This is a genomic window from Amycolatopsis sp. MtRt-6, assembly GCF_017308975.1.
Taxonomy (GTDB): Bacteria; Actinomycetota; Actinomycetes; order Mycobacteriales; family Pseudonocardiaceae; genus Amycolatopsis.
The window spans coordinates 181,322-237,925 of the sequence record NZ_JADWPD010000004.1; the positions used below are offsets into that span (position 1 = coordinate 181,322).

Genomic DNA, 56,604 nt, shown 5'->3' on the forward strand with positions numbered 1-56,604 from the left:
CGCCTACGTCTACACCGGCTCCGACGGCCGGGTCGCGCCCGACTGCGAGGGCTCGACGCTGACCTGCTCGACCGGGGGCACCGGCAACCCGAAGACGTGCGCGCAGGCCGTGGCCTACGCCAAGACCCGCGTCCACACCACCAACATCGACTCCTACAACGGCTGGTGCGACCGGATCAACGCCCAGAACTACGGCTGGTCCGCCTCCGGCTCGGAGACGGCCTACATCCACTGGACCCAGATCCCGGCCTCGTTCAAGCACCCGGGCGACTACCAGGTCCCGGCCGGTGGGCTCGCCTACTTCAAGAGCAGCGGCGCCGGCCACACGATGATCTCGATCGGCGACGGCAAGTTCCTGTCGAACGACATCAACGGTCCGGGCACCTACACCGAGACCACGATCGCGCAGATCAAGAGCAAGTGGGGCCAGACCTACGTCGGCTGGGCGCAGCCGTGGTTCAAGATCAACCACTGACCCGCTGAACGCGCACAGGCCCCTGTCCACCTCCCCCGGACAGGGGCCTGTCTCATGCCTCCATGACCTGGTGCGCCGGGTCCGCGAGGTAGGCGAGGAGGTTCGCGGGCCGGTACGGCGGCCGCATGTGCTCGTGGCGGTACAGCGTGCAGGAGCCCGCGAACTCCGTGGCCGGGTCCACCCGGCCGATCGCGCGGTCGGCCGAGCCGAAGATCCGGTAGAACGCCTTGAGCGAGTTGTGCAGCACGCCGAGCTCGTCGCGGTCGGCCAAGGTCGCGAAGGCGTCCGGGGCGAAGGCGAGGCCGCACTTCTCCGCGCGCTCGGTCATCCACCGCAGCGCGAGATCCGACAGGGCGGGCTGCTGGTAGCCACCGCCGACGTCGGAATGGGCGCCGGCGAACCAGACCTGTTCGCGCACCTGGCCCTCGGCCGCCGCCGACGGCTCCCAGACCGCGGGGGCGAACGACTTCCGGTGCTCGTCCACCGCCAGCGCCTGGAAGGCGGCCTGCACGATCGAGGTCAGCTTCATGTCGTGGAACTGCCAGCGCTTGTTCAGCAGGTGGATCAGCCGGCCGCCGCTGAGCGGGATGCCCAGCGCGCCGACGGTGTCCCAGACGCCGACGAACCGGATGGGCGTCCGGTCCTCGCGGGCGTACTTCGCGCGGAACGCCCGGGCCCGCGCGCTGTCCGGCCCGGAGGTGGCCCGGTCCCGGGCGCGGTAGATCCCGTAGGCCTCGTCGAGCCGCCCGGCCTCGCCCGGCAGCAGGACGCCGCAGTTGCGGATGAAGCCCACGGTGCTGCGCGCGGTGTAGGCACCGCGGCTGAAACCGAAGAAGAACAGCTCGTCGCCGGGTTCGTAGTTCTCGACGACGAACCGGTAGGCGTCCTTCACGTTGGCCGAGAGCCCCACGCCGAAGGCACCGCCGATGAGGCGGTCCCACAGCTTCCCGGTGCCGACGCCTTCCCGGTAGTACACGCGCTGCTCGACCCCGTCCGGATCGACGGGCGCCACGGCTCGCTGAAGCCGGCCCACGTTCGTCGGCGCCGGCTGGCGGAGGGTGTTCCACGTGCCGTCGCAGCAGATCACCAGACGTTTGGTCATGCTTCCTCCCCGGTCCGGATGCCCGTGAGTCGCATTTGTCCAGTGCCGCGTTACGGGCGGTCGCCGTCAGAGCGGGTGGGTCTCGAGGTAGGTCGCCCAGACCTTCTTGGGCACGCACATCCGCCACGCCTCGACGACCAGCTCCCGCATCTCGGCGGCGTCGATCGCGGCGAGGCGGCAGCGCACCCACCGGAAGCGCAGGTCCGACGGCTCGGGGAGCAGGAACTTGGCGGGTTCCGCCGCGATCAGCGCGTCCCGCTGCTCGCGGGGAAAGGCGAAGCCCATCAGGGTTTCGTCCGCGGACAGCGCCACGAACACGATCTGTCCCACCCGGAACTTGATCCGGTCGCGCACCACCGCCTCGGCGGCCCGCGGGAGGGTGGCCGCGAACGCGCGGACGTCGGCACCGGTGACCATGCCGGCCATTCTCGCGCGGAACCGGCGGCGCACCATCCCCGGGTGCGCCGCCGAGTCCCGGGTCACGCCCGGCAGGTCCGCCCGCGGTTCACGCAGTTCACCAGGCCGTTCATGATCCGCTGCGACATCACGTTGGCGAAGTCGTCGTGGTCGGACAGCGGGTTGTGGTTCTCCTGCGGGAAGGCGTCCACTTTGTACTGCCGCTTGAGCTGGATGTCCCGCGGGATGTCGTAGGTCAGCGAGATCTGCAGCTGCGGCACCGCCTTGAACCCGTTGCCGCACCGGCCGAACCGGTCCGGGTACACGATGTGCGTGCGGTGGTTGGCGCTGTCGGTGTTCTTGCCGTCCCAGCAGCTCGGGAACGTGTGGACGCGCTTGACCTTGCTGCCTTCGGGGCAGATCGGGTACTTGTCGGTGATGCGGTTCTCGAACCCGGTGCACGTCCAGCTCGCCTTGGCGTTGGCGGGCCCGTTGGTCGAGACCTTCGCGTCGCCGTAGAGCACGCGCAGGAAGCGGGGCATGGCCACGACCTTCCCGACCGGGCTGCCGCGGAAGGTGATCTGCACCCGCTGCGGTCGCTGGATCTCGCCGTCGTTGCCGGGCAGCTCGTTGTTCTCGTCCTGCCCGGGCAGCGCGCCACCGACCGTGGTGCTCGGCGGCGGGGTGGGCGTCCCGGTGTCCTTGCCCGGCTTGGTCGCGCACGGCGCGAGCCCGCCGAGGTCGCGCGGCTTCGGCGCGAACCGGCCGATCGCGATGGCGATCCGGTCGATGATGGCGGTGCGCCGGTCCTTGAGCGGGTTCAGGATCGCGTTGCGCACGAAGTCCGGGCCGCCCTGCCCCTGCGTGGCGGCGATGCGCTGGTTGGCCTCGTCGCTCTGGGTGTCGAGCTGGTCCAGGTTGCCGTCCACCTCGGCCATGGCCTGGTCGGGGATGTCCGGCAGCTTGCTGGCGACGTCCGGGCACGAGACCTGGACGGTCTTCGCCTCGCGGTCGGCCTGCGCCCGGTCGCCGTCGGGCTTCTTGGCGGGCTCGTTCTCCTCCTCTTCGCCGGTGTCGATGCGGACCACGGGCCAGAAGTAGGCGGACTTGTCGCCGTTCTTGCAGGTGGTGCCGGCCCGCAGGAGGCTCTTGTTGTTCGAGTCGGCGTTCGTCGACAGGTTGCCGACGTAGTCGTGCAGGTGCTGGGCGCCGTTGCGGACGCCGGGCTGGGCGATGAAGTTGTCCGGGTTGAAGTGCTTGTTCTCGTTGCGGCCGCAGTCGACGGTGAACGTGCCCGTCGCCGCGCCGGTGACCGGACGCGGGTCGAACTGGTTCGGCTTCACCTTCAGGATGTCGACGAAGAAGGCGGGGTTCGCTTCGTCGGCGCTGGCTTCACCGGTGTTGCCGGTGGTCGTCGCGACGACGATGCCGCCGACCGCGATCGCGAGGGCGAGGCCGCCGGTCGCGATCTTCGTCCGGCGGGACAGACGGTGCCGTCCTTGGGTGCGGGACATGGGAAATCCTCCGGGGTGTCGGGCTGGCGGGAACGCGCGACACTGCACGGGAACGAGCCCAGGCTCGTCCCGGACAGGCGGGGTTGGCGTCACGGGTTTCTTCGAATACGTCGGCAGGGCACGATGCCCGGCTGGTCCACTGACCCGACATCAGTGGGTGCGCGCCCACCTGCCCGTGGCCGCGCCGTCAACCGGCTGGTTATCGTTCCGTTATGGAAGCTACACGGTCGCTTGACACCGGGCAAGAAGTTCTTTTCGACTGTTACAACCCGTCAGGCCCGGTTCGTGTTTCCGTAGCAGAAGAACATCCTGACCTGCGGATTTGCCGCCCGCGACAGACTCGCGGAAAAAACTTTGAACCGAAGTGAACCGGCATCCGTATCCCTCGGTGAGGCCGGTTGAATGCCCGCGGCGCGGGTGCTCACCGGGAATTGCCGTGAAATGGGTGAATGGCGCCCTCGGCAACCCATTCAGAAAGCCGGACCGGCCAGTGCCGCGGTGATGAGCGAGATCCCGCCCAGCGGGGCGGGACGAGCCCCGGGACGCCGGTGTCAGACGACCTCGGTTGCCGGCACCCGCGCCCCGGCGGCGAGGCCCGTCGCCCGCCAGGCGTCCCGGGTGACGGCGAGCGGGTCGACGCACCCGGCGATCCCCAGCGGCGCGTCACGGGCGGTGCTGCGCAGGATCGCCTGCTCGATCGTGTCGACGCGCAGGAAGGCGAAACCGGTGCGGCGGGCGAGTTCCGCGGAGATCGTGCTCTTCCCGGTCGCGGGCAGGCCGCCGACGACGACGAGGAACGGGGGCGGCACCGGGTGATCATCGCACGCGTGGTCACCCGTGCCGGGAAGCCGCCTCGTCGTGGGCCAGCAGGCAGCGCCGCAGCGTGGTGAGCGCGCGGTGCTGGGCGACGCGGACCGCGCCGGCGCTGCCGAGACCGACCGCGGCGGCCGTTTCCTCGGCCGTCATGCCGAGGATGATCCGCAGGACCAGGATTTCGCGCTGGCGCGGCGGGAGCGTGTCGAGCAGGCCGGACGACCAGTCGAGCGCCGCGGACCGTTCGACCTCTTCGCCCGTCGGGTCCGCGCCGCCCGCGCGGCCGGTGGGTGGTTCGGCGACCGGGCTGGTGCGGTCGCGCGCCCGGCGCCGGTGGAAGTCGGACACTTTGTGCGCGGCGATGCCGAACACGAACGGCACGAACCCGTCGGGTTCGAGGCGGTAGTCCGGCAGGGCGCGCACGATCGCGAGCAGCACGTCCTGGGCGCAGTCCTCGGCGTCCGACGAGCCGTCCTGCCAGGTGCGCAGCCGGCCCAGGCAGTAGCGGAACACCATCGGCCGCAGCGCGCGCAGCAGCGCGGCCACCGCGGCGCGGTTGCCCTGCACCGCCGACCGGACGAGGGCCGGGTCGAGCGTGGTGGCCGCCCGGGGCGCGGGACCGCCGTCGGGGGAGTGCGGCGGCATCGGCCTCACCCTCTTCCCATGTTTCCCGGCAACGGACCGTCACGACGCTAGGTCACTCCGCGTGGCCGCGACACCGGCCGGGCGACCGTCCCGAACCGGGTCTTCCGGCCCTGGCTCCCAGCGCCCGGATGTGCCTGCGCGCGCCGGCGCGGGCGGCCGGGCCGAACGGCCCTATCGGGGGACCGGGCGCACCGATCACGCTGGTGGCCGGGGAAATCACAGGAGAAACACAGGGACGCGATGGTGGACGACGTGGGCTACGGGCTGTTGCTCGACCGGCAGCAGTGCCTCGCCTTGCTCCGGACGGCGAGCCTCGGACGGGTGATCTTCACCCACCGGGCCATGCCGGCGGTGCGTCCGGTGCGCTTCACGGTCGTCGACGACGCCGTGGTCTTCGCCGTTCCGCCCGGCAGTCCGCTGTACGCGGGCGCGCGCGACGCGGTCGTCGCGTTCGAAGCCGACGAATTCGCCGCCGACACCGGTGCCGGCTGGTACGTCAGCCTGCTGGGCCGCGCCACCGAGTCCGCGGCCGTCGACCTCGGCCTGCCCGCCTGCCCGTGCCCGGCGCCCGCTCCGGCCACCCAGCGGTACCTGCGCGTCCCGGCCGAGACGATCAGCGGCCACCGCATCGCCTGTCACGCGGAGTGATCTCGCGCTCGCCGTAACGACGGGGCGCCCCGCATCGACCCACCGGATGGACGAACCGGATTGGGCCGACACGGGCAGTGGCCTGTGGCACCCTTGACGGCCCGGGGCAGGCCCGGGGAACCAGCGGAGCCAGCGGGGTCGACGGGAAGTGGCGGACGAAATCAGCATGCCGGCGATCCTCGCGGCGGTGGGTGGCATCGCCCGCGAGCTGGAGCTGCCTGCCCTGCTGGACCGCGCGGTGACGGCGACGTGCGAGCTGCTCGGCGCCCGGCGCGGCCGGCTGGCACTGGCCGAAGGCGGAACCGCCGAGTATGGCGGCGGCGCGCTGGGTCCCGGCACTGTCGAGCTGCCGGTCCGCGCCGGGCCGGAGACGTTCGGGACCCTGTCCGTCGAACCCGGCGACGGCGGGGAGTTCGGCCGACGCGAACGCGAGGTGCTCGGCGCACTCGCCGCGGCCACCGGGATGGCCGTCGAGAAAGCCCTGCTCGTCGACCAGATGCGGCGGCGCGAACGCTGGCTCGAGGCGTCCTACGACGTCACCCGCGCCCTGCTCGCGGCCCAGGACCTGCGGGCCACGCTGCGGCTGGTCGCCGAACGCGCCCGCGTCGTCGCCGGCGGGACGGCCGGCGCGATCGCCCGGCCCGACGGCCCCGGCCGGCTCGTCTTCGACGTCGTCGAGCCGCCGGGCGAGGACGCCGACCGCCTCACCGGCCTGACCGTGCCGACCGAAGGCACCGCCACCGGGATGGCGTTCACGACCCGGCGCCCGGTCGTGGTCCGCGACTACGGCGAGCGCGTGCAGGAACAGCAGCGCGACCACGATGGGCCGATGCCGGCGATGATCAAGGACCTCGACTCGGCGATCTCGGTGCCGCTGATCGTCGGCGAGGAGACCCTCGGCGTGCTGGTGGTGGCGAAGTTCCGCGACCGCTCGCCGTTCACCGGGTCCGACGTCCAGCTGGCCGAGACGTTCGCCGGGCACGCCGCGCTCGCCGTCGAGTTCTCCCGGGCACAGGAGGCGCGCCAGCAGCTGGCGGTGTTCTCCGACCGCGACCGGATCGCCCGCGACCTGCACGACCTGGTGATCCAGCGGCTGTTCGCGACCGGGCTCGGCCTGGAAGGCGTCAGCAGGCTGATCGCGGACGCGGGCGTCGCCGCGCGCGTGGCCGGGTTCGCCCAGGACCTCGACGGCACGATCCGGGAGATCCGCAACAGCATCTTCTCGCTCCAGGCGCCCGCGCAGGCGCAGGGCAGCCTTCGCGCGGAGCTGCTGCGGGTGGCCGTGGACGCCCGGGACGCGCTCCGCTTCGAGCCGCGCGTCGGCTTCGACGGGCCGCTCGACGCGGCGGTCCCGGACGCGGTCCGCTCCGACCTGATCGCCTCGCTGCGCGAAGCGCTGACGAACGTCGCCCGGCACGCGGGCGCGAAGTCGTCGTCGGTCGAGGTCACGGTGGACCGGCTCGGCCGGCGGCTGACGCTGGTGGTGCGCGACGACGGAAGCGGCCCGCCGGCGGAGGCGGGCCGGATCAGCGGGCTGGCCAACCTCGCGTCGCGGGCGGCCCGGTGGGGCGGCCACTGCGTGCTGGCGGCGGGCGAGGACGGCGGCGCGCGGCTGGAATGGACGGCGGAACTGCCGGCGATGACCGGCGAGCAGGGGAGTGGACGATGACGATCGGCGTGTTCCTGCTGGACGACCACGAGCTGGTCCGGACCGGGCTGAAGACCGTCTTCGAGCCCGAAGCCGACATCGAGGTGGTCGGGGAGGCGGGGACGGCGGCCGAGGCGCTGGTCCGGATCCCGCAGGCCCGCCCGGACGTGGCGGTGCTCGACGTCCGGCTGCCCGACGGCGAGGGGGTCGCGGTGTGCCGGGAGATCCGGTCCACCGTGGACCCGCCGCCCGCCTGCCTGATGCTGACGTCCTATTCGGACGACGAAGCGCTGTTCGGCGCGATCATGGCGGGCGCGGCCGGGTACATGCTCAAGCAGGTGTCCGGCCGGTCGCTGGTCGAGGCCGTCCGCACGGTCGCCGCCGGAGGCTCGCTGCTGGACGCCACGCTGACCGCGTCGGTGATGAACAAGCTGCGCGGGGAGAACGTCGCGGCCCCCGACCCGCGGTACGAGCAGCTGAGCCCGCAGGAGCGGCGGGTGCTGGACCTCGTCGCGGAGGGCCTGACCAACCGCCAGATCGCCGAGCGGCTGTTCCTGGCCGAGAAGACGGTGAAGAACTACGTCTCGTCGGTGCTGCACAAGCTCGGCGTCGAGCGGCGCACGTCGGCGGCGGTGTACATGTCCCAGCGGCGGGCCGAACCCGGCCGATCGAGCTGAATCCGGGACTGTTCGGACGTAACGGGTGGGTCGTTCGACGTATCCAGGCGCCGATGGAGTACACCTGTCGGGTGACGCACGGAGCGCGTGCGCGGCAACGAGGGGACGACATGGCGGGGTTGTCGGGCGGGGACTGTGTCAAGCAGGACTATGTCACGGGGCAGATCCGGGCACTCGCGGACGCGGTGCGGCGGGAAGGGGCCGGCGGAGTCGGCACGCACAGCTTCCAGCTGGCCGAGCACCTGGCGGCGGAGGGCGGAATCCACCGCGGCGACATCATGGCGGCGACGGCGACGCTGCTGGCGATGACGGCGTGGTGCGACGGCGAAGCGGAGGCGGCCCGCAGGTTCGCCGAGCTGGCGGGCGAGCACGACGTGGAGTCCCGCGAGCTGGTGACCCACCTGCTGCGCCTGGAGGCGGGCGCGGACCGCGGCTGGCTGCCGCAGGAGCAGGTGGCGGCCCTGCTGGAGTACGCCCGCCGCGAGCGCCGGGGCGACCTGGTGAGCCGGGTCCGCGCCATCGCGGGCACCCGCCGCGGCCGGCACCGCCGCGAGGACTAGCCGCCACGGGTGTCCACGCCATGGCGGGTGCGCGCCGTGGCCGGCACCGCCGCGACGGCCGGCTGTCACGGCTCGCGGGCCGGCCGGGTCCCGGGTGGACGGACCCGGCCGGCCCGGTTTTCGGGCGCTGCCAGTCAGTCAGTCAGTCAGCGGCCGGGCCGGGTCGGCCAGCCGGTCCGGATCCACGGTCCGTCCACTGAGGATCAGTTCGCGCACCGCGTCCAGGCCCTCGTCCCACCTGTTGACGTGCAGGCCCGCGACCACCCGGCCGCCGGCCAGCCAGAACGCGTGGAACGCCTCGGCGTCGCCGCGCCTGACCACGCGGTCGTAGCCGCCGGGCGGGAACCAGCCGGTGAACTCCATGCCCGCGTCGTACTGGTCCGAGAAGAAGTACGGCAGGTCGTCGTGGACCACTTCGCGGCCGAGCATCGCCAGGGCCGCGGCCGGGCCGCCGTTCGCCGCCGCCGCCCAGTGCTCGACGCGGAGGTGGCGGCCGTAGCGCTCCTGCCACACGCTCGCGACATCGCCCGCCGCGAAGACGTCCGGGTCCGCCGTGCGCAGGCCCGCGTCCACGACGATGCCGTCGTCGACGGCCAGGCCCGCGTCGGCGGCCGGCTGCGTCTCGGGCCGGGCGCCGATGCCCACGACGACCACGTCGGCCGGGATCTCGCCGTCGTCGGTGAGCACCGCCGAAACCGCGGATTCGCCCGCGAAGCCCGTCACGCCGGTGCCGAACCGCAGCTCGACGCCGTGGCGGCGGTGCAGGTCGGCGAAGAACCCGCCCACCTCCGGCCCGAGCGTCGCGTGCAGCGGGCCCGGGCCCGGCTCGACGATCGTCACCGCGCAGCCGTGGTGACGCGCGGCCGCGGCCGTCTCCAGGCCGATCCAGCCCGCGCCCGCCACGACGACCCGGCCGCCCGCGGCCAGCGCGTCGCGCAGCCGGTCGGCGTGCGCGAGCCGGCGCAGGTAGTGGATGCCGTCGAGGTCGCTGCCGGGCACCCGCAGCCGCCGCGGCGACGCTCCGGTCGCGAGCAGTAGCTTCGTGTACCCGAGGCGTTCGCCGCCGGTGAGCTCGACCTCGTGCGCCGCCCGGTCGAGCGCGGTGACGCGCCGGCCGGTCAGCACCTCGATGCCCTGGTCGGCGTACCACTTCTCGTCGTGGACGAACACCGACGCGCGGTTGTCCTGGCCGAGCAGGTAGCCCTTCGACAGCGGTGGCCGCTCGTAGGGCAGGTCCGGCTCGGCGCCGGCGATGACGACGCGCCCGCCGAACCCTTCGGCGCGCAGGGTTTCCGCGGCCTTCGCGCCGGTCAGCCCGGCGCCGGCGATGACGAAGGTGTCCATCAGCCGTTCACCCCGGTCAGGGCGAAGAACTCCTGCCGCGTCTTGGGTTCCTCCCGCAGCATGCCGTGCAGCGACGACGTCACGGTCAGCGCTCCGTTCGCGCGCACCCCGCGCAGGGACATGCACAGGTGCTCGGCCTCGATCACAACACCGACCCCCTTCGGCGCCAGGTGCTCCTGCAGCCAGTCCGCGACCTGCTTGGTCAGCCGCTCCTGCACCTGCAGGTCGCGCGCGAACATCTCGACGACGCGGGCGAGCTTCGACAGCCCGAGGATCCGCTCGCCGGGCAGGTAGCCGACGTGCGCGACGCCGCGGAAGGGCAGCAGGTGGTGCTCGCACAGCGACTGCACCGGGATGCTCTTCGCCAGCACGAGCTCGTCGTAGCCCTCGTCGTTGGGGAACGTCGTCAGCCGGAAGTCGCGCGGCTGCAGCATTTCCGCGTAGGCGTGGGCCACCCGCCGCGGGGTGTCGCCGAGGTGCTCCGAGGACGGGTCCTTCCCCAGGGCGCGCAGCAGGTCGGCGACCGCGCGCTCCGCCGCGTGCAGGTCGACGGCGTCGCGGTCGTGGACGACACCGAGGTGCCGCAGCGGGACCGGGGCGCTCACGGGTTCGACGGTCACGGGCATGCCTCCTTCTAAAATCAAGTTGAACTGACGTTAGAAGCTCCCTGGGGTTTTCGTCAACAGGTATGTGTTTTAGAATGCGGTGATGCAGGAGACCCAGGCGGGGGCGCTGGCCGCGGTCGCGGCCCTCGACGAGCCGACCCGGCGCCGGTTGTACGAGTACGTCGTCCGCCGCGCGGAGCCGGTGAGCCGCGACGACGTCGCCGCCGCACTCGGCGTGCCGCGCGCGACGGTCGCGTTCCACCTCGACCGCCTGGTGGAGGAGCGGCTGCTGGCCGTCGGGCACGAGCGCCGCACGGGCCGCACCGGGCCGGGAGCGGGCCGCCCGGCGAAGCTGTACCGCCGTTCGGACCGGCAGGTGAGCGTTTCGCTGCCCGAGCGCCAGTACGAGCTGGCGGGCCGCCTCCTGGCGGCGGCGGTCGAGGAGGCCGACGAGAGCGGCGGCTCGCCGCGGGAGATCCTCACCCGGTGCGCCCGCGACCGCGGGGCGGAGCTGGCAGCCGGCGGCCGGGACATCGTGGGCACCCTGGAGGAGAACGGCTTCGAGCCGCGCTCCGAAGGCGGCGAGGTCCTGCTCGTGAACTGCCCGTTCCACCGGCTGGCCCAGGCCCACACCCGCCTGGTGTGCGAGATGAACCTCGGACTGGTCGAGGGCATGCTGACGGGCGTGGGGGAGAAGAGCCTGCGGGCGCGGCTGGACCCGCACCCGGGCTTCTGCTGCGTGCGCCTCGCCCGGGACTGACGCTCGCCCCCGCCGACCCGAGCGCCCCAATGTGGCCTTCGGTGCGTTGAGCGCACCCAATGTGGCCTTCGGTGCGTTGAGCGCACCCAAGGCGGCCTTCGGTGCGTTGGACGCACCCAAGGCCGCCTTGGGGCGCTGGGTTCGCTACTTCGGCGGGACTTCGCTGAGCCGCCCGACCACGGCGGTGGTGATCGCGCTCGCGCCGAGCTCCGTGCCGGGCTTGAGCCACGGCTGCTCGGGCTCCGCGCCGGCGATCGTGCGCTCGCCGAGGAACGCGCCGGTGGCCGGGTCGATGATCAGCTGGCGGATCGCGTGGCGGTCGTCGAGTCCCAGCGCGACCCCGGTGCGGCCGTCCAGGTTCGTCGAGGCGGCCAGCACCTCGATGCCCGGGATCTTCGCCAGCGCCCGGTACCACTGCGCCCGCAGCTGCGCCGGCATCTGCCCGGCGCGGAGGATCTCGATGCCGAAGTGGAACATCACCGACGGCGTCGAGCCGCGGCCCTTCGTCAGTTGCTGCAGCTTCGCGTACAGCGCCGCCGGGTCGTGGGGCAGTGCCGCGTAGAACGCCGGGCTGTCCCAGTCGGCCGCGTCGCCGCACTTCTTCGCCGGCTTGGCCTTCGGGAAGAAGTCGCCGCAGCGGCCCTGCCACTGGCCCTGGTCGGTGTTCGTGATCTCCGGCTCGGGCGCCTGCGACTGCGGCACCGAGCCGCCGAGGAACCTGCCGGTACCCAGGATCTTGCGCGTCTCCTGCCACACGTCGTGCTCGTCCGCCGGGATCCACCGGTCGACCTGCTGCTCCCACAGGTAGGTGTAGCCGGTGCCGTCGCCGGTCTGGACGCCGCGCTGCACCCACGTGTGCTCGGCGACGTACCGGAACTGCCCGGGCCCGACTGGCTGGTCGGCCGCGCCCACGGTGAGGTCCGCGGCCCGGGCCAGCACCTGGGCCGCCGACATCAGCCGGATGTCCGGGGCGGCCGCCGTCGGGACCGAGTCAGTGGTCCGGACCGGCGGCGCGGCGGCCGATCCGGGCGCCGGAGCCGGCGGGCGCTGCTGGGTGACGACGACCGTCACCGCGACCACGCCCGCCACGGCGGCGGCGACCGGCAGCGCGAACCGGCGCACGCGCTTCGGGCGCACGGGGATCACCGGGCCGGCGTCGAGCTCGGCCAGCAGCCGGGCGCGGGCCGCGGAGAGGTCGGCGGGGGCGGTGCGGGCGTCGCGGTGGAGCAGCTCGAGGGTCTCGTCGAGCTCGTTCATGACTGGTTCTCCTCGGTGGGGACGAGCTGGGCCTGGAGCCGGTGGCGCACGCGGTGCAGCCGCGAGCGCACCGTGCTCGCGGGCACGCCGAGCGCCTCGGCGACTTCGGCCGGTTCGAGACCGGCCCAGGACGTGAGCAGCAGGACGTCGCGGTCCTGTTCGGACAGTGCGGCGAGTTCGCCGGCGAGCACGCGCAGCCGTGCCGCCGCGTCCACCCGGCCGGCGACCGCCGTGTCGTGGTTTTCGGCCGGGCGGTCTTCCGCTCCCGCCTTCGCGGTCAGCCGGAAGCCGCGGACCTCCTGGCGCACGTGGTTGCGCAGCAGGTTGGTGGCGATGCCGTAGAGCCAGCCACGGATCGGCGCCTGTCGCGGGTCGTAGCTCGCCCGTCTTCGCAGCGCGACGACGAAGGTCTCCGCCACGAGGTCGTCGGCGACGTGCACGCCCACCCGGCCCGCGAGGTAGCCGCGCAGGGCAGGGGCGTACTCGTCGAAGAGCCGCGCGAAGATCTCCTTCGGATCCCGTGCGGCGAGGTCGGGCCGGTCCAGCCGTTCGACGATTCTGGTCACGGTACTGGTTGTCGCGGCCCGCCGCCCGCGTCCCCGGTCCCCGTCCGGATGAGACGCACGCCACATCCGGCGAACACCGCGGCGAGGTGCGGACAACAGCAGGTATGCGCCGACGAATCGCGATGCTGCTGGCCGGGACGTGCGTCGCCGCGGTGGTGGCGGTGCTGGTGCTGGCCGCGGCGCTGCGGCCACCGGCGCCGGCCGACGCGCGGCCGCTGCCGCCGCCGTCCCTGACGACGAGCGTGGCCACGACCGCGACCGCGGCACCGTGCACGACCTCCCGCTCACCACTCTGCGGGCCCACCGCCGGGACGCCGTGGCGGCCGTGAAAGCGTTCTCCCTTCCCGTTGGGTGGTCGCGGCCCGGCGCGGGACGTCCGGAAAGCGCCGGTTCGGCGGTACCGTCTCGGGGGTGAGGCGGTACGAGGTGGAGGGGGCCAGGGTGGTGGACCGGGCGAAGCCGGGGGAGCAGACGAGGACTTCTCCGCCGGGGCCGCGGCAGCCGAGCCTGGCCGACGTCGCCGGCCTGGCCGGCGTGTCGCACATGACGGTTTCGCGCGTGGTCAACGAGAGCGGACCGGTGCGCCCGGAGACCCGCGAGCGGGTGCTCGCCGCCGTGCAGAGGCTCGGGTACCGGCCGAACACCGCCGCGCGGGCGCTGGTCACCGGCCGGTCGGGCACGCTCGGCGTGGTCGCGCTCGAGTCCAATCTCTACGGACCGGCGAGCACGCTCTACGGCATCGAGAACGCGGCCCGCGAGGCCGGCTACGGGGTCGCGATCTGCAGCGTGACGCGGCCGGGCCGGACGTCGATCGGCGACGCGGTGGAGAGTCTCCGGCGCCAGGCGGTGGAGGGGATCGTCGTGATCGCCCCGCACGTCACGGCCGGGCGGGCGCTCGCGGGCGCGCCTTCGGACATCCCCCTGGTGGCGGTCGGCGGCGGCGAGGCGGCGCCGGTGCCGGTGATCTCGGTCGACCAGTACGACGGCGCCCGGAGGGTGACCGAGCACCTGCTGTCCCGCGGCCACCGGACGGTCTGGCACCTGGCCGGCCCGGAGGACTGGCTGGAAGCCCGCGACCGCGAGCGAGGCTGGCGCGAGACACTGGAGGGCCACGGCCTGCGCGTCCCGGCGGTGGTCCGCGGCGACTGGAGCCCCCGGTCGGGGTACGAGGCCGGCCGCGCGCTGGTCGGCAAGCGCGGCCTCAAGGCGGTGTTTTCGGCCAACGACCAGATGGCGCTGGGCCTGTTGCGGGCGTTCACCGAGGCGGGCATCCGCGTGCCGGAGGACGTCCACGTCGCGGGCTTCGACGACGTACCGGAAGCGGAGTACTTCACCCCGCCCCTGACGACGGTGCGCCAGGACTTCATCGAGGTCGGCCGCAGGACGTTCGGCTTGCTGGAGGAGCGCATGGCAGGCGGCGACGCGGGGGCGAGGCATCTGGTGCCGGCCGAGCTGGTGGTGCGGGAGAGCACGGGGCCGCACTGACACGGCGACGCGCTGACGTGGTGGCCGGGGCGGCCGCTGCCGCCGGAGGGCGCCTGCCCGGGCCGCACACTCCGCCTGGCCACTGCGCCGGGCTGTAGGTGGTCAGTCCCGGGCCCGGGGCCACGAGACCGAAGAACGTGGACAGCCCGATCGCCCGGGGCGCGCCGAAGGCGACCGGCAGCGTCAGGACCAGGTGCTCCAGCCCGTGCGGGCCCTGCATCCAGACGCCCGTCTTCGCCCAGCGGCGGGTGCGGGTGCCCCGGGCGCGGCGGGTGATCACCATGACGCCCGCCAGACCGGCCAGGAAGAGGAAGTTGCCGGTCAGGTGCAGCAGCTCCATGCCGAACGCCGGCCGGCCGGGCAGCACCGTCTGCAGGCCGTTCGCCAGCCCGGTGCCCGCGGTCGGCGCGGGCGAGGACGCCGGCCGCGGCCCACATGGCCAGTGCCCAGAGCACCAGCAGCACCCGCGCCCGCGGTGTCCCACCCCGACATCGGCATCGCCATGGCCGCCTCCTTCGTCCTCTCGGACGCTAGCCCGGGACCGGGTGGCCGGACGTCTCCCGGCGTGCGCCCGGCGACCGGACAAACCGTTACAGCACAACGGTTTCCGTCTCAGGGCAGGACAAGCCGGGCGGCGAGGGCGGTGATCACCGCACTGGACACCAGGGCCGTCACCAGCCGGCCGCGCCGTCCGGTGAGGACCCGTCCGAGCAGGGCGCCGCCGCCCGCGAGCGCGGCTTGCCAGCTCGCCGAGGCGGCGAACGCGGCGAGCACGAACACCGCCTGGTCGAGCACCGGGACTTCCGCGCCGGCGCGATCGCCGACCACCAGCGCGGTGAAGTACACGACCGTGGCCGGGTTGACGAGCGTGATGCCGAGCAGGCTGACGTAGGCGCGGCCGGGGGCGAGCGGGGTCACCGGCCGGGCGGCCGGCGCCCGGTGCGAGCGCACCGCGCGCAGGACGCCGTGGGCGGCGAGCACGATCAGGACGGCCGCCGAGAGCCACCGCAGCGGCCCGGCGAACGGGGCGATGACGCCCGCGAGCGCGGCGCCGCCGAGCACGGCGACCAGCGCGTACACGCCGTCGGCCGTCGCGACACCGAGAGCCGCGGCCAGTCCGGTCCGCAGGGACGTGCGGGCGCTGAGGGCCACCAGGTACGTGCCCACGGCGCCGACCGGGATCGCGATGCCGTAGCCGGCGACCAGGCCGGCGAGCAGCGCGGCGCTCACGGCGCCGAGGTGATCGACCCCCGCGGACGGCGCGGCTGCTGCTGGACCGGCGCGGTGGTCGCGGCGACGGTCGGCAGGAGCGTGGTGCGAGACGTGGTCATGCGCAGATCGTGGTGCCGTTGTGCCGGGGAGGCAACCGGGTTTCCAGCCGGTGGGCTCCGGCGAGCTGTGCTTGAATCGCCCCGGGCAGGCACGCGAGCGAGAGAGGGTTTTCACGATGCGGGTCGACCTGAGCGGGAGGACGGCACTGGTCACCGGCTCCACCCAGGGCATCGGCGCGGCGATCGCGACGGGCCTCGCGGCGGCGGGGGCGCGGGTCGCGATCAACGGCCGGAGCGAAACCGGCGTCCACAAGGCCATCGCGCGGCTGCGCGAGGACGTGCCGGACGCGGACTTCCTGCCGGCCCCGGGCGACGTGTCCGAGGAGGCCGGCGCGGCCCAGGTCGTCGAAGAGGTGCCCGACGCCGACATCCTGGTCAACAACCTCGGCATCTTCGGCGCCCAGGACCCCCTGGACATCACCGACGCCGACTGGCGGCACTACTTCGAGGTCAACGTCCTGGCCGCGGTCCGGCTCACCCGCGCGTACCTGCCGGGCATGACCGACCGCGGCTGGGGCCGGATCCAGTACATCGCCAGCGATTCCGCGATCGTCATCCCGGCCGAGATGATCCACTATGGAGTGTCGAAGACGGCGTTGCTGGGCGTGTCCCGCGGGTTCGCCAAGCACGCCGCCGGCACCGGAGTCACGGTGAACGCGGTGATCGCCGGCCCGACCCACACCGGCGGCGTCGAAGACTTCGTCTACGAGCTCGTCGACAAGGACCTGCCGTGGGAGGAAGCCCAGCGCGAGTTCATGAAGCGGCACCGGCCACAGTCGCTGCTGCAGCGGCTGATCGAGCCGGAGGAGATCGCACACCTGGTGGTGTACCTGAGTTCCCCGTTCGCGTCGGCGACCACGGGCGCGGCGGTGCGGGTGGACGGCGGCTACGTCGACGCGATCGTGCCCTGACGCCGAACGGCGGCGCTGTAACACTTTCCGGTGACGCGGCGCTGAACACGCGTCCGGTGGGGAATTCTTCCGCTGAACCCCTTGACACACCGGGGAAAACTTGGCGGAAGGAGAGCACGATGAACACCCGGATCGCTTCTTGGGCAACGGCCGCGGCGCTCACGGTTTCCGCGGTGGCCGCCACGGCCGCACCGGCGTCGGCGGACATGGTGCCGGGCAGCAAGACGCAGTTCTACGCCTATTGTTCGGTCGACCTGTTCGGGGTGCCGATCGCCTGCGCCCAGACGGACGAAACGCGCGCGTCGCACATCTGCCAGTACGTCGCGACGACGCTCGGCCTGGGCCTGGACTGCATCCAGCGCTCCGCGAAGTGACCCCCGCGCGGGCTCCGGCACCCCGGCCGACGTGGGCTGACGGGCACCTTCCTCGCAGCTGACGAGAAGAAGGTGCCCGTCAGCGCGCCGGGTGCTGGTACCGGATCGGGACATTCCTGTTGCGCACCTGTCGAACATCCCCGACGGTCCGGCGATCTTCTCCCAGCACAGTGACCGGTGACCACACCCGGCACCCGGAGGAGACCGATGGCCCGCACCCGCATCCCGCCCCTTGCCGCCGGCATCGGCGCCGCCGTGGCTGTCGTGCTCGCGGCCGCCGGCTGGGTTGTCCTTCCTCCCGAGACCGCCGGGCGGGCTCTTGCCTCCCGGCCCGCCCTTGACCTTCCGCTGCCGTGGCCCGCCGAAGGGCAGTCCAGTGTCGAAGTGCAGAACCTGGGCTCGCTCGGCAGCCGGGGTGAGCAGCGGCCCGTGCCGATCGCCAGTGTCACGAAGGTCATGACGGCCTACGTCATTCTCAAGGACCACCCGCTCGGCGTCGACGAAACCGGTCCCGAGATCACCGTCGACGAGCAGGCCGAGGCCGAGTCGACGTCGGCCGAAGAATCGAGTGCGCCCGTGCGCGCGGGGCGGCGGTTCAGTGAACGGGACCTGCTGGCCCTGATGCTCATCCCTTCCGGCAACAACGTCGCCCGGCTGCTCGCCCGCTGGGACGCCGGCAGCCAGGACGCCTTCGTCGCGAAGATGAACCGGGAGGCCGCCGCGCTCGGCATGACCAGCACCACCTACACCGGCGCGAGCGGTGTCGAGGACTCGACGACCAGCACCGCCGCCGACCAGCTGCGGCTGGCCCGCGAGGTGATGAAGCACCCCGTCATCCGCGCCATCGTCGCCACCCCCAGCCTGCGGATCGACGGCGTGCCGGGCACCGTCGTCAACACGAACACCCTCCTCGGCCGCGACGGCGTCATCGGGCTGAAGACCGGCTCGTCCACCGCCGCCGGGGGCGCCCTGATGTGGGCCGCCCGGGCGGGCAACGGTGCGCTGATCCTCGGCGTTGTCCTCCAGCAGCGCCCTGGTGGGACGCCGGGGGCGGGGCTGCGGGCCGTGCTCGAGACCAGCGCCGACCTCATCGCCGCGATCCAGCGGGAACTGCCGGCGGCCATCCGATGACGGCGACCACCGAGCGGCCGGCCGCCGGCCGGGAGACGTGGCGCCGCGGCCGCGTCGTCGCCGCGTTCGCCGTCCTGACCGCCCTGCTGCTGCTCGCGCACCCGCTGGTGCCCAACTGGGCGGGCAACGCCGGCAGCCTGCTGGAGACGTTCCTGCCCTGGACCGGCCTGCTCGTCGTGCCGCTGCTGGTCGCGGCCCTCCTCCGCCGCTCGGCGCTCGCCCTCGTCGCCCTCCTGCTGCCGGCGCTGGCCTGGGGCGCGTCCTTCGGCGGGCGGCTGTTCGACAAGCGCGAGCCCGGCGGCGACCTCACGATCGTTTCGCACAACGTCAACGACGAGAACCCGGACCCGGCGGGCACCGCGCGGGCGCTGGCCGCCGCGGGTGCCCAGGTGATCGCGCTCGAAGAGCTGAAGAAGTCCGAGGTGCCGAAGTACGAGGACGCGCTCGCCGCGGCCTACCCGTACCACTCCGTCCAGGGCACCGTCGGGGTGTGGAGCACCTACCCGCTGCGCGACACGCGGCCGGTGGCGATCATGCCGTGGACCCGCGCCCTGCAGACCACTGTGGACACTCCGAAGGGGCCGGTGGCCGTCTTCGTGGCGCACCTGCCCTCCGTGCGCGTGCGCCTGGACGCCGGGTTCACCGCGAACGGCCGCGACGCCGCGATGGGCCTGCTCGCCGACGCCGTCGCCGCGGAAGCCGCGCCCCGGACCGTGCTCGTCGGCGATTTCAACGGCACCGCCGACGACCGCGCGCTCGCGCCGATCACCGCGCGCCTGCGGGCCGCGCAGGACGCGGCCGGCGACGGCTTCGGCTTCAGCTGGCCCGCCGCGCTGCCCCTGGCGCGGATCGACCAGATCTTCGTCGGCGGCGTGCGGCCGGTGGCGGCCTGGACCCTGCCCGCGACCGGCAGCGACCACCTGCCCGTCGCCGCCACCGTGGCCTTCTGAAACCGGGCGCAAACGGGTGTGGTAAGCGCCCCGCCGGAGGCGCGAACATGCCGTTGAACACCGGGCGGCGCTGACGGGCGGTGAATTTCAAACGACGCTCCGCGCAGGTCGCGCCGTCGAATTCGTCGTCGGGCCCGTGTGAAGGCCATGTGACTAGACCGTTACGCGACCCGGGGTTGACCCCGTGGGTGTTATCGCTAACACTAACTCCTCGTCGTCACCGGAACAGGTGACGCAGACCATGTCGGAGCGGACGGAAGGGGATGCCGGTGGCCGAACGACCCCGCTCCGGCGGCCCCCTGAAGGCGACTGCCGCCGGGGCTCGGCAGCCGAGCCTGACCGACGTCGCGGGCGTCGCGGGCGTGTCCCACATGACCGTGTCCCGGGTGATCAACGGGACCGGCCCGGTGCGGCCGGAAACCCGTGCGCGGGTGCTCGCGGCGATCGAGGAGCTGGGCTACCGGCCCAATTCCGCGGCCCGCGCGCTGGTCACCGGGCGGACCGGCACGCTCGGCGTCGTCGCGCTCGAGTCCAATCTGTACGGTCCGGCCAGCACGCTGTACGGCATCGAGAACGCCGCCCGGGAAGCCGGGTACGCGATCACGATCTCCAGCGTCAGCCGGCCGGGCCGGTCGTCGATCGCCGACGCGGTGGAGAACCTGCGCCGCCAGGCGGTCGAGGGCGTCATCGTGATCGCCCCGCACGTCAGCGCGGGCCGGGCCCTGGAAGCCGCGCCCGCGGACTTCCCGGTCGTCGCCGTCGGCGGCGGGGAGACGGCACCGGTGCCGGTTATCTCCGTCGACCAGCGCGACGGCGCCCGCCGGGCCACCGAACACCTCCTGGCGCTGGGCCACCGCACCGTGTGGCACATCGCCGGGCCGGAGGACTGGCTGGAGGCCCGCGACCGCGAGCTCGGCTGGCGGGAGACCCTGGAACGCCACGGCGTCGGGGCCCCGCGGGTGATCCGCGGCGACTGGAGTTCCCGGTCGGGGTACGAGGCGGGGCGATCCCTCGCCAAGGAGAAGGATCTGGACGCCGTCTTCGCCGGCAACGACCAGATGGCACTGGGCCTGCTGCGCGCGTTCGCCGAAGCAGGCATCTCGGTGCCGCGGGACGTGCGCGTGGCGGGCTTCGACGACGTCCCCGAGGCGGCGTACTTCACGCCGCCGCTGACGACGGTGCGCCAGGACTTCATCGAAGTCGGACGGCGTACGTTCGGCCTGCTGGCCGGGCGGATGGACGGAGGCGACCGGCACGCGCGCGCCCTGGTCGTCCCCGAGTTGATCGTGCGCGAGAGCACCGGACCGCGCTAGCGCCGCGGCCGGCGGGGACCGATGGTTCCCGAGGGTTTGTTAGCGCTAACACGCAACGATTTTTGATTTGACACAGCCCCACCCGAAGTCCCCACACAAGGTTTTTCACAGAGATCACCGTCGATCGAGGAGTGAACGTGCTGAAGAAGCGATGGGCCGCCGCCGCGGCCGCGGCGGCCGGACTGGTGCTGCTCACCGCCTGCGGGAGCGGCGGTTCGTCCGGCAGCTCGGGCGGGGCCGTCACGCTCGGCTTCGCCCAGGTGGGCGCCGAGAGCGGCTGGCGGACGGCGAACACCAAGTCCATCCAGGAATCGGCGAAGGCCGCCGGGATCGAGCTGAAGTTCTCCGACGCGCAGCAGAAGCAGGAGAACCAGATCTCCGCGATCCGCTCGTACATCCAGCAGAAGGTCAAGGTCATCGCCTTCTCGCCGGTCGTCGAGTCCGGCTGGGACACCGTCCTCAAGGAAGCCAAGAACGCCAACATCCCGGTCATCCTCACCGACCGCGCGATCGACTCGCCGGACAAGTCGCTCTACAAGACCTTCCTCGGCTCCGACTTCGTCGCCGAGGGCAAGAAGGCGGGGCAGTGGCTGACCAAGGAGTTCGGCAGCGCCACCGGCCAGGTCAACATCGTCGAGCTGCAGGGCACCACCGGCTCGGCCCCGGCGAACGACCGCAAGAAGGGCTTCGCGGAGGTCATCGCGGCGGACCCGAAGTACAAGATCATCGCTTCGCAGACCGGTGAGTTCACCCGCGCCAAGGGCAAGGAGGTCATGGAGGCCTTCCTGAAGTCCCAGCCCAAGATCGACGTCCTCTACGCCCACAACGACGACATGGCCCTCGGCGCGATCGAGGCCATCGAAGCCGCCGGCAAGGTCCCGGGCAAGGACATCAAGATCGTCTCGGTGGACGCCGTGAAGGACGGCATGCAGGCGCTGGCCGACGGCAAGATCAACCACATCGTCGAGTGCAACCCGCTGCTCGGCCCGCAGCTGATGGACCTGGTCAAGAAGGTCGCCGCCGGCGAGCAGGTGCCCGCCCGCATCGAAACCCAGGAGACCGAGTTCGACCAGGCGTCGGCCAAGGCCGCCCTGCCGTCGCGCCAGTACTGATCCGCATCCCCGCGTCCACCCCGGAGCACACCAAATGCCTGAACCGCAACCCATGGTGCGGATGAGCGGTATCCGCAAGGAGTTCCCCGGCGTCCTCGCCCTGGACGGGGTCGCCTTCCGGATGTACCCCGGCGAAGTCCACGCCCTGATGGGCGAGAACGGCGCCGGCAAGTCCACCCTCATCAAGGTGCTCACCGGGGTGTACGGGGTGGACGCGGGCACGATCGAGCTCAATGGCGCCGAAGTCGCCTTCAGCGGGCCCGGCGAGGCCCAGCAGGCCGGCATCAGCACGGTCTACCAGGAAGTCAACCTCTGCCCGAACCTGTCCGTGGCCGAGAACGTCTGTCTCGGCCGCGAACCCCGCCGCTTCGGCCGCATCCAGTGGGGCCCGATGCGGAAGCGGGCCGAGGAGCTGCTGGCCCGGCTGGACGTCCACGTGGACGTCTCGGCCGAGCTGTCCACCTGCTCGATCGCGGTGCAGCAGCTGGTCGCGATCGCCCGCGCGCTCGACGTCGACGCGCGGGTCCTCGTCCTCGACGAGCCGACGTCCAGTTTGGACGCCGGCGAGGTCGAGCAGCTGCTGAAGGTCGTCCGGTCCCTGCGCGAAAGCGGCATGGCGATCCTGTTCGTGTCCCACTTCATCGACCAGGTCTTCGCCATCGCCGACCGGATGACCGTGCTGCGCAACGGAAAACTGATCGGCGAGTACCGCACCGCGGACATCACGCCGGTCGAACTGGTCACCAAGATGATCGGCAAGGAGCTCCAGGTCCTCGAGGACCTGGAGGACTCCGGCCCGTCCCGGGCCGAGGTCGCCGGTGCACCGGTGCTGCTGGCCGCGGAGGACCTCGGCCGCAAGGGCGGCGTCGCCCCGTTCAGCCTCGACATCCACGCCGGCGAGGTCGTCGGCCTGGCCGGCCTCCTCGGCTCCGGCCGCACCGAACTCGCCCGGCTGCTCTTCGGCGCCGACCACGCCGACAGCGGCACCATCCAGGTCGACGGCGAGACCACCTCGCTGCGCACCCCGCGCGCCGGTCTGGACCACAAGGTCGCGTTCCTCTCGGAGAACCGCAAGGCCGAAGGCCTGGTCGAGGAACTGACGGTCCGCGAGAACATCGTCCTGGCGCTGCAGGCCTCCCGCGGCTGGGCGCGGCCGCTGTCGCGCCGCCGCCAGGACGAGATCGCCGAGAAGTACATCAAGGCACTCGACATCCGGCCCGCCAACCCCGAAGCGCTGGTGGGCAACCTGTCCGGCGGCAACCAGCAGAAGGTCCTGCTGGCCCGCTGGCTCATCACCGAACCGCGGCTGCTGATCCTCGACGAGCCCACCCGCGGCATCGACATCGGCGCCAAGACGGAGATCCAGAAACTGGTCACCCAGCTCTCGGGCGAGGGGATGGCCGTCGTGTACATCTCCGCCGAACTGGAAGAGGTCCTGCGGCTGAGCCACCGCGTCGTCGTGCTGCGCGACCGGAAGGTCGTGGCGGTCCGGGACAACAGCCAGGCGCTCACCGCGGACGACGTCATGGCCACGATGGCCGAGGGGGTGCAGGCGTGACTACCGCGCTGAAAAGCATGACGAAACAGCGGCTCTTCTGGCCCGTGGTGGCTCTGCTGGTGCTGCTGCTGGGCGACCTCATCGCGAGCCCGTCGTTCTTCAAGATCGAGCTCCGCGACGGGCACCTCTACGGGAACGTCATCGACATCCTGAAGAACGGTGCCCCGCTGATCCTCATCGCGATCGGCATGACGCTGGTGATCGCCACCCGCGGCATCGACCTCTCGGTCGGCGCGGTCGTGGCGATCAGCGGCGCGCTCGCCTGCCTGTGGATCAGCGACAACCCGGACGGCGTCGGCACCACGCTGGTCGCGTTCGGCCTGGCGCTCGGCCTCTCGCTGCTGCTCGGCGTGTGGAACGGCTGGCTCGTCGCGGCACTGGGCATCCAGCCGATCATCGCCACGCTGATCCTCATGGTCGCCGGCCGGGGCATCGCGCAGCTGATCAGCGACGGGCAGATCATCACCGTCAACTCCCACTCGTTCGAGTGGATCGGCAGCGGGTTCCTGTTCGCCCTGCCCAGCGCCATCCTGATCGCGCTGGCGGTGTTCGTGATCGCGTCGGTGCTCGTCCGCCGCTCCGCGCTCGGCCTGCTCGTCGAGGCCGTCGGCGGCAACCCCGAGGCCAGCCGCCTGGCCGGGCTCCGCTCGGCGCGGCTGACCTGGCTCGTCTACGTCTTCTGCGCACTGTGCGCGGGCATCGCCGGGCTGATGATCAGCGCGAACGTGCACAGCGCCGACGCCAACCACGCCGGGCTCTTCATCGAGCTCGACGCGATCCTCGCGGTCGTCGTCGGCGGCACCCAGCTGACCGGCGGCCGGTTCTCCCTCGGCGGCTCGGTGATCGGCGCGCTGCTCATCCAGACGCTCACCACCACCGTCAACGCCCTCGGCATCCCGCCGGAGTCGATCATGCTCTTCAAAGCCATCGTCGTGCTGGTGGTGTGCCTGCTGCTGTCGCCCGCGTTCCGCCGCAAGTTCCGGCGGCGCGGAGCCCGCCCGGTCACCCCGGCGCCCACACCCACTCCGGAGAAGGTGGAGGTCACCGCATGACCACCCTCGCCCGTGTCAAAGGCTACCGGCCGCAGCAGCGGCACGTGCCGATCCTCGCGACGATGGCGCTGCTGATCGCCGCGTACGTGTTCGGCGCGGTCCAGTACGAGGCGTTCGGCTCCGGCCAGGTCATCCTCGACCTGTTCATCAACAACGCCTTCCTGCTCGTGGTCGCGGTCGGGATGACGTTCGTGATCCTCACCGGCGGCATCGACCTGTCCGTCGGCTCGGTGGTCGCGCTGTCCACAGTGGTCTCCGGCGACCTGCTGCAGAAGAACGGCTGGCCGGCGTGGGCGGCGATCGTGGTGGTGCTGCTGATCGGGGCGCTGCTGGGGGCCGGCATGGGCGCGCTCATCCACTTCTTCGACATCCAGCCGTTCATCGCGACGCTGATCGGGATGTTCTTCGCCCGCGGTCTCTGCTACACGATCACCACCGAGGCGTACTCGATCGACAACGCGACGATCGCGACGCTGGCCCAGGCGCAGATCCCGCTCGGGCCCGAGCTGCACATCTCGATCAGCGTGGTGGTCGCGCTGGCGGTCGTCGCCGCCGCGGCCTACGTCCTGGCCTTCACCCGGTTCGGGCGCACGGTCTACTCGATCGGCGGCAACGCGCAGTCCGCGATGCTGATGGGCCTCAAGACCGGCCGCACGAAGATCGCGGTGTACACGATCAGCGGGGTCTGCTCGGCGCTGGGCGGGCTGCTGCTGGTGCTCTACAAGTCCTCGGGTGACCCGCTCAACGGCGTCGGCCTGGAGCTGACGGCGATCGCCGCGGTCGTCATCGGCGGCACCATCCTCACCGGCGGTTCCGGGTACGTCCTCGGCACCGTGCTCGGGATCATGGTGCTGGGCATCATCCAGACGCTGATCACCTTCGACGGCACGCTCAACTCCTGGTGGACCTCGATCATCACCGGGGCCCTGCTGTTCGTGTTCATCGTCCTGCAACGCCTCGTCACCCGACGGACCCGCTGAGTGTGAGCGCTCAAAGGAGAGCCATGCCCCCCAGATTCCGGCGTCCCCTGGCCGTGCTCGCGGCCCTCACGCTGTTCTCCGCGCTGCCGGTGACGGCGGCCGCGGCGGACCCGGAGCCGGGCCTGGCCGGGCACTGGACGTTCGACGACGGCAGCGGGACGACCGCCGCCGACACCGCGGGCAGCCACCCCGCGACGCTGACCGAGGGGGCCGGCTGGGGCCCTGGCATTCGCGGCGGGGCACTGACGACCGACGGGTCCAGGGGCTTCGCCGACGCGGGTGCGCCGGTGCTCGACACGACCAAGAGCTTCTCGGTGAGCAGCTGGGTGAAGCTGGACAAGACGTCCGGCTACCAGACGTTCGTCAGCGTCGACGGCACCCAGGTGAGCAACTTCTTCCTGCAGTTCCGGGACGACTCGCGCCGGTTCGCCTTCACCCGGCTTTCGGGCGACGCGCCGACCGACGGTGTAGTGGCCGGTGCGAACTTCGACCCGGTCGCCGGCCAGTGGTACCAGCTGACCGGCGTGTACGACGCGGCCGCGTCGACGCTGTCGCTGTACGTCGACGGCACCCGCCAGACCACCGTCGCCGCGCCGACGGCGTGGGCGGGCACCGGGCACCTGGTGATCGGCCGCGGCAAGTACGGCGGCAACCCGGTGGACTTCGTCGACGGCACGATCGACGACGTCCGCGCCTACGGTGGCGCCCTGACCGCCGCCGACGCCGCCCGCCTGGCCATCGCCGGGCACTGGGGCCTCGACGAGGGCACCGGCACCACGACCGCCGACGACTCCCTCGACGCGCGCACGGCCACCCTCACCGGCGGCGCGGCCTGGGGTGACGGCGTCGTCGGCCCGCACGGCATCACGCTGAACGGCACCGACGCCGCGGTCGACGTCCCGGCGCCGGTCGTGGACACCGCGCAGAGCTTCTCGGTCTCGGCGTGGGTCAAGCCCACCGCCGCCACCGGCTTCCGGACCGCGGTGAGTGTCGACGGCTCGGCGATCAGCGGCTTCTACCTGCAGCGTGCCGCCGACGGCCGCTTCGCCTTCACTCGCCGCGCGGGCGACGGCGTCACCCCGTCATACACAGCGGGGTCGACGTCGCCCGCGCAGGCCGGCCAGTGGCAGCACCTGGCCGGTGTCTACAACCGGGCCGCCGGGACGCTTTCCCTGTACGTCAACGGAACCCTGCAGCAGACCGTCCCGTTCACCACGCCGTGGACCGCTTCCGGGCACCTGGTGATCGGCCGCGGCAAGTGGGCGGGGGCCGCGGCCGACTGGTTCGCCGGCGGCGTCGACGACGTCCGCGCGTACCCGACGCCGCTGACCGGGTCCGCGGTCGCCGCGCTGGCCGCCAGTGGTTCGTGGCACTTCGACGAAGGCGCCGGCACGGTGGCGCGTGACTCCTCGGCGAACGCCGCGGACGGCACCCTCAAGGGCGCGACCTGGACCGCCGGGGCGGCGGGCAAGGCCGTCCAGCTCGACGGCAAGTCCACTGTGGACATGGGCACCTCGCCGGCGTTCGACACCGGGACCGGCTCGCTGTCCCTGGCCGCCTGGTTCCGCACCACCGCGTCCGGCACCCTGGTCGACCACGGCGACGGTTACGCGCTCGGCGTCACCGGCGGCAAGCTCACCGCCCGTGTCGGCACGGTCCAGGTGACCACGAACGGCGGCGGCCTCGCCGACGGCAACTGGCACCACGCCGCCCTGGTCCTCGACCGCGCGGCGCAGCGGCTCACCGTCTACGCCGACGGCGACGCGTCCGCGGTCACCAGCACCTGCGGCACCGCGACCGGCACCACCCTGGACGTCTCCGCCTGCCCGGCCTCGGGCACCGCGGCGGCGCCGTTCACCGTCGGCTCCGGGTTCACCGGCGCCGTCGACGAGGTCGAGCTGCGCCGCTTCCCGCTGACCGCGGCCCAGATCGGCACCCTGGCCGGGGCCAACCAGCTCGCGGTGGACGCCAACGTCGTCCGCGCCAACACCCGGCCGACGACCTACGGCTCGATCCTCGAGGACATCAGCCACTCGGTCGAGGGCGGGCTCTACGCCGAGCTGGTCCGCAACCGCACCTTCAAGGAGGGCTACCAGCCCGGCAGCGGCGCGGGCAACACGCCGGTACCGTACTGGTCGCTGCTCACCTCGGCGGGCGCGACCGGGACCTACTCGGTCGACACCGCGAACCCGCTGAACACCGCGCTCGACCGCTCGCTCAAGCTGCACGCGGACACCGTCCCGGCGGCCGGCCGGGTTGCCGCCGCGAACGTCGGCTTCTACGGTATCGCCGCGAAGCCGTCCACCAAGTACACCGGCAGCTTCTTCGCCAAGGGCAGCTGGAAGGGCGCGGTGCGAGTCAGCCTGGAGAAGCCGGACGGGACGGTGCTGGCGAGCAAGGACGTCCAGCCGGTCGGGGCGGACTGGGCGCAGCAGACGTTCAGCTTCACCACGCCGTCGACGATCACGAACTCCACCGACAACCGGATCGTGGTGTCCCTGGTCAACAAGGGCCGGACGGCGCTGAGCGGGGACGCCTGGTTCCAGCAGGTGTCGCTGTTCCCGCCGACCTTCAAGAACCGGCCCAACGGCGTCCGCGCCGACCTCGGGCAGAAGCTCGCCGCGATGAAGCTCGGCCTGTTCCGCGTCCCGGGTGGCAACTACCTCGAAGGCAACACCCTCGACACCCGCTTCGAGTGGAAGAAGACCATCGGCAAGCTCGAAGAGCGGCCCGGCCACCAGAACACCGCGTGGGGCTACTGGTCCACCGACGGCTTCGGCATCCTCGACTACCTCAAGCTCGCCGAGGACATCGGTGCCCAGCCGCTGCTCGGGCTGTTCGCCGGCTACACCCTCAACGGCCAGCACGTCAGCCAGGCCGACTACCCGCAGTACATCGAGGAAGCCCTCGACGAGATCGAGTACGCCATCGGCGACACCTCGACGACGTGGGGTGCGAAGCGGGCCGCCGACGGGCACCCGGCGCCGTTCGACCTGCGCTACGTCGAGGTCGGCAACGAGGACTGGTTCGACACCTCGGGCAGCTACGCCTGGCGCTTCACCGACATGTTCAACGCCATCAAGGCGAAGTACCCGCAGCTGACGGTCATCGCGACGACCGGCGGCCTGCAGGGCGGTGCCGCGTCGAGCACGCCGACCGGGGTGCGCCCGGACGCCGCGGACGACCACTACTACCAGTCGCCGCAGTGGTTCACCGACAACTCGACCCGCTACGACACCGCGGACCGCTCCGGCCCGGAGATCCTCGTCGGCGAGTACGGCGCCCAGGACGGCCGGCCCACCGGCACCCTGGCCGCCGCCATCGGCGAGGCCGCCTTCCTCACCGGGCTGGAACGCAACAGCGACATCGTCATCGGCTCGATGTACGCGCCGGTGCTGGTGCACGAGAACCAGTCCAACTGGCCGGTCAACCTGATCGGCCTCGACGCCGGCAGCAGCTACGGCTCGCCGTCGTACTGGGTGCAGCAGATGTTCTCCAGCACCCTCGGCAAGCAGATCGTGACCAGCCGCCTGAACCAGGGCAGCCCCCTGCGCCAGGTGGTCAACGTGACCACGAAGAGCGGAAGGAAGACCTTCACGGTCAAACTCGTCAATCCCACTCCTCAGGTGCAGACCACCCGGCTGTCGCTCACCGGCGTCACCGCCGTCGACGGCACCGGCACGCTCACCACGCTCACCGGCGACCCGGCGGGGCGCAACAGCCTCGCCACGCCGACCGCCATCGTGCCGCAGACCAGGGAGATCACCGGCCTCGCCGCGACGTCGAAGCTGACGTTGCCGGCGAACTCGGTGACGACGCTGGTCGTCACCGGCCGCTAAGACCCCGGGGCGCGGCGCGTTCACCGCCGCCCGCGCCGCGTCCCGGTCACCACACCAGGAGGGAAGACACCGTGGGAGAACCACTCACCGTCGGCGTCGACTTCGGCACCCTGTCCGGCCGCGCGGTGGTCGTGCGCGTGGCGGACGGGGCCGAGCTCGGCTCCGGCGTCTTCGAGTACCCGCACGGGGTGCTCGACGAGACGCTGCCCGCGACGGGCCGCGCGCTGCCGCCGGAATGGGCGCTGCAGGTGCCGGCGGACTACGTCGGAGTGCTGCGCAACGCCGTCCCGGCGGCGCTGCGGGACGCCGGCGTCGACGCGGCCGACGTCGTCGGGATCGCCACCGACTTCACCGCGTGCACGATGGTGCCGACGACCGCGGACGGGACGCCGCTGTGCGAACTGCCCGAGTTCGAAGGCAACCCGCACGCGTACGTGAAGCTCTGGAAGCACCACTCGGCGCAGCCGCAGGCGGTGCGGATCAACGAGCTGGCCCGCACTCGCGGCGAGAAGTGGCTCCCGCGCTACGGCGGCCTGATCTCCTCGGAGTGGGAGTTCGCCAAGGGCCTGGAGCTGTTCGAAGAGGCCCCCGAGGTCTACGCGGCGATGCGGCACTGGGTGGAGGCGGCCGACTGGATCGTCTGGCAGCTCTGCGGCACCTACGTGCGCAACGCCTGCACCGCCGGCTACAAGGGCATCCTGCAGGACGGCCAGTACCCGAGCCGCGACTTCCTCCGCGAGCTCGCCCCCGGCTTCGAGTCCTTCGTGGCCGACAAGCTGGAGCACCCGCTGGGCCAGCTGGGCTCTCGCGCGGGGTCGCTGACCGCCGAGGCGGCGGCCTGGACCGGGCTGCCCGAGGGCATCGCGGTCGCCGTCGGCAACGTCGACGCGCACGTCACCGCGCCCGCCGCCCAGGCCGTCGAGCCCGGGCAGATGGTGGCGATCATGGGCACCTCGACCTGCCACGTGATGAACGGCGCCGAGCTGCGCGAGGTCCCCGGCATGTGCGGGGTCGTCGAAGGCGGCATCGTGGCCGGGCTCTGGGGGTACGAGGCCGGCCAGAGCGGCGTCGGCGACATCTTCGGCTGGTTCGTCGAGCACGGCGTCCCGGCGGGCTACGAAGGGCACGAGCACCTCACCCGCCTCGCCGCCCAGCAGGAGATCGGCGAACACGGCCTGATCGTCCTGGACTGGCACAGCGGCAACCGGTCGGTGCTGGTCGACCACGAGCTGTCCGGCGTGATCGTCGGGCAGACGCTCGCCACCCGCGCCCAGGACGTCTACCGCGCGCTGCTGGAGGCCACCGCCTTCGGCACCCGGAAGATCATCGAGACGTTCAACGCCGCCGGGGTCCCGGTCACCGAGCTGATCATCGCGGGCGGGCTGACGAAGAACGCGCTGCTGATGCAGATCTACGCCGACGTCACCAACCTCCCGCTGTCGGTGATCGGCTCGGCGCAGGGGCCCGCGCTCGGGTCGGCCATCCACGCGGCCGTCGCCGCCGGCGCCCACGCGGACATCCGCGCGGCCGCCGCCGCGATGGGCTCGGTCGAGCGCGCGGTGTACCGTCCGGTGCCCGCGCACGTGGTCGCCTACGACGAGCTGTACGCCGAATACACCGAGCTGCACGACTACTTCGGTCGTGGCGGCAACGATGTCATGCACCGCCTGGCCGCCCGCAAGCGCGCCGTCGCGAAAGGACAGTCCTGATGTCGCTGACCGGTGAGGTGTTCGACACCGTCGCGCAACTGCGCGAGACGGTGGCGAAGCTGCACGGCGAGCTGACCCGCAACGAGCTCGTCATCTGGACCGCGGGCAACGTCTCGGCCCGCGTCCCGGACCGGGACCTGCTGGTCATCAAGCCCTCGGGCGTGTCCTACGACGAGCTGACGGCCGACACGATGGTCGTCACCGACCTGCACGGCGAGCTCGTCGAAGGCGACTTCGCGCCGTCGTCCGACACCGCCGCGCACGCCTACGTCTACCGGCACATGCCGGAGGTCGGCGGCGTCGTGCACACCCACTCGACCTACGCCACGGCGTGGGCGGCCCGCGGCGAGCCGATCCCGTGCGTGCTGACGATGATCGCCGACGAGTTCGGCGGTGAGATCCCGGTCGGGCCGTTCGCCCTCATCGGCGACGACTCCATCGGCCGCGGCATCGTCGAAACGCTTCGCTCCAGCCGCTCGCCCGCGGTGCTGATGCGCAACCACGGCCCGTTCACCGTCGGCCGCACCGCGCGTGACGCGGTCAAGGCCGCGGTGATGGTCGAGGACGTGGCCCGCACCGTCCACAAGGCCTTCGAGCTCGGCACGCCCGAACCGCTGCCGGCCGAGGACGTCGACCGGCTCTACGCCCGGTACCAGAACGTCTACGGCCAGCACTGAAACTCTTCTCAAGGAGAACGATGACCCGCGCGTCGAAACCCCAAGTCTGGTTCCTCACCGGCAGCCAGGGCCTCTACGGCGAGGAGACCCTGGAGCAGGTGGCCGGCCAGTCCCTGCGGATCCAGCAGCTGCTGGCCGCCTCCGGCGGGCTGCCCGCCGAGATCGTCGGCAAGCCGGTGCTGACCGAGGCCTCCGCCATCCGCCGCGTGCTGCAGGAAGCCAACGCCGACGCCGACTGCGTCGGCGTGATCGCCTGGATGCACACCTTCTCGCCCGCGAAGATGTGGATCACCGGCCTGGACGCCCTGCGCAAGCCGCTGCTGCACCTGCACACCCAGCTCAACGAAGCCCTGCCGTGGTCCACCATCGACATGGACTTCATGAACCTCAACCAGGCCGCGCACGGCGACCGCGAGTTCGGGTTCATCCAGACCCGCCTCGGCGTCCCGCGCAAGACCGTCGCCGGCCACGTCTCCGACCCGGCCGTCGTCGCCCGGATCGACGCGTGGGCGCGCGCCGCCATCGGCGCCGACCACCTGCGCAACCTGCGGCTGGCCCGGTTCGGCGACAACATGCGCGACGTCGCCGTCACCGAAGGCGACAAGGTCGAGGCCGAACTGCGGTTCGGCGTCTCGGTCAACACCTACGGCGTCAACGACCTCGTCGAACTCGTGGACGCGGTGTCCGAAAAGGACACAGTGGACGACCTCGTGGCCGCGTACGCCGCGGACTACGACGTGGTGCCGGACCTGGCCGCCGGGGGAGCGCGGCACGAGTCGCTGCGTTACGCCGCCCGGATCGAAGCCGGCCTGCGGAAGTTCCTCACCGACGGCGGCTTCGGCGCCTTCACCACGAACTTCGAGGACCTGGGCGGGCTTCGCCAGCTGCCCGGCCTCGCGGTGCAGCGCCTGATGGCCGACGGCTACGGCTTCGGCGGCGAGGGCGACTGGAAGACCTCGGCGCTGCTCGCCGCGGTGAAGGCGATGAGCGTCGGCCGCGACCGCGGCACGTCGTTCATGGAGGACTACACCTACCACTTCGGACCGGGCAAGCCGAAGATCCTCGGCGCGCACATGCTCGAGGTCTGCCCGAGCATCGCCGCCGCCAAGCCGTCCTGCGAGATCCACGCGCTGGGCATCGGCGGCCGCGAAGACCCGGTCCGGCTGGTGTTCGACGCCGCCCCCGGGCCCGGCGTCGTGCTCGGCCTGGTCGACCTCGGCGACCGGTTCCGGCTGGTCGCGAACGAGATCGACGTCGTCGCGCCGGACGAGCCGCTGCCGAACCTGCCGGTCGCGCGGGCGGTCTGGGAGCCGGCACCGTCGCTGTCGACGTCCGCGGAGTCCTGGATCACCGCGGGCGGCCCGCACCACACGGTGCTGACCCAGGCGGTGAGCACGGAGACCCTGCGCGACTTCGCGAATCTGCTCGGAGTAGAACTGCTGGTCATCGACAAGGACACGACGCCGCACGACTTCGCCGACCGCATCCGCTGGAACCAGGCGTACCACCGGCTCGCCCAGGGTTTCTGAGCAGGCTTGTCGAGAAAGGAAGAAGGAACGATGAAGTTCACCAGAGGAATCGCGGCGGTCGCCGCCGCGGGGCTGGCGCTCACGCTGTCGGCGTGCGGCTCGAGCCAGAAGACCGCCGACCAGACCGCGGCGCCCGGTGCCGCGAGCGCCGAGGGCGCCCTGGTCGGCGTCACCATGCCGACCAAGTCGTCGGAGCGCTGGATCCACGACGGCGACAACATCAAGTCCGCCCTGGAGAAGCTCGGCTACAAGGTCGACCTCCAGTACGCCGAGAACGACATCCCCACCCAGGTGAACCAGATCGAGAACCAGATCACCAAGGGCGCCAAGCTCCTGGTCATCGCCTCGATCGACGGCACCGCGATCACCACCCAGCTGCAGGAGGCCGCGGACAAGAAGATCCCGGTCATCGCCTACGACCGGCTGATCCGCAACTCGCCGAACGTCGACTACTACGCCACCTTCGACAACTTCAAGGTCGGCGTCGAGCAGGCGAACTCGCTGGTCAAGGGCCTGGGTGACGGGCCGGGGCCGTTCAACATCGAGCTGTTCGCCGGTTCCCCGGACGACAACAACGCGACCTTCTTCTTCAACGGCGCGATGTCGGTGCTCAAGCCCCTGATGGACAGCGGCAAGCTGGTCGTCAAGAGCGGCCAGACCGACTTCGCCCGCGCGGCCATCCTCCGCTGGGACCCGGCCACCGCGCAGCGGCGCATGGAAGACCTGCTCACCAAGACCTACACCGGTGGCGCGAAGGTCCAGGGCGTGCTCTCGCCGTACGACGGCCTGTCGATCGGCATCCTGTCGGCGCTGAAGAGCAACGGCTACGGCACCGCCGGCCAGCCGTACCCGATCGTCACCGGGCAGGACGCCGAGGTCGCCTCGGTCAAGTCCATCATCGCCGGTGAGCAGTACTCGACGATCTTCAAGGACACCCGCAAGCTCGCCGACACCACCGTCAAGATGGCCGACGCGGTGCTGAAGGGCCAGCAGCCCGAGGTCAACAACACGAAGGACTACGACAACGGCAAGAAGGTCGTCCCGTCCTACCTGCTGCAGCCGGTCACCGTGGACAAGGCGAACTACCAGAAGGAACTCGTCGACTCGGGCTACTACACGGCAGGTCAGCTGAAATGACCGAACTGCTCGGCATGCGCGGGATCACCAAGACCTTCCCCGGGGTCAAGGCGCTGTCGGACGTCAACCTTTCCGTGCGCCGCGGGGAAATCCACGCGATCTGCGGGGAGAACGGCGCCGGGAAGTCCACCCTGATGAAGGTGCTCTCGGGCGTCTACCCGCACGGGAGCTACGACGGCGAGATCACCTTCGACGGGCAGCGGTGCGAGTTCGGGTCGGTGCGCGACAGCGAACGGCGCGGGATCGTGATCATCCACCAGGAACTCGCGCTGTGCGGTCAGTTGTCGATCGCGGAGAACATCTTCCTCGGCAACGAGCAGCACAAGCGGGGCTGGATCGACTGGAACCGCACCAACCACGAGGCCGGCGCGCTGCTCAAGCGCGTCGGCCTCGCCGAAAACCCCACCCGGGCGGTGCAGGAGCTCGGTGTCGGCAAGCAGCAGCTCGTCGAGATCGCGAAGGCACTGTCCAAAGAGGTCAAGCTGCTCATCCTCGACGAGCCCACCGCGGCGCTCAACGACGACGACTCGGCCCACCTGCTCGAGCTGCTGCGCGGGCTGCGGGACGAGGGCGTCACGTGCGTGATCATCTCGCACAAGCTCGGCGAGGTGACGGCGATCGCCGACAACGTCACGATCCTGCGTGACGGCAAGACGATCGAGACCCTGGAAGCGGCGGGGCTGACGGAAGAGCGCATCATCACCGGGATGGTCGGCCGCGACCTCGAGCACCGGTTCCCGCCGCGGGAGCCGGAGATCGGCGAAGAGGTGCTGCGGATCGAGGACTGGACCGTGCACAGCCCCACCCAGGCCGGGCGGGTCGTCGTCGACCGCGCGTCGCTCTCGCTGCGGCGCGGGGAAATCGTCGGCCTGGCCGGGCTGATGGGTGCGGGCCGGACCGAGTTCGCGATGAGCGTGTTCGGCCGGTCGTGGGGCAAGGACATCTCCGGCCGGATCCTCAAGGACGGCAAGGAGATCGAGATCCGGTCGGTGCAGGACGCCGTCCGCCACGGGATCGCCTACGCCACCGAGGACCGCAAGCGCTACGGGCTCAACCTGATCGAGGACATCCAGCGCAACGTGTCCGCGGCCGGGCTGGGCAAGCTGGCCAAGCGCGGCTGGGTCAACGAGCACGCCGAGCACGACACCGCCAACCGGTTCCGCCGCGATCTGCGGATCAAGGCGCCGAGCGTGCAGAGCGTGACCGGGAAGCTCTCCGGCGGCAACCAGCAGAAGGTCGTGCTGGCCAAGTGGATCTTCACCGATCCGGACGTGCTGATCCTGGACGAGCCGACCCGCGGCATCGACGTGGGCGCGAAGTTCGAGATCTACACGATCATCAACGAGCTGGCCGCCCAGGGGAAGGCCGTGCTGGTCATCTCCTCCGAGCTGCCGGAGCTGCTCGGGCTCTGCGACCGGATCTACGCGCTGTCGGCGGGGCGGATCACCGGCGAGGCCAAGCGCGAAGAAGCCACTCAGGAACTGCTGATGCAGTACATGACTAAGGAACGGGAATGACCACGACCGACGCGCGGCCCGCCGTGCCCCCGGTTGAGCGCTCCAAGCGGAGGATCTCGATCAACCCGCGCCAGAGCGGCATCTACGTCGCGTTCGCGCTGATCGTGGTGCTGTTCGAGGTGCTCACCGGCGGCGCGCTGCTGGAACCGCAGAACATCTCCAACATCATCGTGCAGAACAGCTACGTGCTGATCCTCGCGATCGGGATGATCCTGGTGATCATCTCCGGGCACATCGACCTGTCCGCCGGGTCGGTCGTCGCGATGACCGGTGCGGTGTCGGCGGTGCTGATGGTGAACGCGAAGGTGCCGTGGGGCTGGGCCGTGCTGATCACGCTCGCCGTCGGCGCGGCGATCGGCGCGTGGCAGGGCTACTGGGTCGCCTACTTCGGCATCCCGGCGTTCATCGTGACGCTCGCGGGCATGCTGGCGTTCCGGGCCCTGACCCTGACGGTGCTGGGCAACCAGGGCATCGGCCCGTTCCCGGACACGATCCGCACGCTGTCCAACGGCTTCACCGACGGCTACCTGGGCAACATCGGCCTCGGCCCGCTCGGCGGCGCCGACCTGGTGTCGCTGCTGGCCGGCGTCGCCGCGGTGGCCGGGATCGTGTTCACGCAGTGGCGCAAGCGGATGGGCCGGCTGGGCTACGGCCAGGACGTCGACCCGTTCCCGCTGTTCGTGCTGAAGCTCGCCGGGATCGCGGTGCTGGTGCTGGCGCTGGTCGTGCAGCTGGCGCGGTTCAAGAACCTGCCGTGGGTGCTCATCCTGCTGACGGTGCTGGTGCTCGGCTACTCGCTGGTGGCGGGCAAGTCGGTGTTCGGGCGGCACATCTACGCCGTCGGCGGCAACCTGCAGGCCGCGACGCTCTCGGGCGTCAAGGTCAAGCAGGTGACGTTCTGGATCTTCGTCAACATGGGCGTGCTGGCCGCGCTCGCGGGCATCATCTTCGCCGGCCGCCTCAACCAGGCGGGCCCGACGGCCGGTGTCAACTTCGAGCTGGACGCGATCGCGGCGGCGTTCATCGGCGGCGCGGCCGTCCAGGGCGGCGTCGGCAAGGTGGTCGGCGCGATCACCGGCGGCCTGATCATGGCGGTGATCAACAACGGCATGTCGCTGATCGGTGCGCCGAGCGAGCGGGTCATGCTCGTCAAGGGCGTCGTGCTGCTGGCCGCGGTGGCGTACGACATCTGGACGAAGCGCCGCGCGGCTTCCTGAGCCGGGCGGTTCGGTAAGGGGCCTTTCCCGTTCGCGGGGGAGGCCCCTTTCGCATTCGACGAATTGTCTCTTTCGAAGTTCTCGAACGCGCTGGGAATTTCTTGACCTGCCTTGGCGGCGCGGTCATAGTCCGGGAATGCGCCGCCTCGTCCTCGCCCTGGTCACCCTGCTGCTGTGCGGTTTCGGCGTCCCGGCCGCGGTGGCGGCGCCGGGGCACGCCCGCACCGAAACCGTGCTGGCCACCGGCTGGAAATTCCACCTCGGCGACGTCGCGGGAGCCGCGGCCCCCGATTTCGACGACTTCGCATGGACGCCGGTTTCGCTGCCGCACACGTGGAACGCGGCCGACGGCGCCGACGGCGGCGGCAACTACCGGCGCGACGTCGGGTGGTACCGGACCCGGCTGGCCGTCCCGGCCGGGAACCGGCGGGTGTTCCTGCAGTTCGACGGCGCGAACCTGGTCACCGACGTCTACGTCGGCGGCCGCCGCGCCGGACGGCACGAAGGCGGCTACTCGGGCTTCCGGTTCGACATCACCGACCTGGCGCCCGCGGGCCGGACGGTGTCCGTCGCGGTGGCGGTCGACAACCGGAAGAACGCGGACGTGGCCCCGCTCGACGGCGACTTCACCCTGTTCGGCGGCCTCTACCGCGACGTCCGGCTGATCACCACCGACCCGGTGCACGTCGACGCCCTCGACCACGGCGGCCCGGGCGTCGCCGTGCGGCAGCGGGCGCTCACCGCGGCGGCGGCCGACCTCGACGTGACGACCCGGGTCACCAATGACACGGCGGCGACCCGGCGGATCCCTGTCCGGACGGTGGTCCGGGACGCCGGGCGCCGGGTGGTGGCGGTCGCGGCCACGGTGGTGACCGTGGGAGCCGGCCGGACCGTGCCGGTGACGTCGGCGCTGCGCGTCGTCCGGCCGCACCGGTGGAACGGCGTGCGGGATCCCTACCTGTACTCGGTGACCGCGGAGGTGGGCGGCGACGCGGTGACCGTCCCGCTGGGACTGCGCACGTTCGCCGCCGACCCGGAACGCGGCTTCTTCCTCAACGGCGTCCCGTACCCGCTGCACGGGGTGAACACCCAGCTGCCCAGCCGTCCGGACCGCGGTGCGGCGGTCTCCGACGCCGACATCGACGCCGACTACGCGCTGATCGCCGAGCTGGGCGCGAACGCCGTCCGGATGTCCCACTACCAGCATTCGCCCCGCGAGTACGAGCTCGCCGACCGGCTGGGCCTGGTGGTGTGGACGGAGGTGCCGCTGGTCGGGTTCGTCACCGATTCCCCGGCCTTCACGGCGAACGCCGAGGCGCAGGCGCACGAGCTGGTCCGGCAGAACTTCAACCACCCGTCGGTGGCGCTGTGGGGCCTCGGCAACGAGCAGTACGTCTCCAGCCCGGCCGCGAACGCCGTGCTCGCCGCCGTGCAGGACGTCTTCCGCGCCGACGACCCGGACCGGCTCACGACGTACGCGCACTGCTGCCTGTCCGACACCGACGCCCTGGCCGGGCACGCGGACCTCACCGGCTACAACCGCTACTACGGCTGGTACCTGCCCGGCGCGGCGAACCTGGGGAAGTGGGCGGACGACCTGCACCGGGCCGAGCCCGGCCGCCGGATCTCGGTCTCGGAGTACGGGGCCGGGGCGAGCGTCCGGCAGCACGAGCAGCACCCCGTCCCGCCGGTGCCGGGCGGGAAGTGGCACCCGGAGGAGTACCAGGCGGAGGTCGCCGAGGCCTCGTGGCGGGCGATCGAGGCCCGCCCGTACCTGTGGGGCAGCTTCGTCTGGGTGATGTTCGACTTCGCCTCGGACGGCCGCGACGAGGGCGACCGCCCGGGCATCAACGACAAGGGGCTGGTCACCGACAACCGGGTGACCAGGAAGGACGCGTTCTACTGGTACCAGGCGAACTGGTCGCCGCGGCCGGTCCTGCACATCACCTCGGCGCGCGACTCGGTCCGGACGACCGCCACGACCGACGTCAAGGTCTACGCCGGCACCGCGCCGGTCAGCCTGACGGTCAACGGCGTCCCGCTCGGCACCCGGGTGCCGGACGACCACATCGCCGGCTGGCCCGGCGTCGCCCTGCGGCCCGGACCCAACGTGGTCCGGGCCACCAGCGTGCAGGACGGCCGGGTGCTGACGGACACCGTCACCTGGACCCGGCCGTCCTGACCTGTCACTGGTTGCAGCGCTTGCCGGTGTTGATGCAGTTGACGACCTGGTTCATCAGGCGCTGGCCCATGACGTTGGCGAAGTCGTCGTGGTCCGAGCGGGGGTTGTGGTTCTCCTGCTCGAAGGCGTCCACTTTGTACTGGCCCTTGACCTGGATGTCCCGCGGGATGTCGTAGATCAGCTTGATCACCAGCTGGGGCACGTTCTTGAAGCCCTGCGGGCACTTGCCCTGCTGGTCGGCGAACACGATGTGCGAGCGGTGGTTGGCGCTGTCGATGTTCTTGCCGTCCCAGCAGTTCGGGAAGGCGTGGATGCGCTCGACCTTGCTGTTCTGCGGGCAGATCGGGTAGCGGTCGGTGAGCCGGTCCTCGAACCCGGTGCAGGTCCAGCTCGGCCGGGCGTTGGCCGGGCCGTTGGTGCTCTGCTTGGCGTCGCCGTAGAGGACGCGCAGGAACTGCGGCATCGCGACGACCTTGTCCGCCCCGCCGCTGGTGAACGTGATGATCGCGGCGCGGACGCGCTGGATCTCGCCGTCGTTGTTGCCGACCTCGTTCTTGTCGTTGACGCCGGGCAGTTCCGCCGGCTGGCCGCCCGAGTTCTGGCCGCCGTTGTCGAGGCCGCCCTGGCCGTTCTGCTTGAGCGCGCACTGCGCGAGCCCACCCAGGTTCGTCGGCTTCGCGGCGCGGCGGCCGATCGAGATGGCGATCCGGTCGATGGTGGCCACCCGCTTGTCCTTGAGCGGGCCGACGACGGCGTTCTGGATGTCCTGCGGGGTCTTCAGGTCGCCGTTGGCGATCCGCTTGTTGGCCTCGTCGATCTGCTTGTCGAGCAGGTCGAGGTTCCGGTTGACCTCGTCCTGGGCCTGGTCCGGGACGTCGGGCAGCTTGCTCGCGACGTCGGGGCACTCGACCTGGGCACTTGCCTTGTCCTTCGCGCTGCCGGCGCGGTCGGGCTGCGTGGCGGGCGGGTTCTTTTCCTCCTCTTCCCCGCCGGTGTCGATGCGGACGACGGGCCAGAAGTAGGCGGACTTGTCGCCGTTCTTGCAGGTGGTGCCGGCCTTCGAGAGGCTCTTGTTGTTGGAGTCGGCGTTCGTGGAGAGGTTGCCGACGTAGTCGTGCAGGTGCTGGGCACCGTTCTTGATCCCCGGCTGGGCGATGAAGTTGTCCGGGTTGAAGTGCTGGTTTTCGTTGCGGCCGCAGTCCACGGTGAACGTGCCGCGGGCGCCCTTCTGCTGCAGCGCCTTGTTGACGTTGAGGCCGGCGGGGACCTTCGCGATGTCGATGAAGAACGACGGGTCGGCCTCGTCGGCGCTGGCCTCGCCGGTGCGGCCGGCGGTGGTCGCCACGACGATGCCGCCGACGGCCAGCGCGAGCGCCAGGCCTCCGGTCGCGATCTTCGTGCGGCGGGTGATGCGATGTCTGCCCGTGGCGGGGGTGCGGGAAGTATTCCGGGCCATGTTCACCTCGTTCGGTTTTCCGGGCACGCCGAAAACGGCCTGCGTGCCCGGGCTGGAGACGCGCGGAACCCGGGGAGTGGCATCGGGGCAGCGGGTATCGGGGGAACCCGCCCGGTGTCACTGGTTCCGGCATTGGGGGGAACGGCCGCCGGACGGGTCCGGTTCAGCCCGTTATCTTTTCGTTATTTATGCAAGGTGAACAAAGTTCACGTCCTTCTGTGTGATCGCTAACATCGACCCATGTCCGCGGACGACGCAGGTCCCGATGGCCCACGGCCCCTCCGGCGACGGGGCACGCTCGGGGTGGTCGCGACCGGATCGTCGGCGTCGGGGCCGGTGTTGCACGGCCTGCGCGCGGCCGCCCGCGAGCAGGAGTACGTGCTGAGCGTCTTCAGCGTGTCGAGCAAGAGCAGCGCGGCGGTGCTGGCCGCGGTGGCCGGCCTGCAGCTGCAGGGCGTGGCCGGGATCGTGGTGCTCGACGGATATCTGCTGGCCGAGCTGGCCCCGGTCGCCGGCATCCCGCTGGTCCCGGCGGCGTCGACCGACCAGTACGCGGGTGCCCGCCAGGCGACCGAGCACCTCCTGGAGCTGGGCCACCCGACGGTCTGGCACCTCGGCGGCCCGGAGGAGGGCCCGGTGGCCCGCGCCCGCGAGCGCGGCTGGCGCGAGACCCTGGAACGCCACGGAGCCGAGGTCCCCCCGGTGGTCCGCGGCGACTGGTCGGCGCGCTCGGGCTTCCGCGCGGGCCAGTCCCTGGCGGTCGAATCCGGCGTGGGCGCGGTGTTCTCGGCGAACGACCACATGGCACTCGGCCTCCTGGCGGCCTTCGCGGAGGCGGGCATGCGAGTCCCCCGCGACGCCCACGTGGTCGGCTTCGACGACGTCCCCGAGGCGGCGTACTTCGCACCCCCGCTGACCACGGTCCGCCAGGACTACGTGGCGGCGGGCCGCCGCACGCTGGCCACCCTGTCGGCCCGCATCGACGGCGTGGCGGTCCCGGCGTGGGCGACCGTCGAGGCCGAGCTGGTGGTGCGGGAGAGCAGCCGCTGCCTCAAGGGCGCCTAGGACGCCGCGCCGGCAGCCAGCGCCCCAATGTGGCCTTGGTTGCGTTGAACGCACCGAAGGCCACATTGGGTGCGTTGAACGCACCGAAGGCCACCTTGGGGCGCTCGTCGCGGCCGGCCGCCGTCGCGGGTTACCGGGTCAGGGGGAGGGCCGCCATCCCGCGGAGCGCCGGGTTCGCGCGGCGCTCCACCGCACCGCCGATCCGCAGCGTCGGGAACCGCTTTCCCAGCTGTTCGAGCAACACAGTGATCTCGAGCCGCGCCAACGCCGCGCCGAGACACAGGTGCAGGCCGTGGCCGAAGAACAGCCCGCGGCCGTCGTCGCGGGTGATGTCGAAGCGGTCCGGGTCCGGGAAGCGCGCGGGGTCGCGGTTCGCCGCTCCGCCCAGGATCACGACCATGTCGTCCGGTGGGATCTCGTGGCCGTCGATGACCGCCGGACCGGCGGCCGCGCGCTGGCTCATCTGGGCGGCGCCGTCCCAGCGCAGGATCTCCTCGGCCGCGCCCGCCGCCAGGCCCGGCTCGGCGGTGAGGAGGGCGAACTGGTCCGGGTGGGTCAGCAGCGCGTGGATCCCGTTGCCCAGGGCACCCGCGGTGGTTTCGTAGCCGCCGCCGAACAACACGAGGAGCGCGTTGCGCACCTCCTCCTCGGACATCAGCTCCGCGTCGGCGGCGGGCCGGGCCAGCAGCGCGGACGTCAGGTCGTCGCGCGGCTCGGCCCGCCGCCGCGCGATCAGCTCCGTGAAGTAGTCCCGGAACTCGACGGCGGCCGCGTCGACCTCGGCGCGCAGCTCCGCCGGCATGGCCGGGTCGACCTGCTTGCCGATCAGGTCGGTGAGCAGGCGGAGCCGGTCGTGGTCGGCGTCGGGCACGCCGACCAGGTCGCCGATCACGGCCATGCCGAGCGGGTAGAGGACCGTGCCGACGAACTCCGCCGCGGTCCCGTCCGCCGTGGCGTCGGCGAAACTGTCCAGCAGCCGGTCGGTGGCCCGGCGGACGGCGGGCTCCAGCGCCTGGACGCGCCGGACGGTGAAGTCGCGGACGAGCAGGCGCCGCTCGCGCGTGTGCTCCGGCGGGTTCTTCCACGGCAGGAGAGCGGTCAGCAACACCATCGCGGGGTTGTCGCGCCAGCCCGGCCGGTGCCGGTCGCGCCACTGCGCGTCCAGCACCCGGAACGTCTCGCCGTCGGCGAGCACCTGCTGGCAGTCGGCGAACCGGCTGAGGACCCAGCCGCCGAAGACCTCGCTGCGGAAGATCGGTGTTTCCGCGCGGAGCTTCGCGTAGATCGGGTACGGATCGGCGAGCCCCGCCGGGCCGGCCAGGGACAGCAGAGCGGCGTCGGACACGAGAGCTCCCTCCGGTGGCGAAACGGTGTCCGCAGTCTTCTCCCCGACACCGTGCCGGGGCAGGGGCCGGACCCGGTGTCACCCCGATGGCAGAGCGGCGGCGAGCGCGAGCAGCGCGAGCGCGGCCACCGGAGCGAGGGCGAAGGCGGCGGAGGCGCCCAGTGCGTCGGCGGTGTGCCCGGCAAGGTACGCCGCCAGCGCCGAACCGGCCGCACTGCTGGAGTTGTTCCAGGTGAGCGCCCGGGTGAGGACCGCCGGGTCGGCGGCCCGCTCGGTGAGGACGTTCAGCAGGACCAGCGTGGGCGGGATCGCCGCCTCGGTGACGACCACCGCGACACCGAGCCAGAACGCGGACGCCGCCAGGGGAAGCAGCAGTGCCGTGGCCGCCAAGTACGCCGCGACGGCGACGACCTGGAGACGCGCCGGGGCGCGGTGCCGCCGCAGTCCGTAGACCCAGCCGGAAACCAGCCCGGCGACACTCCCGGCGGCCACGATCGGCGCGGCCGCGCCGGGCACGCCGTGCTCCGTGGCGAACGCGCTCACCGAGACACCCATGGTCCCGAAGTACAGCCCCACGGCCAGGTTGAGCAGGGCGAGGCGGAGGAACCGCGGCCGCAGGGAACCGGGGCGAGCGGGCGGTGGCGCGGTCCGGCGCTGGGCGGCCAGGGCCGCGCCGCCGCCGACGACGAGTGCTGCGGCGAGCGCGCTGGCCAGGGGTGCGTGACCGGCCGCCCCGAGCGCGGTGGCCAGGACCGGCCCGAGGAAGAACGCGGTGGCGTTGGCCAGCGACTCCAGCGAAAAGGCGGTGGGCAGGTCGGCGGGACGCAGCAGGCGCGCCCAGCGGACCGCGGAGAGCGCGCCGAGCTGGGGGACGGCCGCGCCCGCGCAGCCGGCGAAGGCGATCGCCGCCGGGCTGGGTGACCAGAGCACTCCGGCGATGGCGAGCCCGTGCACGGCCACGGAAAACGGCAGGACACGGGCCTGTCCGAACCGGTCGACCAGGCGGGCGAGCTGCGGACCGAGCACGGCTTCGGCGACGGCGAACGCGGCCGTGGCGAGGCCGGCGGTGCCGTAGGAACCGGTGCGGGCGTGGAGCAGCCACAGCAGGCCGAGGCCGGTCATGGCGATGCCCACGCGTCCCGCGGCGGCGGTGAAGAAAAAGGCGGCGGCGCCGGGAACGCGCAGCACCGAGAGATATCCGGACGACATGGGGAGTCCCCTGTGGAGGGACGCGGCCCGGCCAAGGCGGGTCCGGACGACTGGGGACACCCTGACAGACGGAAACCGGACCGCGCAACGGGTTTAGAGCTTCAAACGGTCGCCGAGTCCGCGGATATGATCCGCCGTACCGCAGTCCAGGTCCAGCTGGCGGCGGCGTTCCGCGACGAACGCGCGGCCCAGGCCCGTCCGGTCCGAAGTGGACATACTCCGGCGCAGTTCGTTCAGCAGCCCGCGTTCCTCGCCGCGGACGTGGGCGTCCACGACGTTCTCCAGACGCAGCAACGCCTTCTCGAAGTCGTCGCCCTCCAGGACCGCCAGCAGGTCGTCGGCGAAGGGGGAGCCGGGCGCGGCCGGGCGGACGATCCGCTCGGTCGCCGTCACGTGGGCGACCAGCAGCGCCGACAGCTCCGCCACCAACGCCGGCCGGTCGGCTTCGCTGTTGCGCAGGTCGCGCAGCAGCTGCTCGAACCGGCGGTGGTCGGCCAGCAGCACCTCGACCAGGTCCGAGCCCGGCGCCGCCGCGGCCGGGGCCGGGCGCATCCAGCCGAACGTCAGCTCCACCGCCTGGCGCCAGTGCGCGTACTCGGAGTCGCGGCGGGCCGGGTCCATCGCCGGCAGCCACTGGCCGGCCCGATGCCAGTTGCGCCGCAGCCCCTCCAGGTCCGGCCAGTACCCGACCGACAGCCCGGCCGCATACGCCGCGCCGAGCGACACCGTCTCGGCCACCATCGGGCGCACCACCGGCACGTCGAGGACGTCGGCGATGAACTGCATCAGCAGGTTGTCCGCGGTCATGCCGCCGTCGACCTTCAACGTCGAGAGCGCCAGCCCCGAGTCGGCGTTCATCGCGTCGACGACCTCACGGGTCTGCCAGCCGGTCGCTTCCAGCACCGCCCGCGCCAGATGGCCCTTCGTGATGTACGACGTCAGCCCGGCGATCACGCCACGCGCTTCGCTGTGCCAGTGCGGCGCGAACAGCCCCGAGAACGCGGGCACGATGTAGCAGCCGCCGTTGTCCTCGACGGTCCGGGCGAGGGTCTCGATCTCGGGCGCGCTGCCGATCAGCTCCAGCCCGTCCCGGAACCACTGCACGAGCGACCCGGTGACGGCGATCGACCCTTCCAGGGCGTACACCGCCGGCTCGTCCCCGATCTTGAAGCCGACCGTGGTGAGCATGCCGTGGGTGGAGAGCACCGGCGTCGGGCCGGTGTTGAGCAGCAGGAAGCTGCCGGTGCCGTAGGTGCATTTCGCCTCGCCGGGCGCGAAGCAGGTCTGGCCGAACAGCGCGGCCTGCTGGTCGCCCAGCGCCGCGGCGATCCGGATGCCGGGGACCACTCGGCTGGTCGTGCCGTAGACCTCCGTCGACGAGCGGATCTCCGGCAGCATCGCGCGCGGGACGTCGAAGAACTCCAGCAGCTCGTCGTCCCAGCTCAGGGTGCGCAGGTTCATCAGCATGGTGCGCGAGGCGTTGGTGACGTCGGTGACGTGCACGCCGCCCTCCGCGCCGCCGGTGAGGTTCCAGATCAGCCAGCTCTCGATGGTGCCGAAGAGGACGTCGCCGCGTTCGGCGCGCTCGCGCAGCCCGGGCGTGCGTTCGAGCAGCCAGCGGATGCGCGGCGCGGAGAAGTACGTGGCCAGGGGCAGGCCGCACAGCTTCCGCACGCGCTCGGCGCCGGGTTCGCGGGCGAGCTGTTCGAGCATGGCGTCGGTGCGGGTGTCCTGCCAGACGATCGCCCGCCCGACCGGGTTGCCGGTCCGCCGGTCCCACAGCACGGTGGTCTCGCGCTGGTTGGCGATCCCGAGCCCGACGACCTGCTCGGCGGTGGCGCCGGCGTCGGCCAGTGCCTGCGGCACGATCCGGGAGAGGTTCCGCCAGATCTCGGTCGCGTCGTGCTCGACCCAGCCGGGCCGCGGGAAGTGCTGCTGGTGCTCCCGCTGCACGACGGAGACGAGCCGCCCGCGGGCGTCGAACAGGATGCACCGGGTGGAGGTGGTGCCCTGGTCGATGGACATCACGTACCGCTGGACCATGGTCCTCCCTTCACCATCGGGCCGCGCCGAGATCGCGGGACACCGCGCGGGCCGCGTCGCGGACCTGGCTCAGCAGTCTCGGGCTCGGTGCGCCGTCGGGCTCGCAGATCCGGTCGGCCGCGCCCGACACCCCGATCGCGCCGACCACGATGCCGCCGTGGCCGCGGATCGGCGCCGCGATGCCCGCCTCGCCGGCGATCATCTCGCCGTTCTCGGCCGCCCAGCCCGCCTCCCGTACCTTGGCACACGCCCGCTTGATCGCCGTCTGGGTGACCAGGGTGCGGCGCGTGTACGGCTCCGGGGTCGCCTTCAGCGTCGTGTCGTAGGCCAGCAGGACCTTCCCCAGCGCGGTCGCGTGCAGCGGCAGCAGCGTGCCGACGTCGAGGGTCTGCAGGCTGTCGTCCGGGCGGAACACGTGGTGCACGACCAATACCCGGCCTTCCAGCGGCGCCCCGATCCGGACCGCCTCGCCGCTGCGGGCGGCCAGCGCGTCGGCCCAGTTGATCGCGCGGGAACGCAGCTCGTTGACGTCGAGGTAGCTCGTGCCCAGGTGCAGCAGCGCCGCGCCGAGCTGGTACTTCCCCGTGTCGCGGTCCTGCTCGACGAAGCCGACGCCCTGCAGCGTGCGCAGGATCCCGTGCGCGGTGCCCTTCGCCAGTTCGAGGGACTCGGCGATCTCGCCGACGCCCAGGCGCCCGGAGCCGCGCGCCAGCAACCGCAGGATGGCGGCGGCGCGCTCGATGGACTGGATCGGACCGGGCACGGCGCGACCTTAACCTGACCGGCCCTGATTCGACAATGTCGAACATCCACTTCGGCCGTTCGACAATGCCGACCGCTGTCCGTTGACCGGCCTGACACGCGAACTTAACTTTCCCTCACCAATAGGGGGACAAGGTCCTTTGTGGAGGAAAGCAATGGTGCGAAGCCTCAAGGCCCGCGGGCTCGCCGGCGAGATGGCCGCCGAGTTCGTGGGGACGATGATCCTCATCCTGTTCGGATGCGGGGTGGTGGCGCAGGTCGTCGCCGCGGGCATCGGGGACCACGACAGCATCGCCTGGGCCTGGGGCCTCGGCGTCACGCTCGGTGTTTACGTCGCTTCGCGGATCAGCGGCGCCCACCTGAACCCGGCCGTGACCATCGCCCTGGCGGTGTTCAAGGGCTTCGAGTGGCGCAAGGTCGCCCCCTACGCCCTGGCCCAGACCGCGGGCGCGTTCCTCGCCGCCATGCTGGTGCGCTGGAACTACACCGAGGTCCTCAACGCCAAGGACCCCGGCCTCACCATCAAGACCCAAGGCGTGTTCTCCACCCTTCCGGGTAACGGCACGCTTCCCGTGGGTGACTGGGCCGCCTTCCGCGACCAGATCATCGGCACCGCGATCCTCGTCCTGGTGATCTTCGCGATCACCGACCTGCGCAACACCGCCCCGGCCGCGAACCTCGCCCCGGTCGTCGTCGGCTTCCTCGTCGTCGCCATCGGCATGGCCTGGGGCACCAACGCCGGCTACGCGATCAACCCGGCCCGCGACTTCGGCCCGCGCCTGGCGTCCTGGCTGACCGGCTACGACACGGCGTTCACCGACCAGTACGGGTTCCCGTACTGGTGGATCCCGATCGTGGCGCCGGTCATCGGCGCGGTCATCGGCGGCGCGATCTACAAGTACCTGATCGAGCGGAACCTGCCCGCCGACGCCCCGCTGGACAGCATGCCCGCCAAGGACCTCGAGCCCGCCAAGTGAACAGGAGCACGACCATGCCGGACTTCGTCGGTGCCGTGGACCAGGGCACGACCAGCACCCGCTTCATGATCTTCGACCACGGCGGCAACGAAATCGCCCGCCACCAGCTCGAGCACGAGCAGATCCTGCCCAAGCCGGGCTGGGTCGAGCACGACGCCACCGAGATCTGGGAACGCACCCGCTCGGTCATCGCGACCGCGCTCAACAAGGCCAACCTGACGGTGAACGACCTGGCCGCGCTCGGCATCACCAACCAGCGCGAGACCACCGTCGTCTGGAACCGCCGCACCGGCCGCCCGTACGGCAACGCGATCGTCTGGCAGGACACCCGGACCGACCGCATCGCCTCGGCGCTCGAGCGCGAGGGCAAGGGCGACATCATCCGCCGCAAGGCCGGCCTGCCGCCCGCCACCTACTTCTCCGGCGGCAAGCTGCAGTGGATCCTGGAGAACATCCCGGGCGTGCGCGAGGACGCCGAGAAGGGCGACGCCCTCTTCGGCACCACCGACTCGTGGCTGATCTGGAACCTCACCGGCGGCCCGGACGGCGGCGTGCACGTCACCGACCCGACCAACGCCTCGCGCACCATGCTCATGGACCTCGAGACGCTGGACTGGGACGACGAGCTCCTGTCGTTCTTCGACGTCCCGCGGCAGATGCTCCCGGCGATCCGGCCCTCGTCGAACCCGGGCTTCGGCACCACCCGCGCGGACGGCCCGCTCGGCGGCGAGGTCGCCATCACCGGCGTCCTCGGCGACCAGCAGGCCGCCACCGTCGGGCAGGTCTGCTTCCGCCCCGGCGAGGCCAAGAACACCTACGGCACCGGCAACTTCCTGCTGCTCAACACCGGCCAGGAGCTGGTCCGCTCGAAGCACGGCCTGCTGACGACGCTGTGCTACCAGTTCGGCGACGACAAGCCGGTCTACGCGCTGGAAGGCTCGATCGCCGTCACCGGTTCGGCCGTGCAGTGGCTGCGCGACCAGCTCGGCATCATCAGCGGTGCGGCGCAGAGCGAGAGCCTGGCCCGCCAGGTCGAGGACAACGGCGGCGTCTACTTCGTCCCGGCGTTCTCCGGCCTGTTCGCCCCGTACTGGCGCTCCGACGCCCGCGGCGCGATCGTCGGCCTCACCCGCGCCACGACCAACGCCCACATCGCGCGGGCCACCCTGGAAGCGATCTGCTACCAGACCCGCGACGTCGTCGAGGCGATGCAGAACGACTCCGGCGTGACGCTGGACGTGTTGCGTGTGGACGGTGGCGTCACCGCCAACGAGCTGTGCATGCAGCTGCAGGCGGACATCCTCGGCGTGCCGGTGTCGAAGCCGGTCGTCGCCGAGACCACCGCGCTCGGCGCCGCCTACGCCGCCGGGCTGGCGGTCGGCTTCTGGAAGTCGACCGACGAGCTCGAGCAGAACTGGAACGAGGACAAGCGCTGGACGCCGACCTGGAGCGACGAGCAGCGCGCCGAGGGCTACGCGGGCTGGCAGAAGGCCGTCGGCCGCACGCTCGACTGGGTCGACGTGCAGTGAACAGCAGGAGGAGGAACACCGTGACCGCGCTTTCCCCGCAGTACCGGGCGGAGACACTGCGGAAGCTGGCCGGCGAAGAGGTCGACGTGCTCGTCGTCGGCGGGGGAGTGACCGGGGCCGGCGTCGCGCTCGACGCCGCGTCCCGGGGGCTGTCGACCGCGCTGGTCGAGGCCCGCGACTTCGCCGCCGGCACGTCCAGCCGGTCGTCCAAGCTGATCCACGGCGGCCTGCGCTACCTGGAGCAGCTGGACTTCAAGCTGGTGCGCGAAGCGCTCAAGGAGCGGGGGCTGCTGCTGCAGAAGCTGGCCCCGCACCTGGTGCGGCCGGTGAAGTTCCTGGTCCCGCTGCAGCACCGGGTGTGGGAGCGCGGCTACATCGGCGCCGGCGTCACGCTGTACGACACCCTCGGCGGCGCCCGCGCGCTGCCGCGGCACCGGCACCTGTCCAAGCGGGGCGCCTTCAAGGTGGCCCCGGCGCTGGCGGACGACGCGCTGATCGGGGCGATCCAGTACTACGACGCCCAGGTCGACGACGCCCGCCACACGATGACGATCGCCCGGACGGCCGCCGAGCAGGGCGCTTCGGTGCTCACGCGGGCTCGCGTGACTTCGCTGCTTCGCGAGGGCGAGCGAGTGGTCGGCGCGAAGGTGGTCGACCGCGAGAGCGGGATCGAGTTCGAGGTCCGTGCCCGCACCGTGGTCGCCGCGACGGGCGTGTGGAGCGACGACATGGCGGAGGCGGCGGGCATTCCGGCGCCGTTCACCGTCCGCGCGTCGAAGGGCATCCACCTGGTGGTGCCGCGGGAGAAGATCGACCTCGACACCGGGCTGATCCTGCGCACGGAGAAGAGCGTCCTGTTCGTCATCCCGTGGGGGCGGCACTGGATCGTCGGCACCACCGACACCGAGTGGGACCTCGACCGCGAGCACCCGGCGGCGAGCCGCGCGGACGTCGACTACGTGCTCGACCACCTCAACGCCGTGCTCCGGACGCCGGTGACGCACGACGACATCGAGGGCGTCTACGCCGGTCTGCGGCCGCTGCTGGCGGCGAAAAAGGCCGCGACGACGAAGCTGTCGCGGGAGCACGCGGTGGCGCACCCGGTCCCGGGCCTGGTCATCGTGGCCGGCGGCAAGTACACGACGTACCGGGTGATGGCCGCGGACGCGGTCGACGTGGCGGTCGAAGAGCTCGGCCGCCCGGCGCCGCCGTCGTGGACCGACCGGCTCCCGATCGCCGGTGCGGAGGGCTACCACGAGCTGTGGGAGGACCGCTTCGCCGTGGCCGCGAAGTCGGGGCTGCCGCTGACCCGCGTCGAGCACCTGCTGCAGCGGTACGGCACGCGGATCTGGAACCTCCTTTCGCTCATCGAGGAGGACCCATCGCTCCGGGAGCCGATCACGGAGACGTCGGAGTACCTCCGGGTGGAGGCGGTGTACGCGGTTTCCCACGAGGGTGCGCTGCACCTGGAGGACGTGCTGACCCGGCGGACGCGCATCTCGATCGAGGAGCGCGACCGCGGCGTCGAGGCGGCGCCCGTGGTGGCCGGCCTGATGGCCCCGCTGCTGGGCTGGGACGCGCACCGGACGGACCGCGAGGTGGCGAACTACCTGGCCCGGGTGGCGGCGGAGCGCTCGGCCCAGGAAGCCCCGGACGACGCGGCGGCGAACGCCACCCGCCTCGCGGCGCCGGCGTTGCTGCCGAGCTAAACCGGTCACCGTCGTCGCGCGTGAACACCCCGGAACCGACCTGACGGGGAGGAACAGGGATGTTCAGAGGTGTTTTCGCGACGGCGGCGGTGGCGCTGGTGCTCACCGCGGTCCCGGCGAGTGCGGACGAACCGGGCGGCCCGGTCGACCTGGGCACGCTGCCCGGCGGGCTGACCAGCTACGGAAATCTGGTGTCGAACGCCGGAGTGGTGTTCGGGACGGCGTACGACAAGGCGTTCAACGTGCGCGGCGCCAGGTGGGACGCGGCCGGCCGGATCACCGAGCTGCCGCCGCAGCCGGGCTACGCGTCGGTCTTGCCCGCCGCGATCGCCGAGGACGGGGTGGCGGTCGGGGACTCGATGGCCGCCAACGGGTGGGTCGGGCGGGCCACGCTGTGGGGTGCGTCCGGGACGCCGGTGGACCTGCCGCCGGTGCCCGGCCATCCGAACTACGTGTATTCCAGTGTGGCGGCGATCAACGCCCACGGTATCGCTGTCGGGTACTCCTACGGCGCTCCGGCTTCGGACACGGCGGTGAAGTGGGACACGACCCAGGGGACGGTCACGGCCCTCGGCTACGGCCGCGCCTTCGCGATCAACGACGCGGGCGCGGTCCTCAGCTCGTACCGGGGGGAGTCGAAGTACTGGGACCCGGCGGGCAATCTCGTACCGCTGGAAGGCGGCGGCGCGCCCGCCGACCTCGCCAACGCGGGCACGGTCGTCGGCTCGAGCGGCTCCCACGCCGCGAAGTGGGACGCGGCGGGAAACCTCACGGTGCTCGACACCACGTGGAAGTACAGCAACGCGGAGGAGATCGGCGAGGACGGGACGATCTACGGCGAAGTGGGGATCGGGGACGGCAAGGTCCGGCCGGCCCGCTGGGACCCGGCGGGCCGGCTCACCGTCTATCCGGTCCCGGACGGTGTCCCGAGCTGGTTCGTCACCGCGAACGACACGGGCAGTGCGCTTGTGGAAGTCGGCTCCAGCGAGTTCTTCGTGTGGGGTGCCGGCGGCGGGATCACCCCGCTGCCGCTGCCGGCGGAGGACGCTTACTGCCGGGCCAAGGACCTCAACGACCGCGGCGCGGTCACGGGCGGCTGTTCGATTCCGGGCCGGAACTCGCACGCCGTGCGGTGGGACCTGCCGGTCATCGGGAACCGGGGCGGCAGCCCAGCTCGGTGAGCACGTACCGGGCGTTGGCCGAGATGACCGCGTTCGTGTTCCGGTAGTACGGCAGCTGGATCACGGCCATCGCCAACGCCCGGCCACGGCCGCGCGCCCAGGTGGCGTCATCGGGGGCCACGGCGTCGCGGAAGGCGGGCCTGGTGTCCGCGGTCAGCAGGTTCCACGCCGGGATCAGGTCGATCGCCGGGTCGCCGACACCCGCGGTCGCCCAGTCGAGGACGCCGCTGAGCCGGCCGTCGCGCAGCAGGAGGTTGCTCGGCATCAGGTCGCCGTGCAGGCGGCACGGCGGTCCGGTCCACTGTGGAGCTTCCAGGCCCGCGGTCCAGACGGCGAGGGCCGCCGCCGCGTCGAACGGCTCGTCGGTCCGGCTCAGCTCGTCGATCGCGCCGCGGGTGACCGTGTCCGCTGTGGACAGTGGCCGCCCGCGGCGGGCCGGGGGACCCTCCGCCGGGTGCGCCCGCAGCGCGCGCACGAACTCCGCCAGGTCGCGGGCCGGCGCGTCCCGGCCTTCGCGCGCCGGTGCGCCGTCGAGCCAGCTGTGCACCGCCCACGGCCACGGGTACCCCTCGGCGGGCTCGCCGACCGCGACGACGTCCGGGACCGCCACCGGCAGCTCGCCGAGGGTGCCGAGGGCCCGGCGTTCCTTCGCGATGTCGTCGGCGCCGCCCGCGGTGAGCGGCAGCCGGACCGTCAGCGAATCGCCCAGGCGGTACACGGCGTTGACCGTGCCCCCGGAGGCCAGGGGAGCGACCGGCAGGTCCGCCCACCGGGGGAACTGCCCGCGTACCAGCCGCCGGACCAGTGTCGTGTCGATGGCGTGCTCGTCGGCGTGCATCCGGCCCATGTGATCACCGAACCACGCACGTCAACGGGGTTTCCGTGAGCCAGGGCACCCCGGATTGCACGACGATGCATAGCCGTGCATAATCATTCGCATGTCCAAGGTGCTCACTTCCCTGCCCGTCGGCGAGCGTGTCGGTATCGCCTTCTCCGGTGGCCTCGACACTTCCGTAGCGGTCGCGTGGATGCGCGACAAGGGCGCGGTGCCCTGCACCTACACCGCCGACATCGGGCAGTACGACGAGCCCGACATCGAGTCGGTGCCCGGGCGGGCCGGCCAGTACGGCGCCGAGATCGCGCGGCTCGTCGACTGCAAGGAAGCCCTCGTCGAAGAGGGGCTCGCGGCGCTGACCTGCGGCGCGTTCCACATCCGCACCGGCGGCCGCAGCTACTTCAACACCACCCCGCTCGGCCGCGCGGTCACCGGCACGCTGCTGGTGCGCGCCATGCTCGAGGACGACGTCCAGATCTGGGGCGACGGCTCCACCTACAAGGGCAACGACATCGAGCGGTTCTACCGCTACGGCCTGCTGGCCAACCCCTCCCTGCGCGTCTACAAGCCGTGGCTCGACGCGGACTTCGTCACCGAGCTCGGCGGCCGCAAGGAGATGTCCGAGTGGCTGCTCGCGCACGACCTGCCCTACCGGGACAGCACCGAGAAGGCCTACTCGACCGACGCCAACATCTGGGGCGCCACGCACGAGGCCAAGTCCCTCGAGCACCTGGACACCGGCATCGAGATCGTCAAGCCGATCATGGGCGTGGCGTTCTGGGACCCCGAGGTCGAGATCCCCGCCGAGGACGTCACGATCGGCTTCGAGCAGGGCCGGCCGGTGACGATCAACGGCAAGGAGTTCGCCACCGCCGTCGACCTGGTCCTGGAGGCCAACGCCATCGGCGGCCGGCACGGCCTGGGCATGTCCGACCAGATCGAGAACCGGATCATCGAGGCCAAGAGCCGCGGCATCTACGAGGCCCCCGGCATGGCGCTGCTGCACGCCGCCTACGAGCGGCTCGTCAACGCCATCCACAACGAGGACACCCTCGCCAGCTACCACAACGAAGGCCGCCGCCTCGGCCGCCTGATGTACGAGGGCCGCTGGCTGGACCCGCAGGCGATGATGCTGCGCGAGTCGCTGCAGCGCTGGGTCGGCACCGCGATCACCGGCGAGGTGACGCTGCGGCTGCGGCGCGGCGAGGACTACTCGATCCTCGACACGACCGGCCCGGCGTTCAGCTACCACCCGGACAAGCTGTCGATGGAGCGGACCGAGGACTCGGCGTTCGGCCCGGTCGACCGGATCGGCCAGCTGACCATGCGCAACCTCGACATCGCCGACTCGCGGGCGAAGCTGGAGCAGTACGCGAGCCTCGGCATGGTCGGCGGCTCGAACCCGAAGCTGATCGGCGCCGCCCAGGCCGCGTCGACCGGCCTGATCGGCGCGATGCCCGAGGGCGGTGCCGAGGTGATCGCCTCGCGGGGCCGGACCGACGACGTCGAGCTGCTCGACAACGCCGCGATGGAGTTCGGCACGGACTGATCGCTCACGACCCGAAGGCCACCACGTTCGCCGTGGTGGCCTTCGGTGCGTTCAGGGTCAGCTCCGCGCGGCGGCGACCGCGCCGGCCACGCGGGCCGCGAGATCCGGGTCGGCCAGCTCGGGCAGCAGCCGGTCGACCGGGGTGAGGCCGGCCAGCGCCCGCGCGCAGGCCGCGTGCACGTCCGGGTGCGCCTGCGGATCGCCGGTGCGCGGTCCGTCCAGCAGCAGGCCCGGCAGGGCCAGCAGGGGCGCGACCGGGTCGCCGGGTGCCACCACGGCCGGCCCCGGGCCGGGCTCGTGGCGGCCGATCGGGTCGACCACGACATCGACGTCCCGGGCGAGGTCGGCCAGCGGGAACGCCGCGGCGTCGGCCGGGTGCCACAGCGTGATGTCGGCGGTGCCCGCGGCCAGCAGCACGGGCATCAGGAGCGGCAGGGCGGCCGGGGCGGCGACGAGGATGCGCGCGTCCGCCGGGGTCCGGCCGCGCCGGAACAACGCCACCTGGACGGCGGCCGCGAGCGCGATCGCGAGGGTGTCTTCTTCGGTGTACACCGTCAGCGCGCCGGCCAGGGCGAGCTGGGCGGTCCGGGCGGCGACGCGGTCGGCGCCGGTGAGGAACACCGCGTCCGCGTCCAGCGCCCGGACGGCGGTGATCAGCCCGGCCGTGTCGCCGGGCACCGGGCGCGCGACGGCGCGGAGCGGCGTGTGGTCGGTGAGCAGGCGGGCGGCCGCGGCGGCGTGGTCGCCGGCCACCGTGAGGACCAGCTCGGTCACGGGAATCCCTTCTCGGCGGGCCGTGGGTGTAACCTGTTCAGCAATTGCGAACATTAGCAAGTCCTGGGATGCGACAGGAGGGCGGCCGGTCGTGAACGAGTTCGAGCTGAACCTGCGGCGCCGCGTGGGCGTCGTCTACCGCGAGCTCGCGGCGGCGCGGGCGGACGGCGAGGACTACGCCGGCGAACTGCACACCGCGCGGCTGGAGGAGCTGTTCGACCTCGCCCGCCGGCACGGCATCGACGTGGCCGCGCCGGTCGACGTCGACGCGGCGATCCCGCGGCAGGGCCGGTCCTGACCGGCGTCGGGGGAGTACCCCGCGCGGCCGCGGCGGCGGCACGGCAGGATCGGGGGCATGCGCACCATCGGACGCCGTGGCGGGGAGGGCTCTTCGTGAGCAGGCCGCTGTACCAGGTCAAAGCCGAGTTCTTCAAGACGCTCGGGCACCCGGCGCGGATCCGGATCCTGGAACTGCTCAGCGAGCGCGAGCACGCCGTGTCCGAGCTGCTGCCTCAGGTCGGGATCGAGCCGGCGAACATGTCGCAGCACCTGGCCGTGCTGCGCCGGGCCGGGCTGGTGACCACCCGCAAGGAAGGCTCGGCCGTCCACTACTCGCTCACGAGTGCGGAGGTCGCCGAACTGCTCGCGGTGGCCCGGAAGATCCTGACCGAGGTGCTCAGCGGCCAGGTCGAGCTGCTGGGCGACCTCCGCGCGGTCCCGGGCGAACCCCGCTGACGCGCGTACGGGTTCCGCGCGAACAATTTGTCACCCGCGCGCGGGCGCATAACAAAAAATCGCGCGCCGGAATACCGTGCGCGTGACAAATTCCTGGTTCACCGAAAAACGTCATGGCTGGTGAGGAAGTTTTCCACCTAGTATCCGAACCGCCGTTCGACGAGGAAAGGACCAGTCATGACGGATACCCTCATGCGGAAAACCGGCCGTCGATTCCGCGGAATCGGGCTCGCCGCGCTGCTGGCCGGCGCGGTGGCCGTCGGCTCCGCGGGACCGGCCGCGGCGGCGGAGAAGACGCTGACCTACCGGGGCGGGTTCCCGCTCATCGGCGACCAGACGGTCACCGTCGTGGTCGGGGCCGAGATCCCGGCGACCGCCACCGCCGGTTCGCCGGTCTCGGTGCCCTTCAGCCTCGACGTCG

At 71.9% G+C, this 56,604-nt stretch carries 51 protein-coding genes and 1 pseudogene (2 of these 52 only partly in view); 34 read left to right on the forward strand and 18 right to left on the reverse strand.

Annotated elements, in window-relative coordinates; translation table 11 throughout:
• Positions 1-475: the 3' portion of an SH3 domain-containing protein gene (locus tag I4Q55_RS09520; RefSeq protein WP_206785808.1), read on the forward strand. The gene continues 284 nt to the left of window position 1, outside the view; 475 of the gene's 759 nt are visible here — the last part of the coding sequence; the start codon falls outside the window, past its left edge; the stop codon is at positions 473-475.
• A gap of 52 nt (positions 476-527) precedes the next feature.
• On the opposite strand, the gene I4Q55_RS09525 is transcribed toward I4Q55_RS09520, so the two are convergent.
• The 5 genes from I4Q55_RS09525 to I4Q55_RS09545 all read right to left on the reverse strand — a co-directional run bounded on the left by I4Q55_RS09525 (position 528) and on the right by I4Q55_RS09545 (position 4,945).
• Positions 528-1,577, reverse strand: a complete 1,050-nt coding sequence (locus I4Q55_RS09525) for a DUF2235 domain-containing protein (RefSeq protein ID WP_206785809.1) — start codon at positions 1,575-1,577, stop codon at positions 528-530.
• 66 nt (positions 1,578-1,643) lie between these two features.
• Complete coding sequence (locus tag I4Q55_RS09530) at positions 1,644-1,994, reverse strand: MmcQ/YjbR family DNA-binding protein (protein ID WP_206786388.1); 351 nt, start codon at positions 1,992-1,994, stop codon at positions 1,644-1,646.
• Positions 1,995-2,056: 62 nt separating this feature from the next.
• Positions 2,057-3,487, reverse strand: coding sequence for a DUF1996 domain-containing protein (locus I4Q55_RS09535; protein WP_206785812.1), 1,431 nt, complete (start codon positions 3,485-3,487; stop codon positions 2,057-2,059).
• A 551-nt stretch (positions 3,488-4,038) separates the two neighbouring features.
• Positions 4,039-4,296, reverse strand: a complete 258-nt coding sequence (locus I4Q55_RS09540; protein ID WP_206785814.1) for an AAA family ATPase — start codon at positions 4,294-4,296, stop codon at positions 4,039-4,041.
• Positions 4,297-4,318: 22 nt separating this feature from the next.
• Positions 4,319-4,945: a sigma-70 family RNA polymerase sigma factor gene (locus tag I4Q55_RS09545; protein ID WP_206785816.1), complete on the reverse strand. Its 627-nt coding sequence runs from the start codon at positions 4,943-4,945 to the stop codon at positions 4,319-4,321.
• Between the two features lie 240 nt (positions 4,946-5,185).
• Between I4Q55_RS09545 and I4Q55_RS09550 the strand changes: the two genes are divergently transcribed.
• The 4 genes from I4Q55_RS09550 (at position 5,186) to I4Q55_RS09565 (ending at position 8,478) form a co-directional block, all read left to right on the forward strand.
• Complete coding sequence (locus I4Q55_RS09550; protein WP_206785819.1) at positions 5,186-5,593, forward strand: pyridoxamine 5'-phosphate oxidase family protein; 408 nt, start codon at positions 5,186-5,188, stop codon at positions 5,591-5,593.
• 166 nt (positions 5,594-5,759) lie between these two features.
• Entirely contained in the window at positions 5,760-7,262 is a 1,503-nt protein-coding gene (locus I4Q55_RS09555) for a GAF domain-containing sensor histidine kinase (RefSeq protein WP_206786390.1), read from the forward strand.
• The gene (locus I4Q55_RS09560) at positions 7,259-7,918 is read left to right on the forward strand and encodes a response regulator transcription factor (RefSeq protein WP_206785822.1); all 660 of its coding nucleotides are present in this window, start codon (positions 7,259-7,261) and stop codon (positions 7,916-7,918) included. Before I4Q55_RS09555 ends, I4Q55_RS09560 begins: the two co-directional genes overlap by 4 nt.
• A gap of 110 nt (positions 7,919-8,028) precedes the next feature.
• Entirely contained in the window at positions 8,029-8,478 is a 450-nt protein-coding gene (locus I4Q55_RS09565; RefSeq protein ID WP_206785824.1) for a hypothetical protein, read from the forward strand.
• Positions 8,479-8,616: 138 nt separating this feature from the next.
• On the opposite strand, the gene I4Q55_RS09570 is transcribed toward I4Q55_RS09565, so the two are convergent.
• Both I4Q55_RS09570 and folE read right to left on the reverse strand, forming a co-directional pair.
• Positions 8,617-9,822, reverse strand: a complete 1,206-nt coding sequence (locus I4Q55_RS09570; RefSeq protein ID WP_206785835.1) for an NAD(P)/FAD-dependent oxidoreductase — start codon at positions 9,820-9,822, stop codon at positions 8,617-8,619.
• Positions 9,822-10,448 (reverse strand): GTP cyclohydrolase I FolE, encoded by a 627-nt coding sequence (folE, locus tag I4Q55_RS09575; RefSeq protein WP_374194457.1) that lies wholly within the window; start codon positions 10,446-10,448, stop codon positions 9,822-9,824. The genes I4Q55_RS09570 and folE overlap by 1 nt, the downstream gene beginning before the upstream one ends.
• Before the next feature lie 82 nt (positions 10,449-10,530).
• Here folE and I4Q55_RS09580 point away from each other — a divergent pair, with 82 nt between their 5' ends.
• Entirely contained in the window at positions 10,531-11,187 is a 657-nt protein-coding gene (locus tag I4Q55_RS09580) for a metalloregulator ArsR/SmtB family transcription factor (protein WP_206785838.1), read from the forward strand.
• A 144-nt stretch (positions 11,188-11,331) separates the two neighbouring features.
• Here I4Q55_RS09580 and I4Q55_RS09585 read toward each other — a convergent pair whose 3' ends face one another.
• Both I4Q55_RS09585 and I4Q55_RS09590 read right to left on the reverse strand, forming a co-directional pair.
• Positions 11,332-12,444, reverse strand: coding sequence for a CU044_5270 family protein (locus I4Q55_RS09585; RefSeq protein ID WP_206785841.1), 1,113 nt, complete (start codon positions 12,442-12,444; stop codon positions 11,332-11,334).
• Positions 12,441-13,010 (reverse strand): RNA polymerase sigma factor, encoded by a 570-nt coding sequence (locus I4Q55_RS09590; protein ID WP_307793162.1) that lies wholly within the window; start codon positions 13,008-13,010, stop codon positions 12,441-12,443. The genes I4Q55_RS09585 and I4Q55_RS09590 overlap by 4 nt, the downstream gene beginning before the upstream one ends.
• A gap of 104 nt (positions 13,011-13,114) precedes the next feature.
• Between I4Q55_RS09590 and I4Q55_RS09595 the strand changes: the two genes are divergently transcribed.
• Positions 13,115-13,339: a hypothetical protein gene (locus I4Q55_RS09595; protein ID WP_206785845.1), complete on the forward strand. Its 225-nt coding sequence runs from the start codon at positions 13,115-13,117 to the stop codon at positions 13,337-13,339.
• 112 nt (positions 13,340-13,451) lie between these two features.
• Complete coding sequence (locus I4Q55_RS09600; RefSeq protein ID WP_206786392.1) at positions 13,452-14,495, forward strand: LacI family DNA-binding transcriptional regulator; 1,044 nt, start codon at positions 13,452-13,454, stop codon at positions 14,493-14,495.
• Between the two features lie 154 nt (positions 14,496-14,649).
• On the opposite strand, the pseudogene I4Q55_RS49055 reads toward I4Q55_RS09600, so the two are convergent.
• Positions 14,650-14,979: pseudogene (locus tag I4Q55_RS49055) on the reverse strand (DUF6008 family protein); the annotation flags it as partial.
• 128 nt (positions 14,980-15,107) lie between these two features.
• A complete protein-coding gene (locus tag I4Q55_RS09605; RefSeq protein WP_206785856.1) occupies positions 15,108-15,725 on the reverse strand; it encodes a LysE family transporter in 618 nt (205 codons plus the stop codon).
• Between the two features lie 217 nt (positions 15,726-15,942).
• Here I4Q55_RS09605 and I4Q55_RS09610 point away from each other — a divergent pair, with 217 nt between their 5' ends.
• From I4Q55_RS09610 to I4Q55_RS09690, 17 genes are all read left to right on the forward strand, one after another.
• Positions 15,943-16,737: an SDR family NAD(P)-dependent oxidoreductase gene (locus I4Q55_RS09610; RefSeq protein ID WP_206785858.1), complete on the forward strand. Its 795-nt coding sequence runs from the start codon at positions 15,943-15,945 to the stop codon at positions 16,735-16,737.
• Between the two features lie 119 nt (positions 16,738-16,856).
• Positions 16,857-17,111 carry a hypothetical protein gene (locus I4Q55_RS09615; RefSeq protein WP_206785860.1) on the forward strand — a complete coding sequence of 85 codons (255 nt, stop codon included), beginning with the start codon at positions 16,857-16,859 and terminating at the stop codon, positions 17,109-17,111.
• 207 nt (positions 17,112-17,318) lie between these two features.
• Positions 17,319-18,242: a D-alanyl-D-alanine carboxypeptidase family protein gene (locus I4Q55_RS09620; protein ID WP_206785869.1), complete on the forward strand. Its 924-nt coding sequence runs from the start codon at positions 17,319-17,321 to the stop codon at positions 18,240-18,242.
• The gene (locus I4Q55_RS09625) at positions 18,239-19,192 is read left to right on the forward strand and encodes an endonuclease/exonuclease/phosphatase family protein (protein WP_206785879.1); all 954 of its coding nucleotides are present in this window, start codon (positions 18,239-18,241) and stop codon (positions 19,190-19,192) included. Before I4Q55_RS09620 ends, I4Q55_RS09625 begins: the two co-directional genes overlap by 4 nt.
• A gap of 263 nt (positions 19,193-19,455) precedes the next feature.
• Positions 19,456-20,505, forward strand: a complete 1,050-nt coding sequence (locus tag I4Q55_RS09630; RefSeq protein WP_242545622.1) for a LacI family DNA-binding transcriptional regulator — start codon at positions 19,456-19,458, stop codon at positions 20,503-20,505.
• A gap of 131 nt (positions 20,506-20,636) precedes the next feature.
• A complete protein-coding gene (locus I4Q55_RS09635) occupies positions 20,637-21,617 on the forward strand; it encodes an ABC transporter substrate-binding protein (RefSeq protein ID WP_206785890.1) in 981 nt (326 codons plus the stop codon).
• 52 nt (positions 21,618-21,669) lie between these two features.
• Complete coding sequence (locus I4Q55_RS09640) at positions 21,670-23,175, forward strand: sugar ABC transporter ATP-binding protein (RefSeq protein WP_206786394.1); 1,506 nt, start codon at positions 21,670-21,672, stop codon at positions 23,173-23,175.
• A 17-nt stretch (positions 23,176-23,192) separates the two neighbouring features.
• Positions 23,193-24,227 (forward strand): ABC transporter permease, encoded by a 1,035-nt coding sequence (locus tag I4Q55_RS09645; protein ID WP_206786396.1) that lies wholly within the window; start codon positions 23,193-23,195, stop codon positions 24,225-24,227.
• On the forward strand, positions 24,224-25,207 hold the full coding sequence (yjfF, locus tag I4Q55_RS09650; protein WP_206785892.1) for a galactofuranose ABC transporter, permease protein YjfF: 984 nt from the start codon (positions 24,224-24,226) through the stop codon (positions 25,205-25,207). Before I4Q55_RS09645 ends, yjfF begins: the two co-directional genes overlap by 4 nt.
• 23 nt (positions 25,208-25,230) lie before the next feature.
• Positions 25,231-29,046 (forward strand): LamG-like jellyroll fold domain-containing protein, encoded by a 3,816-nt coding sequence (locus I4Q55_RS09655; protein ID WP_206785894.1) that lies wholly within the window; start codon positions 25,231-25,233, stop codon positions 29,044-29,046.
• A gap of 71 nt (positions 29,047-29,117) precedes the next feature.
• Positions 29,118-30,755 carry a ribulokinase gene (gene araB, locus I4Q55_RS09660; protein ID WP_206785896.1) on the forward strand — a complete coding sequence of 546 codons (1,638 nt, stop codon included), beginning with the start codon at positions 29,118-29,120 and terminating at the stop codon, positions 30,753-30,755.
• The gene (locus I4Q55_RS09665; RefSeq protein ID WP_206785898.1) at positions 30,755-31,432 is read left to right on the forward strand and encodes an L-ribulose-5-phosphate 4-epimerase; all 678 of its coding nucleotides are present in this window, start codon (positions 30,755-30,757) and stop codon (positions 31,430-31,432) included. Before araB ends, I4Q55_RS09665 begins: the two co-directional genes overlap by 1 nt.
• Before the next feature lie 20 nt (positions 31,433-31,452).
• A complete protein-coding gene (gene araA / locus I4Q55_RS09670) occupies positions 31,453-32,961 on the forward strand; it encodes an L-arabinose isomerase (protein ID WP_206785901.1) in 1,509 nt (502 codons plus the stop codon).
• Positions 32,962-32,991: 30 nt separating this feature from the next.
• Positions 32,992-34,098 carry a multiple monosaccharide ABC transporter substrate-binding protein gene (chvE, locus tag I4Q55_RS09675; protein WP_242545623.1) on the forward strand — a complete coding sequence of 369 codons (1,107 nt, stop codon included), beginning with the start codon at positions 32,992-32,994 and terminating at the stop codon, positions 34,096-34,098.
• Positions 34,095-35,615, forward strand: a complete 1,521-nt coding sequence (gene mmsA / locus I4Q55_RS09680) for a multiple monosaccharide ABC transporter ATP-binding protein (protein WP_206785911.1) — start codon at positions 34,095-34,097, stop codon at positions 35,613-35,615. The genes chvE and mmsA overlap by 4 nt, the downstream gene beginning before the upstream one ends.
• Positions 35,612-36,832, forward strand: a complete 1,221-nt coding sequence (gene mmsB, locus I4Q55_RS09685) for a multiple monosaccharide ABC transporter permease (protein WP_206785913.1) — start codon at positions 35,612-35,614, stop codon at positions 36,830-36,832. Before mmsA ends, mmsB begins: the two co-directional genes overlap by 4 nt.
• Before the next feature lie 136 nt (positions 36,833-36,968).
• On the forward strand, positions 36,969-39,014 hold the full coding sequence (locus I4Q55_RS09690; RefSeq protein ID WP_206785915.1) for a glycoside hydrolase family 2 protein: 2,046 nt from the start codon (positions 36,969-36,971) through the stop codon (positions 39,012-39,014).
• Between the two features lie 4 nt (positions 39,015-39,018).
• Here I4Q55_RS09690 and I4Q55_RS09695 read toward each other — a convergent pair whose 3' ends face one another.
• Positions 39,019-40,470 carry a DUF1996 domain-containing protein gene (locus tag I4Q55_RS09695; protein ID WP_206785917.1) on the reverse strand — a complete coding sequence of 484 codons (1,452 nt, stop codon included), beginning with the start codon at positions 40,468-40,470 and terminating at the stop codon, positions 39,019-39,021.
• Between the two features lie 240 nt (positions 40,471-40,710).
• Here I4Q55_RS09695 and I4Q55_RS09700 point away from each other — a divergent pair, with 240 nt between their 5' ends.
• On the forward strand, positions 40,711-41,535 hold the full coding sequence (locus I4Q55_RS09700) for a substrate-binding domain-containing protein (RefSeq protein ID WP_206785919.1): 825 nt from the start codon (positions 40,711-40,713) through the stop codon (positions 41,533-41,535).
• Between the two features lie 130 nt (positions 41,536-41,665).
• Here the strand turns inward: I4Q55_RS09700 and I4Q55_RS09705 are convergent, their stop codons facing one another.
• From I4Q55_RS09705 to I4Q55_RS50545, 4 genes are all read right to left on the reverse strand, one after another.
• Positions 41,666-42,880: a cytochrome P450 gene (locus tag I4Q55_RS09705; protein ID WP_206785921.1), complete on the reverse strand. Its 1,215-nt coding sequence runs from the start codon at positions 42,878-42,880 to the stop codon at positions 41,666-41,668.
• Between the two features lie 78 nt (positions 42,881-42,958).
• Positions 42,959-44,089 carry an MFS transporter gene (locus I4Q55_RS09710; RefSeq protein ID WP_206785923.1) on the reverse strand — a complete coding sequence of 377 codons (1,131 nt, stop codon included), beginning with the start codon at positions 44,087-44,089 and terminating at the stop codon, positions 42,959-42,961.
• A 93-nt stretch (positions 44,090-44,182) separates the two neighbouring features.
• On the reverse strand, positions 44,183-46,132 hold the full coding sequence (gene glpK / locus I4Q55_RS09715; RefSeq protein ID WP_206785925.1) for a glycerol kinase GlpK: 1,950 nt from the start codon (positions 46,130-46,132) through the stop codon (positions 44,183-44,185).
• Between the two features lie 10 nt (positions 46,133-46,142).
• Positions 46,143-46,895, reverse strand: coding sequence for an IclR family transcriptional regulator (locus I4Q55_RS50545; RefSeq protein WP_206785927.1), 753 nt, complete (start codon positions 46,893-46,895; stop codon positions 46,143-46,145).
• Between the two features lie 154 nt (positions 46,896-47,049).
• On the opposite strand from I4Q55_RS50545, the gene I4Q55_RS09725 reads away from it, so the two are divergent.
• Genes I4Q55_RS09725 through I4Q55_RS09740 form a run of 4 tightly spaced genes read left to right on the forward strand, consistent with a single transcriptional unit; the run spans position 47,050 to position 52,290 of the window.
• On the forward strand, positions 47,050-47,871 hold the full coding sequence (locus I4Q55_RS09725) for an MIP/aquaporin family protein (protein WP_206785929.1): 822 nt from the start codon (positions 47,050-47,052) through the stop codon (positions 47,869-47,871).
• 14 nt (positions 47,872-47,885) lie between these two features.
• Positions 47,886-49,400, forward strand: a complete 1,515-nt coding sequence (gene glpK, locus I4Q55_RS09730; RefSeq protein WP_206785931.1) for a glycerol kinase GlpK — start codon at positions 47,886-47,888, stop codon at positions 49,398-49,400.
• Positions 49,401-49,420: 20 nt separating this feature from the next.
• Entirely contained in the window at positions 49,421-51,109 is a 1,689-nt protein-coding gene (glpD, locus tag I4Q55_RS09735; protein WP_206785940.1) for a glycerol-3-phosphate dehydrogenase, read from the forward strand.
• A gap of 59 nt (positions 51,110-51,168) precedes the next feature.
• Complete coding sequence (locus tag I4Q55_RS09740; protein WP_206785942.1) at positions 51,169-52,290, forward strand: hypothetical protein; 1,122 nt, start codon at positions 51,169-51,171, stop codon at positions 52,288-52,290.
• Here I4Q55_RS09740 and I4Q55_RS09745 read toward each other — a convergent pair.
• Entirely contained in the window at positions 52,256-53,137 is an 882-nt protein-coding gene (locus tag I4Q55_RS09745) for an aminoglycoside phosphotransferase family protein (protein WP_206785944.1), read from the reverse strand. The two genes, I4Q55_RS09740 and I4Q55_RS09745, sit on opposite strands and share 35 nt — an antisense overlap.
• 91 nt (positions 53,138-53,228) lie before the next feature.
• On the opposite strand from I4Q55_RS09745, the gene argG reads away from it, so the two are divergent.
• The gene (gene argG / locus I4Q55_RS09750) at positions 53,229-54,674 is read left to right on the forward strand and encodes an argininosuccinate synthase (protein ID WP_206785946.1); all 1,446 of its coding nucleotides are present in this window, start codon (positions 53,229-53,231) and stop codon (positions 54,672-54,674) included.
• Between the two features lie 57 nt (positions 54,675-54,731).
• On the opposite strand, the gene I4Q55_RS09755 is transcribed toward argG, so the two are convergent.
• Positions 54,732-55,448: a hypothetical protein gene (locus I4Q55_RS09755; RefSeq protein WP_206785948.1), complete on the reverse strand. Its 717-nt coding sequence runs from the start codon at positions 55,446-55,448 to the stop codon at positions 54,732-54,734.
• A 91-nt stretch (positions 55,449-55,539) separates the two neighbouring features.
• Between I4Q55_RS09755 and I4Q55_RS09760 the strand changes: the two genes are divergently transcribed.
• From I4Q55_RS09760 to I4Q55_RS09770, 3 genes are all read left to right on the forward strand, one after another.
• The gene (locus I4Q55_RS09760; RefSeq protein ID WP_206785950.1) at positions 55,540-55,746 is read left to right on the forward strand and encodes a hypothetical protein; all 207 of its coding nucleotides are present in this window, start codon (positions 55,540-55,542) and stop codon (positions 55,744-55,746) included.
• A 95-nt stretch (positions 55,747-55,841) separates the two neighbouring features.
• Positions 55,842-56,183, forward strand: coding sequence for a helix-turn-helix transcriptional regulator (locus tag I4Q55_RS09765; RefSeq protein WP_206785952.1), 342 nt, complete (start codon positions 55,842-55,844; stop codon positions 56,181-56,183).
• 177 nt (positions 56,184-56,360) lie between these two features.
• On the forward strand, positions 56,361-56,604 hold the beginning of the coding sequence (locus tag I4Q55_RS09770; RefSeq protein WP_206785954.1) for a DUF6801 domain-containing protein. 353 nt of this gene lie beyond the right edge of the window; 244 of the gene's 597 nt are visible here — the first part of the coding sequence; its start codon is at positions 56,361-56,363; its stop codon lies beyond the right edge, outside the window.

Bases quoted from the DNA above. Each gene is read 5' to 3' on its own strand.
- I4Q55_RS09745 (WP_206785944.1), bottom strand. From the start codon at position 53,137: ATGGGCCGGATGCACGCCGACGAGCACGCCATCGACACGACACTGGTC.
- I4Q55_RS09530 (WP_206786388.1), bottom strand. From the start codon at position 1,994: ATGGTCACCGGTGCCGACGTCCGCGCGTTCGCGGCCACCCTCCCGCGG.
- I4Q55_RS09710 (WP_206785923.1), bottom strand. From the start codon at position 44,089: ATGTCGTCCGGATATCTCTCGGTGCTGCGCGTTCCCGGCGCCGCCGCC.
- glpK (WP_206785925.1), bottom strand. From the start codon at position 46,132: ATGGTCCAGCGGTACGTGATGTCCATCGACCAGGGCACCACCTCCACC.
- araA (WP_206785901.1), top strand. From the start codon at position 31,453: ATGACCCGCGCGTCGAAACCCCAAGTCTGGTTCCTCACCGGCAGCCAG.
- argG (WP_206785946.1), top strand. From the start codon at position 53,229: ATGTCCAAGGTGCTCACTTCCCTGCCCGTCGGCGAGCGTGTCGGTATC.
- mmsA (WP_206785911.1), top strand. From the start codon at position 34,095: ATGACCGAACTGCTCGGCATGCGCGGGATCACCAAGACCTTCCCCGGG.
- I4Q55_RS09615 (WP_206785860.1), top strand. From the start codon at position 16,857: ATGAACACCCGGATCGCTTCTTGGGCAACGGCCGCGGCGCTCACGGTT.
- I4Q55_RS09665 (WP_206785898.1), top strand. From the start codon at position 30,755: ATGTCGCTGACCGGTGAGGTGTTCGACACCGTCGCGCAACTGCGCGAG.
- glpK (WP_206785931.1), top strand. From the start codon at position 47,886: ATGCCGGACTTCGTCGGTGCCGTGGACCAGGGCACGACCAGCACCCGC.
- I4Q55_RS09740 (WP_206785942.1), top strand. From the start codon at position 51,169: ATGTTCAGAGGTGTTTTCGCGACGGCGGCGGTGGCGCTGGTGCTCACC.
- I4Q55_RS09545 (WP_206785816.1), bottom strand. From the start codon at position 4,945: ATGCCGCCGCACTCCCCCGACGGCGGTCCCGCGCCCCGGGCGGCCACC.
- yjfF (WP_206785892.1), top strand. From the start codon at position 24,224: ATGACCACCCTCGCCCGTGTCAAAGGCTACCGGCCGCAGCAGCGGCAC.
- I4Q55_RS09585 (WP_206785841.1), bottom strand. From the start codon at position 12,444: ATGAACGAGCTCGACGAGACCCTCGAGCTGCTCCACCGCGACGCCCGC.
- chvE (WP_242545623.1), top strand. From the start codon at position 32,992: ATGAAGTTCACCAGAGGAATCGCGGCGGTCGCCGCCGCGGGGCTGGCG.
- I4Q55_RS09535 (WP_206785812.1), bottom strand. From the start codon at position 3,487: ATGTCCCGCACCCAAGGACGGCACCGTCTGTCCCGCCGGACGAAGATC.
- folE (WP_374194457.1), bottom strand. From the start codon at position 10,448: ATGCCCGTGACCGTCGAACCCGTGAGCGCCCCGGTCCCGCTGCGGCAC.
- I4Q55_RS09625 (WP_206785879.1), top strand. From the start codon at position 18,239: ATGACGGCGACCACCGAGCGGCCGGCCGCCGGCCGGGAGACGTGGCGC.
- I4Q55_RS09645 (WP_206786396.1), top strand. From the start codon at position 23,193: ATGACGAAACAGCGGCTCTTCTGGCCCGTGGTGGCTCTGCTGGTGCTG.
- I4Q55_RS09550 (WP_206785819.1), top strand. From the start codon at position 5,186: ATGGTGGACGACGTGGGCTACGGGCTGTTGCTCGACCGGCAGCAGTGC.
- I4Q55_RS09655 (WP_206785894.1), top strand. From the start codon at position 25,231: ATGCCCCCCAGATTCCGGCGTCCCCTGGCCGTGCTCGCGGCCCTCACG.
- mmsB (WP_206785913.1), top strand. From the start codon at position 35,612: ATGACCACGACCGACGCGCGGCCCGCCGTGCCCCCGGTTGAGCGCTCC.
- I4Q55_RS09725 (WP_206785929.1), top strand. From the start codon at position 47,050: ATGGTGCGAAGCCTCAAGGCCCGCGGGCTCGCCGGCGAGATGGCCGCC.
- I4Q55_RS09630 (WP_242545622.1), top strand. From the start codon at position 19,456: ATGCCGGTGGCCGAACGACCCCGCTCCGGCGGCCCCCTGAAGGCGACT.
- I4Q55_RS09610 (WP_206785858.1), top strand. From the start codon at position 15,943: ATGCGGGTCGACCTGAGCGGGAGGACGGCACTGGTCACCGGCTCCACC.
- I4Q55_RS09700 (WP_206785919.1), top strand. From the start codon at position 40,711: ATGTCCGCGGACGACGCAGGTCCCGATGGCCCACGGCCCCTCCGGCGA.
- I4Q55_RS09560 (WP_206785822.1), top strand. From the start codon at position 7,259: ATGACGATCGGCGTGTTCCTGCTGGACGACCACGAGCTGGTCCGGACC.
- I4Q55_RS09620 (WP_206785869.1), top strand. From the start codon at position 17,319: ATGGCCCGCACCCGCATCCCGCCCCTTGCCGCCGGCATCGGCGCCGCC.
- I4Q55_RS09695 (WP_206785917.1), bottom strand. From the start codon at position 40,470: ATGGCCCGGAATACTTCCCGCACCCCCGCCACGGGCAGACATCGCATC.
- I4Q55_RS09690 (WP_206785915.1), top strand. From the start codon at position 36,969: ATGCGCCGCCTCGTCCTCGCCCTGGTCACCCTGCTGCTGTGCGGTTTC.
- I4Q55_RS09640 (WP_206786394.1), top strand. From the start codon at position 21,670: ATGGTGCGGATGAGCGGTATCCGCAAGGAGTTCCCCGGCGTCCTCGCC.
- I4Q55_RS09570 (WP_206785835.1), bottom strand. From the start codon at position 9,822: ATGGACACCTTCGTCATCGCCGGCGCCGGGCTGACCGGCGCGAAGGCC.
- I4Q55_RS09565 (WP_206785824.1), top strand. From the start codon at position 8,029: ATGGCGGGGTTGTCGGGCGGGGACTGTGTCAAGCAGGACTATGTCACG.
- I4Q55_RS09595 (WP_206785845.1), top strand. From the start codon at position 13,115: ATGCGCCGACGAATCGCGATGCTGCTGGCCGGGACGTGCGTCGCCGCG.
- I4Q55_RS09525 (WP_206785809.1), bottom strand. From the start codon at position 1,577: ATGACCAAACGTCTGGTGATCTGCTGCGACGGCACGTGGAACACCCTC.
- I4Q55_RS09555 (WP_206786390.1), top strand. From the start codon at position 5,760: ATGCCGGCGATCCTCGCGGCGGTGGGTGGCATCGCCCGCGAGCTGGAG.
- I4Q55_RS09580 (WP_206785838.1), top strand. From the start codon at position 10,531: ATGCAGGAGACCCAGGCGGGGGCGCTGGCCGCGGTCGCGGCCCTCGAC.